Source organism: Streptomyces sp. NPDC059718 (assembly GCF_042733315.1).
Lineage (GTDB): Bacteria > Actinomycetota > Actinomycetes > Streptomycetales > Streptomycetaceae > Actinacidiphila.
This window is the reverse complement of sequence record NZ_JBHWGA010000060.1, coordinates 1-51,653: the sequence shown is the minus strand read 5'-3', so window position 1 is coordinate 51,653 and position 51,653 is coordinate 1. Positions and strand designations below refer to the sequence as shown.

The following is a 51,653-nucleotide window of genomic DNA, read 5'->3' as shown; positions in this document are numbered from 1 at the left end:
GCCCCGCGGGGGCCCCCCACGCGCTCCCCCCCCCGTGAACACAGGCGCCGGCCCCGGCGGCCCCCCGGGGGGCGGGGGGGGGCCGTCCGGCGTTCCGGGCCCGGGCGGCTATCCGAGCCGCACCCCGGTCGTGCCCGTGCCCTCGTTGCCGTCGCCGGTGTTGACCGTGCCGCGCGGCTCGAACATCAGGATGCGGGTGCCCTCCTCGGCGCGCGGGCGGTGCGGGACGCCGCGGGGCACGGTGAACACCTCGTGCGGGCCGAGGGTCACCGTACGGTCCGGCAACTCCAGGTGCAGACGCCCGGCGAGGACGAGGAAGAACTCGTCGGTGTCCGCGTGCGCGTGCTCGGCGAAGTCCCCCTCGACGTTGGCCACCTTCACGTCGTAGTCGTTGACCTCGGCGAGGACGTGCGGCATCCACTTCTGGTCCACGGCGTCCATCACGGTGTCGATGTTGCGCTTGTCGCTCATGTGATTCCTCTACCCGGCGAAGGCGGCGGCGAAGGCCGCCCGGGTGGGCGAGTCCGCGCGCCGGTCCAGTACGGCGAAGACGACCCGGCCGAAGCGGTCCGCGAACCGGCCCCCCGGCCCGAGGTGCTCGCGGAAGGCGGCCGCGACCGCCGCCGGGTCGTTGCGGAACACCCCGCAGCCCCAGGCACCCAGCACCAGGCAGGGGTAGCCGTGCGCCGCGGCGACCTCGAGCACCCTGCCCGCCCGCGCCGTCAGCGCGGCCGGCACCCGGTCCGCGGCGCCGGGATCCTGGCGGGCGATCACCCCCGCGTTCGGTGCGGCGGAGGTGAGGAAGCCGGCCTCGAAGGGCTCGTCCAGCAGGACGCCGTGCTCGTCGCGGAAGACCGGGACGGCGGGGGAGTGGATCACCCGGTCGCTGTAGAAGGGGCTGCGGTCGGCCCGGTGCCAGTCGTAGAACTGCCTCGCCGTGAGCAGCGTCGTGTACAGCGCCGACGCGCGGCACACCGCCTCCTCCTGGGCCTGCGCCCCGTTGAGGTAGCCGCCGCCGGGGTTGCGCGCCGAGGCGAAGTTCAGCACGGCGACCGGGACTCCCGGTGCCTCCCGCACCAGGCGGTGCGCCGCCTGCAGGCTGTCCTCGCCGGTCACCTCGAAGGACGTGGGCCCGGTGCGCTCCGTGCGGGGGCCGGGATCGACGGGCCCGGGGCCGTACATCCGCGTCCCCCGCACGGCCCGCGCGACGGCCTCCCCGATCGCCACCTCCACGCCGCGTGCCGTGCGGTAACGGCCGGTCGCGACGAGGCCTTCCGTCTCCTTGGCGAGGGCCCGCAGGCGCGCACTCATGTCCGGTCCTTTCCCACGCCCCGAGGCTAGTTGGGCTCCCGGGGCCCGGCGAGCGGTTTTCCGGCGGCCAGCCAGCGGTCCTCGGCCTCGTAGTCGAACAGGTCGCCGAACCGGTCATACGTCGACGCCAGGACGGGGAAGGCCTCCCGCCAGTCCCGCCCGCCGAGCCGCTCGACCAGCCAGGCCACGTTCTCCGGCAGCGACTGCGCGTAGCCGGTGACGGCGCGGTAGCCCAGCTCGCGCTCCGCGGCCGACATGTCGAGCACGAAGGGGTGGGCCGTCGTCCACGGGGTGTCGCCGACGTTCTTCGCCGGGGGAGGGCCGTCCACGGTGTACGTCTCCGTCTCGTGCCCCAGCAGCGCGCCGACGGCGTCCGCGATCTCCGCCACCGTCGGGGCGTACGGGTCACCGGCGTTGAGCACCCGGGAGCCCGGGCGGCGGGCGGCCAGCCGCACCAGTTCGGCGAGGTTCGCGGCGTGCACCGGGTGGAAGCGGCTGGCGCCGTTGTACGCGAGCACCCGGAACGGCCGCCGGTCCACGCCCCGCTTGACGAAGTACAGCTCCCTCGGCCGCAGGCTGTGCGGGCCGTGGACGGCCCCGGCGCGCAGCAGCGTGACGGGCAACCGCTCCTCCGCCGCGAGGAGGTCGCGCTCGAGTGCCACCTTGCGCGCGGAGTAGCCGCCCTCGCCGGGGGCCAGCACGGCTTGCGTCTCCGCGACGGGCACCGGGAAGACGGGCGCGCCGCCGGGCTCCCCGCCGGTGTCCAGGCTGCGGCCCCGGCCGTCCTCGTAGACGGAGCAGCTGGACACGACGACCGCGGAGCCGATCCGGTCCGCCAGGTCCGTCAGCTGCCGCGCGTGCTCCGGCCCGTAGGCGACGCAGTCCAGCAGCACGTCGCAGCCCTCGCCGAGCGCCGCCGCCAGCGCCGGGGTGTCCTCGCGGTCCACGGCCACCGGCCGGACCCCGTCGGGCCACACCACGTCACCGCCGCCCCCGCGGGAGGCGGCCCGCACCTCCCAGCCGTCCTCGGCGAGGGCGCGTACCGCCGCCCGGCCGATCTGTCCCGTCGCCCCGATCACGAACGCAGTTCTGGTCATGACGGCGACGCTAGGCGGGCCGGTGACGGCAGGGCCAGGCTCGTTCGCCGTGCGCGGATCCGCCCAGGGCGCAACCGCCCAGGGTGCGACCGGTCAGGCGCTGCGGCGCAGCCGGGAGCCGATGCCGGACTGGCCCTGCTGCTCCGCCTTGACCTCGGACGCGTACCGGTCGACGTACTCCTGGCCGGACAGGCCGAGGATGGCGTACATGATCTCGTCCGTGGCCGAGCGCACCACGAAGCGCTCGTTGTCCATGCCCTCGAAGCGGGAGAACTCCAGCGGCGCGCCGAAGCGGATCGTCACCGGCTTGATGCGCGGCAGCCGCCGGCCGGCGGGCTGGATCTCGTACGTGCCGATCATCGCGCACGGGACGACCGGGACCCCGGCGCGGATGGCCATGGTGGCCACGCCGACCTTGCCCTTGTAGAGGCGTCCGTCGTGGGAGCGGGTGCCCTCGGGGTAGATGCCGAGGAGCTCGCCCTTGGCGAGCACCTTCAGCCCCTCGCGGACCGCCGACTCGCCCGCCTTCCCGCCGGAGCGGTCGACCGGGATCTGCCCGATGCTGTGGAAGAACGCCGCGGTCAGCCGTCCCTTGACGCCGGTTCCGGTGAAGTACTCGGCCTTCGCCAGGAAGGTGATCCGGCGCGGCAGGATCGCGGGCATCAGGAAGTGGTCGGAGAACGACAGGTGGTTGCCCGCGACGATCGCCGCGCCCTCCTCAGGGATGTTCTCCATGCCCTCGATCCTCGGGCGGAACAGCACCCGCAGCAGCGGGCCGAGGACCACGTACTTGAGCACGTAGTAGAACACGGACTGACTCCCAACTGGCGCCGATCGGCTCCGGGACGGCGTTCTGCCAGGTCACAACGCGGTTCGAGGATGGTCAGTCTAGGCGCGGCGGGTGCCGTGCGTCACCGGGCCCGCACGCGCGCGCCGAGTGATTGGTATGGACATGACTAATCGTCACCTCTAGGCTCGCGGCGACGTCAGTTTTGAGAGCGCTCTCACGACCTCCCCTGCACCACTTCCTCCCACACCAGTAAGGGGAACTGCCATGAGACGCAGGATCAGCGCGCGTGCCGCCCTGTCCGTGCTGCTCGTCCTGGCGGGACTGGGCGCGACTTCCACCGCGCTCACTCCCGCCGCCGCCTCACCCGCCGCGGGGAGAGCATCCGCGTCCGCCGCAGGCACGCCGTCCGCCGGGCTCGTCCGGGCCCTCGCGGGCGACCTGGGCCTGAGCCGGGCGCAGGCGCGCGAACGCCTCCGCGACGAGGCCGCCGCCACCCGTCTGGAGCCCGCCGCCCGGCGTGCCGCGGGCGCGGACTACGGCGGGTCCTGGTTCGACGCGCGCACGGGCACCCTCGTCGTCGCCGTGACCGGCGAACGCAAGGCCGCGGCCGTCCGCGGGACCGGGGCGGCCGTACGGGTCGTCGAGCACTCCGCGGGCGAACTCGACGCGGCGAAGGCGGTCCTGGACCGCGGGGCCAGGGCGGGGGCCGCTCCGGCGGCCGTGACCGGCTGGCGCGTCGACCCGCGGGCCAACCGAGTCGTCGTCGACGTCCGCGCGGGCGCGCGGGACACCGCGGCGGTGCACGCCTTCGTCGCCTCCGCCCGGCGGGCCGCACCCGGCGCCGTCGTCACCGCGGTACGCCGGGCCGCGCAGGCACCGGCGACGCTCGCCGCGGGGACGGTCGGCGGGGACCCGTACTACAGCCACAACATCCGCTGCTCCATCGGCTTCTCCGTGTACGGCGGCTTCGTCACCGCCGGGCACTGCGCCCAGCCCGGCGCCGCCGTGTACGGCTGGGACGGCTCCTACGTCGGCGCCTTCCAGGGCGGCACCTTCCCAGGCAACGACTACGGCTGGGTCAACGTCGGCAGCGGCTGGTGGACGGTCCCGGTGGTGCTGGGCTGGGGCACCGTCCCCGACGCCCTGGTGCGCGGCTCCGCCGAGGCGCCGGTGGGGGCGTCGGTCTGCCGCTCCGGGTCCACCACGCACTGGCACTGCGGCACGATCCTGGCCAAGAACGAGACCGTGAACTACAGCCAGGGCAGCGTGTACGGCCTGACGAAGACGAACGTGTGCGCGGAACCGGGCGACTCCGGCGGCTCGTTCATCAGCGGCGACCAGGCCCAGGGCGTCACCTCCGGAGGCTGGGGCAACTGCTCCTCCGGAGGCGAGACCTGGTTCCAGCCCGTCAACCCGATCCTGGCCCGTTACGGCCTGACCCTGCACACCGCCTGAGGCCACCGGCCCCGGTGGACCCTCAGTGTCCCGTCGCGCCCTCACGGGCGCGGCGGGGCATCAGGAAGGCGGCCGCCAGGGCCGCGACGAACGCGGCCGCGGCCATGAGCGCCGTCCACTGGGTCGCGGGCACCGTGCCCCCGTCGGCCGCGTACGAGAAGAACGCCGTGCCGAGCACCGCGACACCGACCGAACCGCCCAGCTGCTGCACGGCGTTGAGGACGCCCGAGGCCGATCCGGTCTCGCGCTCCTCGACGTCGGCGAGGGCGATGTCGAAGAACGGCGCCATGACCAGGCCCATCGCGAAGCCGTTCAGCAGGAGCGCGGGCAGCAGTTGCCAGGTGGTGGCCCCCTGGCCCGCCAGGTGCACGGTGAGCGCCAGCGCGGCGACGGCCACCGCCGACAGCGCGAAGCCGGCCTGGATGGTGCTCCGGCCGTACTTCGGGCCGAGGACGGCACCGGAGAGGACCGCGCCGACGACCGTGCCGGCGGACCAGGGGATCATCGACGCCCCGGCGTGCAGGGCGCTGTAGCCGAGCCCGACCTGCAGGTGCAGGGTGAGCACGAGCATCAGCCCGCTGATCGCCGCGAAGAAGGCGACGCCCACCACGAGCGCGGCGGAGAAGCCGCGGTGGCGGAAGAGCCCCGGCTCGACGAGCGGGGAACCGCCCCGCGCCACCAGCCGCCGCTGGTACCGGGCGAAGAGGCCGAGCACCGGGACCGCGCCCGCCATCGACAGGTACGTCCACAGCGGCCAGCCCAGGTCGCGGCCCTGGACCAGCGGGTACACCAGCATGAGCACCCCGAGGCTGACCAGCGCCGACCCCGGCAGGTCCAGCCGCGGCGCGTGCGGCGAGCGGCCCTCGGGCAGGATGCGCAGCGCGACGGCGAAGGCGACGACGCCGATCGGGACGTTGATCAGGAACACCGAGCGCCAGCCGGAGCCGAACAGGTCGGCGTCGGTGAGGAACCCGCCGAGCACCGGCCCGGCGACCGCGGCGAGCCCCATGACCGGCCCGAACGCACCGAAGGCCGCCCCCTGCTCCTTCGGCGGGAACATCTGGCGCAGGATGCCGAGGCCCTGCGGCACCATCATGGCGGCGAACAGCCCCTGCGCGGCCCGCCCGCCGATCAGCATCCCCGCGGAGCCCGCGGCCGCGCACAGCGCGGAGCACACCGTGAACCCGGCGAGCCCGACGAGGAACATCCGGCGGCGGCCCACGATGTCGCCGAGCCGCGCCCCCGTGATCATCAGCACGGAGAAGGCCAGCGTGTAGGCGGCGGTGATCCACTGGATCCGGGTGGAGCTGCCGCCGAAGTCCGCACGGATCGAAGGCGAGGCGACGCCGACGATCGTGGCGTCGAGCAGATCCATGATCTCGACGGCGAGGATCACGGCCAGCCCGAGCTTGCGCAGGGGGTGGCCGGTGGCCGGGGGTGCCGGCGGGGAGAGGGCTTGGGTGGTCATGGGGGCCTCCGCGAGATCGGACGAACAACGTTCGTTTCAAACGAACAGTGTTCTAGAAGACGAACAGCGTTCGTGTCAAGTACGCTGTTCGTGTTCCGCTCCCGGAGGTACGCAGCACGTGACATCGGTCCCCGTCCCGCCCTGGCGCGCCGAGCGCAAGAAGGCCCCCCGCCGCAGCCTCAGCCGCGAGGCGATCGTCACCGCGGCCCTGCACGTCGTCGACGCCGAAGGCCTCGACGCGCTGAGCATGCGCCGGGTCGCCCAGGAACTGGACACCGGCGCCGCCTCGCTCTACGCGCACGTCGCCAACAAGGAGGAGCTGCTGGAGCTGCTCCTCGACCGCATCCAGGCCGACGTGACCCGCCCCGAGCCCGACCCGCAGCGGTGGCAGGAGCAGATCAAGGAGATGGCCCGGCAGGGCCGCCGCGTCCTCGTCGCGCACCGCGACCTCGCGCGCGCCGCCATCGGCCAGGGCATCCCCTTCGGCCCCAACGCCCTGCTCAACGCCGAGGCCATGCTCGCGATCTTCAAGGCCGGCGGCCTGTCCGACCGGGTCTGCGCCTACGGCGTGGACGCCCTCGCGCTCTTCGTCACCGCCACCGCGGTCGAGGAGAGCCTGCGAGGCAGCCAGGGCTTCGGCGGGACGGGCGTCACCCTCGACGAGCACATCGCCCGCATCCGCGAGTACTTCGGCTCGCTGCCCCCCGCGCGCTTCCCCCACATCACGGGCATGGTCGACGCCCTCATGCGCGACGAGGGCGACGAACGCTTCGAGTTCGGCCTCGACCTCCTCGTCTCCGGCCTCGCCCGCCACGCCCCCGCCTGACACGGGGCCTTCGCGGCTGCCGCGTGGGGGCACGTACTCGGCCGGAGCTGAGCACGTGCGCTCTGGTCGGTGCACAGGCGGGGCGGGACGCTCGGGTCATGCGCCGATCAACAGCGAATTCCGCTTCCCCGTTGCTGCCGATCCTCCTGCCGGCGGTCGTCGCGTCGGCCGACTGGGCTGCCTGGCTGGGCTGGGACAGGCACCGTGATGTGCAGCCCGACGGCACCGTGACCGGTCCCTACGAAGCCTGGCAGGTCGCAGGGCTGGTTCTGACGCTCCTGGCGGTCGTGTGCCGGGCCGCGTCCCGCGGTTTCGTCATGGCCGCCGTGCTCGGCACCACGCTCGGCCTGACCGCCGCCGCCTTCGTCGACTGGTCGGACGACTCGAGCGGCCTCTTCGTGGTCGGCGTCGGGGTGGTCCTGACCGGGAGCCTCGTCGTGACGGCCGTCATCGCCAAGGTGGTCGCCTCCGTGACAGGGGGCGGACGAGGGACGAGGGCCTGACGGCCTGCATCCACGCCGGGGCGTGAGGGGTGGTGGTGCCCACGAGGCCCAGAATTCACCGGAACGACGTTGCAATGAAAATATCCGGGCCCTAGTCTCCGAGCAGGACGGCGACGGGGAGGTCGGCATGGGGACGGGTTCCGCACCCGCGGACACGCGGATGATGGGGATCGTGCACGGCGCGCTCCGCCGTGACCTGGAGCGCACACGGACGGTGTTGTCCACCGAGCCGCATCCTCGGCCGGGGCAGGGCAGCGCGGTCGGCCGGCACGTCGTGTGGCTGATGGAGTTCCTCCACGCGCACCACATCGGCGAGGACGAGGGCCTGTGGCCGCTGGTGCGCGAGCGCGACCCGGCCACCGGGCCGCTGCTGGACTCCCTGGACGCCGACCACCGCCGGATCACCCCGGCGGCCGTGACCGTGACGGACGCCGCCCGGCGGTACGCGGAGACGGCCTCCGACCAGGCGCGCGTCAGACTGCTGGCGGCGCTCGACGCGTTGACGGCCGTCCTCGTACCGCACCTGGAGCGGGAGGTCGAGCAGGCCATGCCCGTCGTGTCGGCCACCCTCACGCAGGCCGAGTGGCACGCCTGGGACCAGCGGTACAACGTGAAGTCCAAGTCGTTCACGCAGCTCGGCATGGAGGGCCACTGGCTGCTCGACGGCATCGACCCCGAGGGACACCGGATCGTGGTCGCTCTGGTGCCCCCGGTCCCGCGCTTCATCCTGCTGTACGGCTTCGCCCGCGCCTACCGGCGGCGCCTGGCGGAATGGTGGCGGCCGCAGGACCCCGAGCGGCGCGGGGCGGTCCGCTGATGGCGGCGGAGGAGGAACCCCGGGCGCGGCGCGCGTACCGGTCACCGCGACGCGAGCAGCAGGCGAGGGAGACCCGGGCCGTCGTGCTGGCCGCGGCGGTCCGGCTGTTCGGCGAGCGGGGGTGGGCGGCGACCGGGATGCGTGACGTCGCCCGCGAGGCCGGGGTGTCGGTCGAGACGCTGTACGCGGGCTTCCGGTCCAAGGGCGAACTGCTGATGGCCGCGCTCGACGTCGCCGTCGTCGGCGACGCGGAGCCCGAAGCGCTCGCCGAACGCCCGGAGTTCGCCGGACTCGCGTCGGGGACCCGGCAGGAGCGGATCGCCGCCGCCGCACGGCTGGTCACCGCCATCCACCGGCGCACCGCCGGTGTGCACCTCGCGCTGCGCGAGGCGGCCGCCTCCAACGGCGACCTGGCGGGGAAGCTCCGGGACAACCAGCGGCGCCGGCGCGTCAGCGTCGAGCAGGGCATGACCGGCGTCACGGGGCGTGCGGTGACCCGGGAGGAGCTCGACGGGGTGTGGGCGGTCCTCGGCGTCGAGGTCTACCACCTGCTGACCGGGATCTCCGGCTGGACACCGCAACAGTACGAACAGTGGGTGGCCGGTGTCATCGACCGGCTGCTCGACGCGTGAGACCCGAGCACACGACCTGGAGGGGGAGGAACAGTGAGGGGTAACGGGAGGGAGCGGGGCGTCGCCCGGACGTGCCGCACCGAGGTGGTCGTCGACGCGCCGCCCGAGGCCGTGTGGCGCGTCGTCGCGGACGTGACCCGGACCAGCGAGTGGAGCCACGAGTGCCACCGGGTCACCTGGCTGCGCGGGGCGAGCACGCCGGCACCGGGCGCCCGCTTCCGCGGCCGCAACCGATCGGGCCGGCTGATGAGGTGGAGCCGGGTCTGCGAGATCGTGGCGTTCGAGGCCCCGCACCGGATCACGTGGCGCACCGTCGCCACCCCGCTCTTCCCCGACAGCACCGACTGGACCATCGCACTGGAGCCGGCGGGCACGGGGACACGGGTGGTGCAGACCTACCGGATGAGGAACACGCCCGCCTGGTTCCGGTGGCTCGTGGGCAGACTGGTCCCGGCCCACCTCGACCGCAGCGGTGACCTCACCGACGACCTGCGCCGCATCGGGACGATCGCCGCCCGCGACGCGCGGACCGCCGCCGCACGGCCCTGAGGACGGGCCGGCGGCCGGGAAGCCTCAGCGGGGCGTGCGGATCGCGAACACCCCGATCGTGGCCAGGGTGAGGACGACCCAGGCGAACCACACCCATCCGTTGGGGCCGAGCGCCACCGTGTACGCGGTCACGGCGACCAGACACGCCACCGTGCACGTGATCATCGCCTTGGCAGGTGTGGGCATCCCTGGCCTCCTCCCCGGGGGCCGCGCGGCGGCGGCCCGGACTCCATGGTCCCGCCGCCGCCCGCCGTGCGCTACCAGTCGCCGTCGGTGACCTGACCCTCGTCCCCCAGCTGCTGCACCTGACCCGGGTGCGGCGCCACCCACGGCGACTCGTCCTCGCCGAGCCAGTCGCCGACCGGCTTCACCTGGGTGAGCGTGCCGGGCGCCGCCAGGTCCTCGGCGTCGGCGTCGTAGTAGTCGAACCAGGGCAGTCCGGCGGCGGTGTACGCGGCGCGGTTGACCGGGGAGGGGGGAGCCGGCTCGCCGGTGATGCGGCGCCATTCCGGCACCGTCGTCAGGTGGACGTAGACCCGGCCCGAGGGCTTCGCGCGCCAGTCGGAGGGCTTGCGGTCGTCGCGGTAGACCTCCTGCCGCATGCGGCCACCGGCGCCCAGCCCCATGGAGACCGGGGACCGTTCCGCGCCTCCCGCCCGGCGCGCGGCGCCCGCCGGACGCGGGACGCCCCCCGGGGCCGGCGGAGGGGCGGCCGCCGGGGCGGCCATCGGCATCGCCCCCGGGGCGCCGCCGTAGCCGCCGAAGGCCGCGCGGCGCGTGCTCTCCCGGCGCCGCTGCTCCGCCCGCCACGCCGCCAACTGCTCCTCGCCGAGTTCGGACACCTGCAGCTGCACCCCGCCCCAGACCTCCTCGCCGGTGACCTGGCCCTCGACGGTCGCGCCCAGGCCCAGGGGCACGGCCACGAACTGCCGGATCGTCCCGGAGCCCGAGTTGATGCCGTCCAGCCAAGGCTGGCGCGGCAGCACCACGTAGTTCTGCGGGTCCTGCGACAGCCGGTCGCTCCACGGCCGCCCCGACACCGCGCACACCTTGCCGACGCCCACCTGGAGCGCGGCCGGCGCGGAGGCCGAGAAGCTGAGCCACATGGCCTCGCGCTGGTAGACGGGGAGCATGACCCCGCCCCGTGCGAGCCACTCCCGGGGGGCGGTGCCGGGATGGTCGGAGACCCGGCGCAGCGGGAAGGTGCCGATCCCGGGTGGGAGCGGATGCGTCCCCGTCTCCGGAAGCCGCAGGGTGCGCATGAAGCGCACCGTGACGCCGCCCGGCAACTGCAGCGCGTCGCCCGATATCCGTACCTGGTCGCCCATCGCGGGCCTCCCTTCGCGGCGGGCGGCCCCGTCAGCCGCGACCCCGTGCCTCCAAGGATGCCAAGTACGCGTTGTAGGCTGCCAGTTCCGCGTCGCCGTCGCGGTCCGCGGCGCGGTCCTTGCGACGCGCCTGGCGCTGGTCGGAGGTGTACCACTGGATCAGCAGCGCCACGAGGACGATCACCGACGGGATCTCGCTGAACGCCCACGCGATGCCGCCGGCCGCGGTCTGGTCGTCCAGCGCGTCGATCCCCAGCGAGGCGGACGGGTGCTCGAAGGCGCCGATCATCGGCTCGCTGGCCATCATCAGGGCGATGCCGAAGAAGGCGTGGAACGGCATCCCGGCGAACAGTTCGAGGATGCGCATCACATGGCTCGGCCGGTTCGGCCCCGGGTCCACGCCCATGATCGGCCAGAAGAAGACCAGGCCCACGGCGAGGAAGTGGACCATCATCGCGATGTGCCCGGTCCGGCTGCCCATCAGGGTGTCGAACAGCGGGGTGAAGTAGAGCCCGTACAGGCTGGCGATGAACAGCGGGATGGTGAACGCCGGATGCGTGATCACCCGCAGGTAGCGGCTGTGCAGCAGCGCCACCAGCAGCTCCCGCGGGCCCTTGCGGCCGCGTCCCGCCGTCGGCAGCGCCCGCAGCGTCAGGGTCACCGGGGCGCCCAGCAGCAGGAGGATGGGGGAGACCATGCTGACGACCATGTGCTGCACCATGTGGACGCTGAACATGACCATGCCGTAGTCGTTCAGCGCGGTGCACATCACCAGGGCGATGGACAGCACACCGGCGACGAAGGCGACGATCCGTCCGGCCGGCCAGCGGTCGCCGCGCCGCAGCAGTCGTACGACGCCCCAGCCGTAGAGCGCGAGCGCGAGCAGACAGCCGGCCAGGAAGACCGGATCCCCGCTGAACTCGAGCCCCCGGCCGAGGGTGAACGGCGGGAGCTCCGCCGTCATCCCGTGTCCGCCGTGGTCCATCCGTCACTCTCCTGTCGTGCCTGCCGCACGCACCGCGCCGTCGGCAATGTGCCGGTTGGGGCGGGTGCGCCCGCACCAGACTAGAACCGCCCCCGGTCGCGCTCGCGACCGGGGGCGGTTCGAGGAGTGCGATCAGCGCGTCACAGCACGCACTCGGCCTCGACGTAGCGCTCGGAGGGGACGGTCTTGAGGTGCTCGACGGCGGTGGCGAGGGGCACCAGCGTGATGTCGGTGCCGCGCAGCGCCGTCATCATGCCGAAGTCGCCGTTGTGCGCGGCCTCGACCGCGTGCCAGCCGAAGCGGGTGGCCAGCACCCGGTCGTAGGCGGTGGGGGTGCCGCCGCGCTGCACGTGGCCGAGGATGACCGGGCGGGCCTCCTTGCCCAGCCGCTCCTCCAGCTCGATCGAGAGCCGGGTGGCGATGCCGGTGAAGCGCTCGTGGCCGTAGACGTCCTTGACGCCCGACTCGAAGTCCATCGTGCCCTCGCGCGGCTTCGCGCCCTCGGAGACCACGACGATCGCGAACTTCTTGCCCGCGGAGAAGCGCTCGCCGACCCGCTGGGTCAGCTCCGCGACGTCGAAGGGACGCTCCGGCACGACGATCGCGTGCGCACCGGCCGCCATGCCGGAGTGCAGGGCGATCCAGCCGGTGTGGCGGCCCATGACCTCGACGATGAGCACGCGCTGGTGCGATTCGGCGGTGGTCTTCAGGCGGTCCAGCGCCTCGGTGGCCACCGTCACGGCGGTGTCGAAGCCGAAGGTGACGTCGGTGGAGGCGATGTCGTTGTCGATCGTCTTGGGCACGCCCACGATCGGCAGGCCGTTGTCGGACAGCAGCCGGGCCGCCTTGAGGGTGCCCTCGCCGCCGATCGGGATGATCGCGTCGAGACCCAGGTCGGCGACGTGGCCCTTGGCCCGCTCGACGCCGTCCCGCAGGTGCTCGGGGCGGACCCGGGAGGAGCCGAGGATGGTGCCGCCACGGGCCAGGATGCCGCCGACCGCGTCGAGGTCGAGCTTGCGGTAGTCGCACTCGAGGAGGCCCTTCCACCCGTCGTGGAAACCTATGACCTCGTCCCCGTGGTCGACGACCGCGCGGTGCACGACCGACCGGATGACGGCGTTGAGGCCGGGGCAGTCGCCGCCGCTCGTCAGCACACCAATACGCATTTGCTCGTTACTCCTGAAAGATCGATCCGGGCGCCGGACGCCGTCGTCCGGATGGACCCGCGGCGACGCGCACCGCTGCTCACTACGTTATCGAGCCGGGTGCGGGCGGCGGAAACGCCGCCCGCACTGCGGACACAACCAGGCCCTGGCCCCGTTTCCCCCGGTCGGACCCGCGACGTTGCGGACCTCAGGCGGGCTGGGACGCCGCCGCGATGCGCTCGGCGCGCAGCGCCTCGTACCAATGGTCGTCGACCGGCGGCAGCGCCCTGACGTCCATCGCCAGCTTGATCAGCATGTCCGCGATCTGGGGATTGCGGGCCATGACGGGGCCGTGCATGTAGGTGCCGAAGACGGTGTCGTTGTACGCGCCCTCGGTCCCGTCGCCGGTGCCGTTGCCGTTGCCGAAGCGGGTCCGGGCGAGCGGGCGCGCTTGCTTGCCGACGTGCGTGACGCCCTGGTGGTTCTCGAAGCCGGTCAGCGGGGGCAGACCGAGCGCGGGGTCGATGTCGGCCAGCACGTCGCCGACGCAGCGCTCGCCCTCGCCACGGACGCTCACGACGTCCAGCAGGCCGAGGCCCGGCTCGGGGCGGCCGAGGTCGTTGACGAACTCGTGGCCGATGATCTGGTAGCCGGCGCACACCGAGAAGACGATGGCCCCGTTGTCGACCGCGCGGTTCAGCCCGCCGTCGCGGCGCAGCCGCTCGGCGGCCAGCCGCTGCGGGCGGTCCTCGCCGCCGCCGATGAGGTAGATGTCGCCCGAGGTCGGGATCGGCTGGTCGGACCGGACGTCGATCCGGGTGACCGGCACCCGCCGCTGGCGGGCCCGGCGCTCGGTGACCAGGACGTTGCCCTGGTCTCCGTAGGTGCTCAGCAGGTCGGGGTAGACCCACACCAGACGCAGGCTGGAGTCGCTCACAGCGTGTTCTCCTGTCGAAACGGGTCTTCGGTCAGTTGCCGACGCGGCGGCGCAGGTCCTGGAAGGCGGTGTAGTTGGCGATGGCCTCGATCCGGCCGGCCGGCGAGGTGCGCACCGCCTCGTCGAAGTCCTGGCACACCTCGAACCGCAGCCCCGCCACCTCGAGCCGGACCGCGAGGTCCAGCTTGCGGTCGCCGATGACCCGGATCGGGTGACCGGCCAGGCGGGTGTAGTCCACGTCCCACAGCCAGGAGGTGTCCGTGCCGTCGGCCCCGCGGGCGTTCACCGAGAGGATCACCGGGGTGGGTGGGCCGTCGATCAGCGAGAAGGTCTCCAGCCAGCCGGCCGGGTTCTTCGCCAGCAGCAGCCGTACGTCGCGGTCCTGGAAGGACACCACGTCGTAGCGGCCGGCGACGGCCTGCACCTTGTACATCCGCTCCAGGGCGACCTTGGGGTCGACCCCGAACGCGGCCGCCGCGGCGGCCGACACGGCGGCGTTGGACTTGTTGGCACGGCCGGGCAGCTGGAGCTGGATCGGCCACGCGGACCCGTACGGGTCGATCACGTGGTCGCCGGACAGCGCCCAGGTCGGCGTCGGGCGGCGGAAACCGCACTCGCCGCAGAACCAGTCCTCGGCCGGCCGCTGCAGGACACCGCCGCAGGAGGGGCAGGACCAGGCGTCGTCCTTCCACTCCTGGCCCGCGGCGACCCAGACGACGGTCGGGCACGAGGAGGCGGCCCAGGTGATCAGCGGGTCGTCGGCGTTGGCGATGATGATGGCGTCCGAGCCCGCCAGGCCCTCGCGCCACTTCTCGGCGAGCATGCGGGTCTCGGCGGCGCGGTCCAGCTGGTCCCGGGAGAGGTTGAGCAGGGCGATGGCCTTGGGCTTGACGTCACGGGCCACGCCGGCCAGGTACTTCTCGTCGACCTCGATCACGCCGTAGCGGGCCTCGGAGCCGCCGGCGAGCGCCGAGGTGATGCCGGCGGGCATGTTGGCGCCCAGGGCGTTGGAGACGACCTCGCCGTTGGCGCGCAGCGCCTCGGCGAGCAGCCTCGTCGTGGTGGTCTTGCCGTTGGTGGCCGAAACGAGCACGACGTCGAGATGGGTCGCCAGTCGGGCCAGCAGATCAGGGTCGAGTTTCAGGGCAACCCGGCCGCCGATCACCGACCCGCTGCCGCGCCCCGCCGCACGCGACACTGCCGCCGCGGCCTTGCCCGCCGTCACGGCCAGCTTCGCCCGCGGCGACAGTGGCTCCGCATTGCCTGCCATCGTCTCCACATCCTCCTCGCGTCCGGCCCCGCGCACCTCCCCGGCGGTCGGGCCGGAGTGCGTGCCCCGGGCCGTTGCACCGGCCGGAAGGCATCGGTCGCCGATCAGCCTATCCACTTCCCCCACCGGCGCTGAAACGAGCCGTCCCCGTACGCTGGCCCGCATGCGACACGCCCCCATCCCCGGCAGCTCCGGGACCGTCCGCCCGATGCGGCTGCTGGGTGACCCCGGGCTCCGGGAGCCCTGCCGCGACGTGACCGTCTTCGACGCCGAACTCGCCCGTCTCGTCGAGGACTTGTTCGCCACGATGTATGCGCACGACGGGGTGGGGCTGGCCGCGAACCAGATCGGCGTGCCGCTGCGGGTGTTCGTCTTCGACTGCCCGGACGACGAGGACGTCCGGCACCTCGGGTACGTGGTCAACCCCCGCGTCGTGCACAACGACGGGGTCGTGGTGACCGGCGAGGAGGGCTGCCTGTCGCTGCCGGGCGTCCACGCGGGCACCGCCCGGCACGACGAGACCGCCGTCGAGGGCGTCGACGCCGACGGCGCACCGCTGCGCGTGGAGGGCACCGGCTTCTTCGCCCGCTGCCTCCAGCACGAGTGCGACCACCTCGGCGGCGGCCTGTTCGTCGACCGGCTCACCGGCCTGCGCCGCCGCCGCGCACTGCGCGCCGTCCGCCGGGCCCCCTGGGCGCCCGGCAGGGCCTAGAGACGCGGCGCGCCCGGGCGGTCGCCCACGGCGGCGAGGCGGCCCCAGAGCAGGTCCGCGAGGTGGCGGACGAGGACGTCCCGGGCGACGGGGCGCTCGCCCAGCCACCAGTCCCCGGCCGCGTGCATCATGCCGACGATGCCGTGCCCCCAGACCCGGGCCGCCACCTGGCCCTCCGGGCCGAGGTCGAGGCGCTCGGCGATGACGTCGGCCAGTTCCTCGCCCATGCGGCGCAGCACGGGGGCGGAGTGGCGGCCGATGTCGAAACCGCGGTCGGAGTCCGCGGTGCTCTCGGCGGGGTGCATCAGGAAGCGGTAGACCTGCGGCCGGGCCTCGATGGCCGAGAGGTAGGCGTCGAGGGTGGCCTCCACGCGGTCGCGGCGCTCGTTGGGGGCGTCGAGGGCGGCGCGCAGGTTGGCGAGCAGGGCGTCGGTGTGCCGCTTGGCCAGGGCTCGGTAAAGCCCGCTCTTGTCGCCGAAGTGACGGTACAGAATGGGCTTGGTGATGCCCGCCTCGGCGGCGATGGCGTTCATGGACGCCTCGGGCCCGTCCCGCAGCACGACGCGGTCCGCGGCCTCGAGGAGCTCCCTGCGCCGCTCCTCCGCCGCGGATGGCGTCCGCCGCTCATGCCGCTGGCTGGTGTCCACCCGAGCCTCCCCGCCCGTTCGAATTTCCTCGCGCCTGCGCAACGTAACACCCCTCGTCCGGTTGACATCCCTTACCAGCCGGTAACACACTGGCGTTACCGTAAGTAACAAGCACGTGGAGGGGACGATGGGCGACTTCTCGCTCGAGCTCAACGACGACCAGAAATCGGTGCGCGACTGGATCCACGGCTTCGCGGCCGACGTCATGCGCCCGGCTGCGGCGGAGTGGGACGAGCGCGAGGAGACCCCCTGGCCGGTGATCCAGGAGGCCGCGAAGATCGGACTCTACTCGCTCGACTTCTACGCCCAGCAGTACTTCGACCCGACCGGCCTCGGCATCCCGATCGCCATGGAGGAGCTCTTCTGGGGCGACGCGGGCATCGGCCTGTCCATCGTCGGCACCGGCCTGGCCGCCGTCGGCGTCCTGGCCAACGGCACCGAGGAGCAGATCGGCACCTGGATCCCGCAGATGTACGGCGACGTCAACGACGTGAAGGTCGCCGCCTTCTGCTCCTCCGAGCCCGACGCGGGTTCCGACGTCGGCTCGATGCGCACCACCGCCGTGTACGACGAGGCCAAGGACGAGTGGGTGCTGACCGGCACCAAGACCTGGGCGACCAACGGCGGCATAGCCAACGTCCACGTCGTCGTCGCCGTCGTCGACCCGGAGCTCGGCTCCAAGGGCCACGCCTCCTTCATCGTGCCGCCGGGCACCCCCGGACTCTCCCAGGGGCAGAAGTTCAAGAAGCACGGCATCCGCGCCTCGCACACCGCCGAGGTCGTGCTGGACGGCGTCCGCATCCCGGGGAGTTGCCTGCTCGGCGGCAAGGAGAAGCTCGACGAGCGCCTCGCCAGGGCCCGCGAGCGGGCCAAGGGCGGCGAGCGCGTGAAGAACGCCGCCATGGCGACGTTCGAGGCCTCCCGCCCGGCCGTCGGCGCGATGGCGGTGGGCACCGCCCGCGCCGCGTACGAGGTCGCCCTCGATTACGCCACGACCCGCACCCAGTTCGGCCGCCCCATCATCGACAACCAGGGCGTCGCCTTCCAGTTGGCCGACATGCGCACCCGGATCGACGCGGCCCGCCTGCTGGTCTGGCGCGCCTCCTGGATGGCGATCTCGGGCAAGCCTTTCACCTCGGCCGAGGGCTCGATGTCCAAGCTCTACGCGAGCGAGACGGCGAAGAAGGTCACCGCCCAGGCCATCCAGATCCTCGGCGGCAACGGCTTCACCCGCGAGTACCCGGTGGAGCGCATGCACCGCGACGCCGCCATCTACACCATCTTCGAGGGCACGAGCGAGATCCAGCGCCTCGTCATCGCCCGCACCCTGTCGGGCATGCCGATCCGCTGACGCCCGGCGCGCTCACGCCGCCGTCCCGGTCAATCCGGCCGCCTGCTCGGCGATCGCGAGGACGGCGGCGTTGGTGTTCGCCGCGGGCGGGCGGCGGGCCTCACGGAAGTGTCGACGTCGCGGAGCCGGTCGACACCGTGCACCCGCAGCCGTGTGCCGGCGACCGCGGTCCCCGGGTTGCCGCCGATGCGGCGGGTCCCGACCGGGGGAAAGACGTGCCGGCGTGCGGCCGCAGGAACCGCCGCAGCTCGTCGGCCCCGTGGACGGCCGGACCCGGCAACAGCTCCCCGCCGTAACGGGGGGCCGACCGAGCCGCGGCGCCGACCGCACGGGAGATGCGCAGCCCGGTCAGCATCGTCGGCGGTACCGAGGGGTCGGGCGACTCCAGGCGCACCGAGCCGCGGCTGTACGGGGGTGAACAGGCCGAACCCGATGGCGAAGCCGCCGTTCGGTCTGGTCAGGTGGGCCGGCTCGGCGGCGGCGTCCATGAAAAACAGGTGCAGGTCCGGGAGGGCCGCCCGCTCCGGAGGCTTGCGGGCCCCGCAGGATCCCTGCCCGGTGGCCTCGGGCGCGGGCGGCGCGGCCCCCGGACCGGCCCACCCGGAACGCGCCGGGAGGCGTCAGCGGCGGCGGGAGGGGCGCGTGCGGGGGCGGGGGCGGAGGGCGGTTTCGAGGTCGTCGAGGGTTTCCATGAGCAGTTCGGCGCTGCGGCGGACGATGCGGTCGGCGTCCGAGGGGGGCCATGCGTCGAGCGTGGCGCGGACGGGGGCGAAGTCCGGGGGGCGCCGCTCGCGGACCGCGGTGGCGGCGTCCGCGGTGGCCGTGCGCAGGTGCAGGGCGAAGGGGGCGGCGTCCGGGACCGGGTCGGCGTCGGGGGCCGGGAGGTGGGCCTCCATGAGCATGGGGACGCGGCCCATGGCCGACAGGGCCGCGTCGGCGCCGTCGGCGGCGCGGCGGGACAGGCCGCGGCCGCGGACGGGTTCGGCGTCGGCGCGGGCGACCGCCTGGTCCCAGGCGAGCGCGGCCGCGCGGGCGTCCAGCAGGGCCGTGCGCACGGCCTCGCGCCGTCCCCGGGCGGGGGCGGCATGGGCCTCCATCGCGGCGGCGGCGTACCGCCCGGTGGCCTTGATGCGGTCGGCCAGCCGGTTCCGCAGCCGGGGGGTCTCCCAGGCCGGGAAGAGCGCGTACGCGGCCATCGCCAGCATCCCGCCGAGCAGCGTGAGGAGCACGCGGTCGGGCACCGTCTGCGTCCAGCTGGAGCCGGCCATGCCGAGCAGGAAGACCACGTACGCCGACGCGGCCACCTGGGAGACCAGGTAGCCGGTGCGCAGGAGGCCGTACATCAGGGCGACCGACACCACGGCCAGCACGGCGCAGGGGTAGGGCCCCGGGGCGAAGGACTGCATCACGGCGGTCGCCACGGTGACGCCCGCGAGGGTGCCGATGAAGCGGGCCACGCTGCGGCCGTACGTCTGGGAGAAGTCGGGCCGCATCACCAGCACCGAGGTCAGGGGCGCCCAGTAACCGTGCCCGAGCGGCAGGGCCACGCCGAGCGCGTAGCCCGCGGGGGTGACGGCGGCCAGCCGGACGGCGTGCCGGAAGACGGGCGAGTCGAAACGGGCCTCGCGCCGTACGGTGCGCGAGGCGAGCGGCAGGAGTTCGGCCACGCCGGGGCGGCGCAGATGGGCGGTGTCGCTGCTCACCGAGCCGCCGCGGCCGGTGGCGGAGGAGACCGCCTCGCTGAGCAGCGCGACGAGCCGCAGCGCGGTGCGCCGGGCGGGCCCGGTCAGCCGCTCCTCCGGAACGGGGTCGACGAGCACCACGGAGTCCGCCTCGGGTGGTACGCGCACCGGCTGGGCCTCCCGTACCGCGCGCGCCACCGCATCCAGCACGGAGGCCGCCGCGGCCAGCAGCTCGCGGGCCCGGTCGCGCTCCGGACCCTCGGCGGCGGCGCCGACCGCGGGATCGGCGAGCGAGGCCAGCACGGGACGGATGCGCTCGGCCAGCACCCGCTTGCCGCGCAGCGCCGCCGGGCGCCGCCGCGCCTGCCGGTCGGTGATGACGGCGGCGTTGCGCGCGGTCATCAGCGGCTGGGGGTCGAACGGCGCCACCGGGTCGTGCCGCAGCCGGCGCGCGTAGTCCGCCTCCGCCGCGAAGGCGTCGGCCAGCGCGTCGCGCTGCCGGCCCCAGCGGCGCACCGGGAACAGCACGATCAGCCCCGCCTGCACGACCCCGCCCGCCGCGATGACCAGCGCGTGCCCGAAGGCGCCCAGCACGGAGGTCGGCAGGGTGATCACGACCAGCATGACGGCGACGGTGAGGGACGAGACGATGCCCGCGGTGGGCCCCAGCGCCCAGGCCATGCCCGCCAGGAACGCCCAGACCGCCAGCAGCACCACGAACACCCACCAGTGCGCCCCCGCCAGGTAGCCCAGGAAGGTGCTGACGGCCAGACCGGCACCGGCGACCAGCGCCAGCACCGGCCGGGGCCGCCAGCTGCGCTGGAAGGTGGCCATGCCGGAGGCGAAGGCGCCGAAGGCCGAGGACGCGGCCACCGAGGGGCCGGCCAGCCACAGCGAGAGGCCGATGACGATGGCGACGCCCGCGGCGGCGCGCAGCGCGACGAGCGGTTCCAGCCCGGCGCGCTCGATCCGCAGCCCTTCGCGGGCACTGCGGCGCAGGGCGCGCAACCAGGTCATGAGGCTGAGGATAGGACGGGTAGGACGAGGAGGGCCGGGTAAGCGCAGCGCAAGATCCGTTCCGGCGAGTCCCAGGAGGCAGACCGCCATGACCGCCCCAGCACGCCGGGCCACCGTGCCGCCCGTGCCGCCCGCCCCGAGCCCGGTGCCCCCCTTCCCGCCCGACCCCGTACCGCCCGCCCCGCACCCGGTCCCCGGACCGACTCCTGACCCCGTGCCCGCGCCGCCCCCGCAGCCGGAGCCCGAGCCCGAACCCCAGCCGGCGCCGCAACCTCTGTAATGCCTGGTCAGGGCCGTGAAGCGAGCCATCCCTGTCCCGGTGGGCGTCGCGTCTGGTTCAATGGGTGCCATGGCCAGCCTCACTGACACCGCGACAGGTCGCAGCGACCTCGAGCCGTTCTGGCCGTCCAGGCAGGAGTACCAGTTCGACCGGGAGTGTTGTCGCGCGGTCCCCGCGCGGACCCCGGCCCACAGCTGACGCCGCCCCCGGTCGCCGCCCGCTGCCGGCCTCCCGGTGGTCCCGCGCAATACGTCGTCCCACGACCCTTCGCGCGAGAGCCGAGACCTCCATGTCCTCCAGCACCCAGTCCTTGCCCCTGCCCGCCGTGAACCGTCAGCACCTGCGCGCCGTCCGTACCGGTGACGTCCCGCCGGTGCCGGACTTCCTCCCGCCCGGCGCGACCTGGCTGCCCGCCCCCGGCCACCTGATGCCCACGGGCGTCGGCGGGCCGCCGATGGTCGGCTACCTCGTCCTCGTCCCCGTCGAGGGGCAGGCGGTGCCCCCGTCCCCGGCATCCGCCGACCTGCCCGTCACCGTCGACGGCGAGCGCCGCGTCGCCCAGGTGCGGGGCCGCGCACTCGACCTCACCTACCTGGAGTTCGAGCTGCTCGCCCACCTGGTGGCGCACCCGCACCGCGTGCACACCCGCGACCAGCTCGTCACCACGGTCTGGGGGTACGGCCACGTCGGGGACGGACGCACCGTCGACGTCCACATCGCCCGGCTGCGCCGCAAGCTCGGCCCCGAACACCGCGGCAGCATCGTCACCGTGCGCCGGGTCGGCTACAAGTACGCGCCGCCGGCCGCCCGCTGAGCCGTCCGGCGGACGGCGGAGGGGGGCCGGGCGGCCGCCGGGAGCGTTCCCGGAACCGGCGGAAACCCGGCTCTCCCACAGGTCCCGTCTGTAGCATGTCCCCCTACCGGACTATGGGTACGCTGTCACCGTTCCGGTGCGGCTCGACGCAGCGGGGAGCAGGTCCGGAGGGCGTGATGGCTGAGTCTCGGGAGTGGGCGCCCCCTGCGCCCGCGACGGTCGCCTGGCCGGCTCCCGCCGCCGCCCACATGTCGCTCAACGACGTCGGCGGCTTCGACTGGGACCTCGACCGCGACCGCATGCACCTCGACGAACACGCCCTGCGGACCGTCGACCTGCGCCCGCAGGACTTCGACGGCGATCCGAAGGCGCTGTTCTCCCGGCTGGCACCCGACGAGGCCGGCGACGTCACCCGGACGATCACCCAGGCCCTCGGCGAGGGCCACTCCTCCTTCCGCGCCTTCAGCCGGCTCACCCGGCGCGACGGCCGCCGCGGCTGGATCCGTTTCCAGGGCCGCATCGTCCGCGACGGCACCGGCCGGGCGAACCGGGTGATCGGCATCGTCAGCGACGCCACCGACGAACTCGCCCAGGCGGCGGAGTGCCTGCGCGCGGACGAGGACCACCCGACCGAGAGCAACCTGGTCATGGAGGTCACCGCGTCGCTGGCCCGGGCCGTGACCGTGCGCGACGTGACCGCGGCCCTCACCGGGAACCCCAGGATGGACCGGCTCGGCATAGCCAGCCTCTTCCTCGGCCAGGTCGAGGCGGGCCGGGTCCACGTGGTGAGCGACGCCAAGGCCAGCAGTTGGGTGCCGTCGCTGCAGTACACGCGGATCGAGGACGAGTTCCCGATGAGCGAGGTCGTACGGACCCTCGTCCCGCGCTTCATCACCTCCGGCGAGGAGTTCGCCCGGCGCTACCCCAAGTTGTGGCCGCACATCGAGCCGCTCGGCGCCTCCGCCGCCGCGTACCTCCCGCTGATCGCCCAGGGCCAGCCCATCGGCGCCCTGGGCCTGCTGTACCGGCACAAGCAGGGTTTCTCCCCGCAGGAGCGCCACCTGCTGATCGCGCTCAGCGGCAGCATCGCGCAGAGCCTGCAGCGCGCCATCCTCTTCGACCAGGAGCACGACATCGCGCAGGGTCTGCAGACCGCGATGCTGCCCCGCACCATCCCGCGCATCCCCGGCACCGAGATAGCGGTGCGCTACCGCTCCGCGCGGCTGGCCCGGGACATCGGCGGCGACTGGTACGACGTCGTGGCGATGCCCGGCGGCCGGGTCGCCGTCATCATCGGCGACGTCCAGGGCCACGACACCCACGCCACGGCCGTCATGGGCCAGTTGCGGATCGCGTTGCGCGCCTACGCCGGCGAGGGCCACCCGCCCGCCAGCGTCATGGCGCGGGCCTCGGCCTTCCTGTACGAGCTCGACACCGACCGTTTCGCCACCTGCCTGTACGCGCAGGTCGACCCGGCCACCGGTTCCGCCCTGCTGGTGCGGGCGGGCCACATCGACCCGCTGGTCCGGCAGGCCGACGGCACCGTGCGCGTGCTGCCCACCGCGGGCGGGCTGCCGCTGGGCCTGTCCGCCCAGTTCGGCAGGCCCGACTACCCGGTCACCCCCGCCGAACTCGGCCCCGGCGACACCCTCCTGATGTTCAGTGACGGACTCGTCGAGCGGCCCGGCGCCGACCTCGACGTCGGCGTGCGGCGGCTGTCCGGGGCGCTGGGCGAAGGCCCGCGCGAGGTCGGGGACCTCGCCGACCACCTCACCGCCGTCATGGGCGAGCAGGCCACCGACGACGACATGGCCCTGCTGCTGCTCCGGCGCGACAGCGACGCCTCCCCGCACCCGCCGCACCGGCTGCACCGGCACATCGCCCCCGGCGACCCCAAGGCACTCTCCGAGGCCCGGGCCATGGTCCGTGACGCCATGGCGGGCTGGGGCCTGCGCGACCGGGTGGACGAGGCCGAACTCGCCGCCGGCGAGCTGATCACCAACGCGCTGGTGCACACCGACGGCGGCGCCGTGCTCACCCTGCGCATGCTCCCCGACGCGTCCCTGGCCCACGCCACGCCGGACGCCACCCGGCGGCTGCGCATCGAGGTGCACGACCTCGCGGCGAACTGGCCGCGCCGGCGCCGGCCCGGCGACGGCGAGGTGTCCGGGCGAGGTCTGCTGCTGGTCGACCGGCTCGCCGACGCGTGGGGTGTGGAGCCGCACGGTTCGGGCAAGGCAGTGTGGTGCGAATTCCGCGACCGCAGGAGCGGATCGGAGCCCCTCGGGCACTGACGGTGAGGGTCCGCCGGCATACCGTTCGCGCCGGTCACGCACCCTGGATTCACCCGGACGGCTCACCCGCCACGACACACCGCCCGATTGGACGCAGGCTGTCGGTGAGGAGCCAAGAAGCCACTCTGCTCACATGCTGGCCGCGCCGGCACCGGGGAGGTCTGCGATGCCGACGGTGTCTACGAGCGTGATCGTCACCCGTACCGTGGAAGAGGTCTTCACCTTCCTTGCCGACGCCCGCAACCTCGCGTCGTGGAACTCCGGTATCGCCGCCGTGGCGGCGGACGCCGTACCCCCCGGCGAGCGGGCCGTCTACCGTTACCACTATCCGGGCCGCCACCGGGAGCACCGGCTGGAATGCTCGGTCTACCAGCCCTGCCGGCGGATCGCCTACCGCGGCCGGCGGATGTGGAGCCCGCTGGGCACCCAGACGCCCGAGTTCGCGTTCCGGATGCTGCCGCACTCGCGGGGCGCGTTCGTCCAGCTCCAGGTCACCTGCCAGCTCGGCGGCGGCATGCTGCTGCTGAGCCCCTTCCTGGGCTGGGCCTGGCGCCGCGACCTCCCGGAGGACGCGCGCCGGCTGCGCGAGGCCCTCGGCGACCACACCGTGGCGCCGCCCCTGCTGCCGCCTCCGCCACCACCTGCGGCGATGGGGACGCTCAGGGCGGCCCAGGCCCGGGCACCGGCGGCCGAGGTCGTCGGAGCCGTTCCCGCGCCGCCGGCCAGGGGGCTGCGCCGTGCGGTGGCCCGTGTAGCAGGTCAGGGCCGGATCGGCACGGGCAGCTGACGGATCCGCCGGAATCCCGGCCGCCCGGCCGGTTCGCTGACAGGCTGGACGCCGTACGTGCCCCCCGCACCACAGCACAGAGAGGAACCGCAGATGGCGGAGCAGGCCCGCATCGGCGTCACCGGACTCGCGGTCATGGGCCGCAACCTGGCCCGGAACCTCGCGCGGCACGGCCACCCGGTGGCCTTGTACAACCGCACCCCGGCCAGGACGCGCTCCCTCGTGGAGGAGTTCGGCGCCGAGGGCGAGTTCCATCCGGCGGAGTCCCTCAAGGAGTTCGTCGACTCACTCGAACGGCCCCGGCGCATCATCATCATGGTCAAGGCCGGTGCCCCCACCGACGCCGTGATCGACGAGCTGGTGCCGCTGCTGGAGCCCGGCGACATGGTCGTCGACGGCGGCAACGCCGACTACCGCGACACCCGGCGCCGGGAGAAGGCGCTGCGCGAACAGGGTCTGCACTTCGTCGGCACCGGGATCTCCGGCGGCGAGGAGGGCGCCCTCAACGGTCCCTCGATCATGCCGGGCGGCTCCGTGGAGTCGTACGAGTCGCTCGGCCCGATCCTCGAGGACATCGCCGCCAAGGTCGACGGGGTGCCCTGCTGCACCCATGTGGGCCCGGACGGTGCCGGGCACTTCGTCAAGATGGTCCACAACGGCATCGAGTACTCCGACATGCAGCTCATCGCCGAGGCCTACGACCTGCTGCGGCACGCCGCGGGCAAGCGGCCGGGCGAGATCGCGGAGATCTTCCGCACCTGGAACTCCGGCCGCCTGGAGTCGTACCTCGTCGAGATCACCGCGGAGGTGCTGGCCCACACGGACGCCGACACCGGCAAGCCGTTCGTCGACGTGGTGCTGGACCAGGCCGGCCAGAAGGGCACCGGCAGCTGGACGGTGCAGAACGCCCTGGAGTTCGGCGTCCCCGTCTCCGGCATCGCCGAGGCGGTCTTCGCACGGTCGCTGTCCGGCAGCGCGGAGCTGCGGGCCGCCTCGCGCGGGCTGCCCGGACCGGCGGAGACCTGGCTGGACAGCGCGGCGGGCGACCGCTTCGCGGACGACGTCGAGCAGGCGCTGTACGCCTCCAAGATCGTCGCCTACGCCCAGGGGTTCAACCTGATCCAGGCGGGCAGCAACGAGTTCGGCTGGGACATCGACGCGGGCTCGATGGCGACGATCTGGCGCGGCGGCTGCATCATCCGGGCGCGCTTCCTCAACCGCATCAAGGAGGCGTTCGACTCCGAGCCGGGCCGTCCCACCCTGCTGACGGACGCACACTTCGCCGAGGCACTCGGCAACGCCCAGGCGGCATGGCGGCGGGTCGTCTCCACGGCGGCACAACTCGGCGTGCCCGCACCGGGGTTCTCCGCGGCGCTGGCGTACTACGACGCCCTGCGGGCCGAGCGGCTGCCCGCCGCGCTCATCCAGGGGCAGCGCGACTTCTTCGGCGCCCACACCTACAAGCGGGTCGACAAGCCCGGCTCCTTCCACACGCTCTGGGGCGGCGACCGCTCGGAGAACCCGGCCGACTGACGCCGGCTGACGCCTGATGTCGCGTGGGCCCGGCCACGGCCGGGCCTACGCGGCGACCGGCGGGGTGATCACCTGCTCGGCCCAGACCGTCTTGCCCGTCTCGGTGTAGCGGGTGCCCTGGGCGTCGGTGAGCTGGGCGACGATGGACAGCCCCCGGCCGTCCTGGTCGCTGGGCGCCGCGTGGCGCGGGTGCGGGGCGGCGCTGCAGGAGTCCGACACCTCGCAGACCAGGACCCGGTCGCGGATGATCCGCAGCCGGATCGGCCCCGTGGAGTACCGGATGGCGTTGGTGACGAGTTCGCTGACGACCAGGGTGGTGGTGAAGGACAGCTCCGGGAGCTTCCAGTCGGTCAGCAGCCGGTCCGTCCAGGCCCGTGCCTCCGCCACCGCCGCGGGGTTGTTGGACACCTCGCGGGTGGCGACGTCGCCGGCGTCCAGGGCGCGGGTGCGGGCGGCGAGGAGCACCGGCTCCGAGCCGGGCGCGGCGGTACGCAGGACGCCGTCCAGCACCGTCGCCGGGTCGGCCGCCACCTCGCCGCCGGCGGGCAGCACGCGCAGCCCGGTGACCTGGCCGGCGCCCTCCGAGCCGACGGGGAGCCCGTCCGTGCCGCAGCTCAGCAGCAGCACGCTGCCGGGCGGCACGTCGCACTCGGTGACCTCCGGCTCGCCGGGCACGGGAGCATCCTCCTCCGCCGCATCCAGGGGCGTGGCGGGCAGCGCCTGGGCGGAGTAGCCGCCGCACGCCACGGTGCAGCGGCAGGCCACCGGGTCGTAGACGACGATCAGGCACCGGTCGGCCTCGTCGGCGACGGGGGTCGCGGTGGGCCGGTGGAGCCGGGAGATGACCTCGCCAGGGCTCATGTCGAGCAGTATCAGCGCCCGGACCGCGGCCTTGAGCTGGCTCATCGCCGTCGCCGCGGGGACGCCCTGCCCGCGTACCGAACCGGTCACCAGGGCCACCCGGGCGCTGGGCAGCGGGATGACGTCCACCCAGGCCCCCGGGGCCGCGGCAGGCGGCAGATGCCCCCGGGGATCCTCGATCGCGGTGACCCGCGGCCCCTGCGGCGCCAGCAGGGCCTGCTGCAGGATCCGTCCGGCGGCGTTCTGGACCAGGCGCCGGCGGGCACCGTCCAGCAGCCGGGCGGCCCTGCGGGCCAGACGGCCGGCCGCCATCAGGTCGGCCCGGGAGAAGGAGGGGGAGCCCGTCGTCCGGTAGAAGGCCGCGACCCCCAGGACGACACCGCCGACGTCCAGCGGCATCACGAGCAGGGAGTGCGTGCCGGTGATCCGCAGCAGGGGGGCGCGCACCGGGTCGCGGGCGAGCCACCCCGTCTGCGGGCGGAGGTTCATCACCAGGTGCGGCCGCAGGTCGGTCAGCGACGCGTGGTACGGAGTCCTGGGCGGCAGGCTGCTGACGTCGCCGACCTCGTAGGCGCGCGGGATCGCGGTGCCCCGGGCCGCCCGGAAGGCCCCCCGGCGGAAGGTGAGTCCGGTGGCGGGCAGTCCGGAGATGGCGGCCTGCTCCGAAACCGTGGCGTCCGAGACCTCGACGGCGGCGAAGTCGGCCACGGTGGGCACGGCTGAATCCACGAGCTGCTGGGCTGCATCGTAGGACCACGGCCGGTCCACAGGGCCGGCCTGGGGCGGGAGGGTGGCACAGAGCATGACGGTCGCCTCGGGTGAGGTCGGGGTCGGCGGAGTGTTTGGTAGGCATTTCAAACACTTGTCTTCTGCCTTCGAGGTTGCCTCTCCGGCCGGGCGAACGCATCCCCGTCGATCCGCAGAGGTCATCCGGGATTTCCCGCAGAGGTGACTGCGGGTTTCCCGCAACACCGGCGGCGCGGGCTGCCCGCCGCGCGCGCCCGATCTACCGTGTGTGCTATGGACGTCCTCAGCCGCCCCGACGGCAGGCAGCCGCACCCGGTCATCTCGGTCGTACTCGCCGACGACCACCTGGTGGTGCGCGCGGGCATGCGGCTGCTGATGGCCGCCGACCCGGCCTTCGAGATCGTCGCCGAGACGTCCACCGTTCCGGAGACCATGGAAGCCGTCCGGCGCCACCACCCGAGGGTGCTCGTCCTGGACCTGACCATGTCGGGCAGGTCCAGCCTGCCGACGATCCCGGCACTGCTGACCGAGTCGCCGAGGACGCGCATCCTGGTGCTGACCATGCAGGAGGACCCGGCGTTCGCCCGGGAGGCGCTGCGCACGGGGGCGGCCGGCTACCTGCTGAAGGAGGCCGCCGCCGAGGAACTGCTCGCCGCCGCCCACCAGGTCGCCGGAGGCGCCACCTATGTGCAGCCCTCGCTGGGGGCGCGGCTCGCCGTCGAGGACCTGGACCTGGCGGAACGGCACCACGAGGAGCCGCTCACCGACCGGGAGGCGCAGGTGCTGACCCTGCTGGCGCTGGGGCACACCAACCAGGAGATCGCCCGGCGCCTGTTCGTCTCCGTACGGACGGTGGAGACCCACCGGTCACGGCTGCGGGACAAGCTCGGCAAGGACAGCCGGGCCGAGTTGATCGCCGCGGCCAGAGAGCGCGGGCTGGTGGCATGACGCCGTCCGGCCCTGGAAGGACCGGGACGCGCCTGGCCCTGGAGGGGCTGGGCACCTGCCTCCTGGCGGCGGCGACCGTCATGGAGGTCACCGACCGCTCGCAGGGCTGGGAGCTCGTCCTCGCCCTCGCGGCGGCCGTCTGTTATGTGCTGCTCACCCCCCTGGTGGCGCCGCGGCAGCGGCTGTGGCTGGTGGTGGCCATCGCCTTCGCGCTGATGCTGACGGTGGCCGGGACGGTCCGCGTCGCCCAGCAGCCCTCGCTGAACGTCCTGCACGTGCTGCCGCTGCTGCTGGTCGCCTACGCGCTCTTCGCCGTGCGTTCCTCGGCGCGCCGGGAGGCGAGGCTGCGCCGCGAGCGCGTCAGGGCCCGGCACGACGGCGAGGAGCGCGAGCGCCGCCGCTGGGCGCGTGAGCTGCACGACGACACCCTGCAGGAACTGGGGGCGGTCCAGGTGGTGCTGTCCACCGCCGCCGCGGACGGGCGGCCGGAGGCCATGCGGGAGGCCATCGACCAGGCACGCGGCCTCGTCGGCAACCAGATCGCCTCGCTGCGGCACCTGATCGTCGACCTGCGTCCGGTGGTCCTGGACGAGCTGGGGCTGCGCCCGGCGCTGCAGGCGCTGTGCCGGCGCTCCTTCGAGACGTACGGCATCCGCACCGAGTTGCGGCTCGGCGCGCACGCGGACACCGTCGGCGGCCTGCTCACCGCCGAGACGCAGGCGCAGATGTACCGGATCGTCCAGGAGGCGATCACCAACGCCGTGAAGCACGCCGAGCCGACCCGCGTCGTGGTGAGCCTGGAGAGCGACCAGCGCTCCGTGCACGTGGCGATCACCGACAACGGGCACGGCATGGCCGCGGCGACCGCCGCGGGCCGCGGCACCTTCCGCGCCGCGGAGCCGCCGTCGCCGCAGACCCGGGGCATGGGCCTGTCCGCGATGCGCGAGCGCGCCGAGCTCATCGACGCCCGGCTCGCCGTCCGCAGCGCCCCGGGCGAGGGCACGACCGTCGACCTGCGGGTGCCGTGCGAGCCGCGCGAGGTGTCCGGCGAGGGGTGAACACGGGCCGCCTGCGCGGGCGGGGACCTCGACCGGCAGTATGGGGGCGTGCGACTGACGCCTGTGACCTGGGAACGGCTGACCGAGGCCGTCGTGGACCGCGTGCTGGAGCTGAAGCCCGACGACGGCGCCGAGCGTCCCAGGGTCGCCATCGACGGGGCCCCGGCCGCGCGCCCGGACGTGCTGGGGGAGGCGCTGGCACAGGCGCTGCGGCTCAGGGGCCGGCCGGTCGTCCGGGTGCGGGCACAGACCTACTGGCGGCCCGCCTCGCAGCGCTACGAACCGGGGCGCCACGACTCCGACGCCTACTACGAGCGCTGGCTGGACACCGGGGCCCTGTGGCGGGAGGTCTTCGACCCGCTCGCACCCGGAGGCACCGGGCGGGTACTGCCCTCGTTGCGGGACCCGGTGACCGACCGCGCGACGCGGGCCGGGTACGAGGAACTCCCGCCCGGGGGCGTGCTGTTGCTGGAGGGCGCGCTCCTGCAGGGCTACGGCTTCCCCTTCGACCTCTGCATCCACCTGCGGATGTCGGGGGCGGCCCTGGCCCGCCGCACACCGCAGGACGAGCGATGGACGCTCCCGGCGTACGCCCGCTACGAGCAGGAGACGGCGCCCGGCGAGAGCGCGGACGTTCTGGTGCACACCGACGACCCGCGGCACCCGGCCTGGACCGGGTGACCCGGCGGCCCTTGCCGCCGCACCGCCGTGACCGTTAGCGTCGCGGACCACCATGACTGTCGCCATCGCTCCGCTGACCACCGAGCACGTCCCCGAGGCAGCGGCCCTCCTCGACCGCTGGCACGCCAGGGCCCGCAAGGCGCTGCCCCACCAGTCCGGCCGGACCACCGCGCCGCCGCCGGGGGAGGAGCTGCTGGGCAAGATCCTGGCCGAGCCGCGCGTGGAGGCCGTCCTCGCCCGGGGCGGTGACGGGTCGCTCACCGGCTACCTCGCCGCGACCCCGCTCGACCTCGCGGAGGACGACCGGGCGGGCTTGCGCGCCCATCCGCGCTCCGCGCTGGTCTCGTACGGAGGGCACGCGCTGCGCGGCGGCCGGGACGGGGTGCGGGAGGACGTGCTGCGCGGGCTGTACGCGGCGGTGGCCGCGCGCCTGGTCGCGGAGCGCCGGCCGGTGCACTACGTGGACCTGCCCGCCGACGAGGCGGTCGCCTCGGCCTGGTTCCGTACCGGCTTCGGTCTGGAGCGGGTGCGGGGCCTGATGGCGGTGCGGCCGCGCGGACGGCAGCCGCGCGGTGTGGACGCGCTGTCGGTGCGCCGCGCGGGGCCCGGCGACCTGGACCGGATCGGGCGGATGGCGGTGGAGGCGGCACGCGCGGACCGCGGGACGGCGGTGTTCCGGCCGCAGCCCGAGGGGGCGTTGGCGAGGCTGCGGACGCACTACGCGAGCGCCCTGGCCGACGCGCGCTGCGGGGCGTGGGTCGCCGCCCGCAGGGGCGAGGAGATCGGCATGGTGGTGCTGACACCGGCGGCGCCGGGCCCCGTCGTGCCCGACGGGTGCGCGGAACTGGTCGAGGCGTACGTGACCCAGGCCGCGCGGGGCGAGGGCATCAGCCGGGTGCTGCTCGCGACGGCGCTGGCGTGGGCGTACGACAGCGGCTACCGGCACATCACGGCCAGCTGGCCGGCGCTTTCGCCGGTGTCGGCGGCGCACTGGCCGCAGGTGGGCTTCCGGCCGGTGGCGTACCGGCTGCAACGGGTGCTGGACCCACGCATGTGCGGGGCACCACAACGTTGACAAGTTTGAGTGGCACGAAGCACTCCTCTTTCACTGTTAAACTAGTTTCAGATCGCCCGGCGGACCCAGGAGCGTCCGCGGCGAACCCCCAGCTGCCCCGGCCAGATCCCCCCGTCCTGGCCGGGGCTCCCCTTTGTTTTTGGTCTAGACATGACCAACTCATGGGAGTACCTTCACTGTTGGTCTAGACCTAGTGCCTGCGGGCTGCGCACTGCTCTCAGAACTCCCCCACGTTCTCCGAGGAGCGAAGCATGCACAGGAAATTCGGCGCCGCCGTCATCGGCCTGGGCCTCGTCGGGCTGTCCGTGCTCGGCACCGGCAGCGCCTGGAGCCACGGCTACACCGACGCCCCCATCAGCCGTCAGAAGCTCTGCGCCAACGGCACCGTGACCAACTGCGGCGACATCCAGTGGGAGCCGCAGAGCGTCGAGGGCCCCAAGGGCTTCCCGTCCTCCGGCCCGTCCGACGGCACCCTCTGTGCCGGCGGCAACAGCCGGTTCGCCCAGCTCGACAACCCGCGCGGCGGCACCGGCTGGCCCACCACGAAGGTGACGTCAGGTCAGAACTACAGCTTCCGCTGGCAGTTCACCGCCTCGCACGCGACCAGCGACTTCAGGTACTACATCACCAAGCAGGGCTTCGACCCCAGCCGGCCGCTCACCCGCTCCGCGCTGACCCTCACACCGTTCCTGACCGTCAACTACAACGGCGCCCGGCCGCCCGCCACCGTCACCCACCAGGGCACCATGCCCAGCAGGACCGGACGGCACATCATCCTGGCCGTCTGGTCCGTGGCGGACACCGGCAACGCCTTCTACGCCTGCTCCGACGTGCAGTTCTGACCCTCCGCAGCGGGCCGGCGGCCGAGCAGCCGCTCCCGCACGGCGTCGGCGGCACCGCCGCCGGCGCCCGACCGCTCCGTGCCGCCCACGCCGCCCGTGCCGCCGGTGCGGGCGGCACGGACCCGTGTCCCGCCGTCCACCACCAGCTCGGCGCCCGTGATCCAGGCCGCCTCGTCGGAGGCGAGCCAGCGCACGGCCCGGGCCACGTCGCCGGGTTCGCCGATCCGTCCCATCGGCAGCCCGGCGGCGATCGCGCGCTCGGCGTCCTGCCACACGAAGCGCGCCATCTCGGTGCGCACCAGGCCGGGGGAGACCGCGTTGACCCGCACCGCCGGGCCGAGTTCGCCCGCGAGCTGCGCCGTCAGGTGCAGCAGCGCCGCCTTGCTGGTGCCGTAGGCGCCGACGTTCGGCCCGACGTGCCCGGCCCCCTCGGTGCAGACGTTGACCACCGCGCCGCCGTGCTCGCGCATCCAGACCCGCCACGCCAGCTGGGTCAGCCGCAGGGGCGCCTCGACGTTGACCGCGAACGCGGCCCGCCACTGGTCCGGGTCGGCCTCCACCAGCGGACCGTACGGGAGGTTGGTGGCGGCGTTGTTGACCAGGACGTCCAGGCCGCCGAGCGCGCGCACCGCGAGCGCCGCGCACTCCGCGAGGTGGCCGGGATCGGCGACCGTCCCGGCCAGGGTGGCCACGGTGTGCCCGGCGGAGCGCAGCCGCCCGGCCGCCGCCCCCAGCCGGACCGGGTCGCGGGCGGTCAGCAGGACGCGCGCGCCCGCGGCGGCCAGTTCCGCGGCGACGGCCAGACCGATCCCGCCGGACGCGCCGGTGACCAGCGCCGCGCGTCCGGCGAGGGGGAGCGGTTCCGTCATGGGATGACACTGTCATGACGGACCGTCAGTTTCCAGGGGGCCGCCGCCCTGAGGGAAGGGGCGCGGCGGCGGTCAGTGAGTCAGCGGGTCGGGGGGCAGGGGGCAGGAGGTCAGGGGGTCAGCGTCCACTTCTGGTTGGCGCCGCCGGTGCAGGTCCACAACTGGAGCCGGGTGCCGTTGGCGGAGTTGTTGCCGGTGACGTCCAGGCACTTGTTCGCCTGCGGGTTGACGATGTCGCGCGCACCGGAGAGGACCCACTTCTGGTTGGTGCCGCCGCCGCAGTCCCACAGCTGCAGCTGGGATCCGTCGGCGGTGCCGAAGTCCTTGACGTCCAGGCACTTGCCCAGGGCGCGCAGGGTGCCGTCGGAGGCCGCGGTCCACTGCTGGGCGGCGGTGCCGTTGCAGTCGTAGAGCTGGACGGGGGTGCCGTTGGCGGGGTTGGCCCCGGCGACGTCGACGCACTTGCCGGCCAGGCCCGTGATGCGGCCCGTCGTGCCGGCCCCGCCCCCGCTGTCGGAGGTGGTGACGCGGACGTAGTCGACGACCAGTTGCTGCGGGAAGGCGGTGCTGCCGTCGGGGTCGCCCGGCCAGTAGCCGCCCACCGCGAGGTTGAGGATGACGAAGAACGGCTTGTTGAACACCCACGGGCGGCCGCCGAGGTCGGCGGGGGTGCGCCGCTGGTAGACGGTGCCGTCGACGGACCAGCTGATGGCGTCCGGGCTCCAGTCGACGGCGAAGGTGTGGAACGCGTCGGCGAAGGCCTGGCCGCCCGGCAGGGTGTAGCCCGCCCCGATGCCGCCGGAGCCGAAGTAGTCCGGGCCGTGGATCGTGCCGTGGACGGTGCCGGGCTCGAAGCCGACGTTCTCCATGATGTCGATCTCGCCGCTGGCGGGCCAGCCGACGTCGCCGATGTCGTTGCCCAGCATCCAGAACGCGGGCCACATGCCCTGGCCGCGCGGGATCTTCATCCGGGTCTCGACGTGGCCGTAGGTGGTGGTGAAGCGGCCCGAGGTGTTGAGCCGGGCGGAGGTGTACTGGCAACTGCCGTACCAGCACTGGTAACCGGCGGGGTTCTCCCTGCGGGCGGTGATGACGAGGTGGCCCTGGCCGTCGAGGGCCGCGTTGCGGTTCCCGGCGGTGTAGTACTGCCGTTCGTGGTTGTTGACGTTGTCGCCGGTCTCGATCTGCCACTTGCCGCCGTCGACGGCGCTGCCGGCCGCGCCGTCGAACTCGTCGGCGAAGGTGGTGACGGCGGCGGTGGCGGCGGGGGCCGCGGGGAGGGGGCGGTCGGTGGGACCGGTGGTGGTGAGGGCGGCGAGGGCGAGGAGTCCGGCGGTGGCGGCGGTGAGCAGGCCGCGGGCGCGCACGCGTCGGCGCGGGCGGGGGCGTGGGGGGAGTGCCTTCACAGGGGCGCTGCCTTTCGGGACGGTCGTGGGGGGGTGACGGACGGAGGTCACTAGTCATGCACCTGACATCTCTTGAACCCTCGTGCGTGGGGGCACGGGATTCCCGTCCGTATGCGTTCAAGGCTTAGTTCACGCCGTGATTGAACTGCCGCCCCCAAGCGCCGTCAAGAGGTCTGGACCAAGAAGGGCGGCGGGCCCGCGCGGAGTCCCGCCCGGTCCCGGCCGCCCCTGCCGGCGCCGCGACGCGTCACGTACCGGGCTTGCGCCCGTACACGTACACGTCGTCACCGTTCTTCAGCAGGCTCCAGTACTTCTTGGCGTCCCCGCTGCGCATGTTCACGCAGCCGTGCGACCCCGGCGGCGACCACACGCTGCCCGCGATCGAGTGGAACGCCTGCCCGCCGTCGAAGAACTGGCTGTAGGGCATGGCCACGTTGTAGAGCGTCGACCAGTGGTCCTTGTGGCGCCAGTAGATCTTCTTGGAACCGGTGCGCGTCTCGTAGCCGTTGCGGCCCGTCCGCACCGGGACCGGCCCGAACTTCAGCTTCTTGCCGTCCTGTATCCAGCTCAGCTGCCGCGTGAGGTCCACGCACGCGATCCGCCCCTTGTTCGTGGGGCACTTGCCGGCCTTGTTGGGATTGCTGCCCGCGGCCTTCTGGGCGTTCATGATCTTCATGACGCCCCAGGTCACCGGGCCCGCGTAGCCGATGTTCGGGGATATCCCGTTCTTCGTCTGGAAGGCGCGTATCGCCTTGCAGTCGGCCGCCGACTGCTTCCCGTCCACCGGCCGCCCCAGGAACTTCTCCACTTGCTTCTGGTACGGCCCCTTGCTCGTCGTGCACGACGACGCGGCCTGCGCCGTGCCGCCCCCCGCCACGACCGGTGTCACGGCCATCACCGCCACCGCGAGGGCGGCCCCCGCCCGGCGTCCCGCTGACGCTCCCGCTCTCATCGCTTCCCCTTCCCCGTTGAGGCCGTCGCGCGACGACCTCACCCCCTAGGACACACGGGAGGCACCGGAGGTTGCGGAACGACCGGTACGGGAAAGGGAGATGGCGGGCCGTCAGCCGCGCGCGGCGCCGTCCAGGGCCTCGCGGACGATGCGCACGGCCTCCTCCGTGTCGGCGCGCGACACGTCCAGGTGGAAGACGAAGCGCAGCCGTCCGGGATAGCCGGCGCAGTACAGCCCGCGCCGCGCGAGGCGCTCCTGCACCTCCTCGGCGGACAGTCCAGGCGCCGGCTCGGCGAAGACCATGTTGGTCTGCGAGTCGCCCACGACCAGACCCGGCACGCCCTTGATCCCCTCCGCGAACAGCGCCGCGTTCGCGTGGTCCTCGGCGAGCCGCGCCACCTGGTGCTCCAGCGCGTACAGGGCGCCCGCCGCAATGATGCCCGCCTGCCGCATCCCGCCGCCGAGCGCCTTGCGCCAGCGCAGCGCCCGCCCCACGAACTCCCGGCTGCCCAGCAGCGCGGAGCCGACCGGTGCGCCCAGACCCTTGCTGAAGCAGACCGAGACGCTGTCGAAGTGGCCGGCGATCAGCCGCGCCTGCTCGTACGGGTCGCCGCCCGCGGCGACCGCCGCGTTGAACAGCCGGGCCCCGTCCAGGTGCGTGGCGAGCCCGTGCTCACGCGCCAGCCCGGTCGCTGCCCGCAGGTAGTCCGTGGGGACGACCCGGCCGCCGATGGTGTTCTCCAGGCACAGCAGCCGGGTGCGCGGGAAGTGCGGGTCGTCGGGCTTCACCGCGGCCGCGATGTCGGCCGGGTCCAGCGTCCCGTCCGCCCGGTGGGGCAGCGGCTGCGGCTGGATCCCGCCGAGCACGGCACCGCCGCCGCCCTCCCAGCGGTACACGTGCGCCGACTGCCCGGCGATGTACTCGTCACCGCGGCCGCAGTGCGTCAGCAGCGCGCACAGGTTGCTCTGCGTCCCGGACGAGACGAACAGCGCGGCCTCGAAGCCGAGCCGCTCCGCGATCCGGTCCTGGAGGGCCCCCACGGTCGGGTCGTCGGCGAAGACGTCGTCGCCCACCTCGGCCTCCGCCATGGCGCGGCGCATGTCCGCGCCGGGCCGCGTGACGGTGTCGCTGCGCAGGTCGATGACCCGTCCGGGCTGCTCATCGGTGACATCAGTGATCGGCATGCGTTCACCCTGCCATGCCCGCCCTTCGGTAGGATCGTCGGGTGAATTGCTACTGGCACGTCGTCCTTCCGCCGCTGTGCGCCTGACCGGGCGCACTCACTGACGACTTTGACCCCCACCCCCGGCAGGCCGCCCGGCCGCCAGGGGCAGGTGCGGTGCGCCCGTTCCGGATCCGCTTCCACCGATTCGTGACGAAAGGCCACCCCCGTGCCGGACAGCACCCCCTCCCTCGCCCCCGCACGCCCGCTCGCGCCCGGCGCCGCCCCCCGGCCGCGGTTCGTCCAGGGCGCGCTGCCGATCCTCGCCGCCGCCCTGCTGTGGGGCACCACCGGCACCGCCGCGTCCCTCGCGCCCGCCGGCGCCCCGCCCGCCGCGGTCGGCGGCGCCGGGCTCACCCTCGGCGGGCTCCTGCTCCTGGCCGGCGCCAGGGGAGCGCGGAGCCTGCTGCGCACCGCGGGGCGCGGTGGAGGGGCGCTGCTCGCCGTCGGTGCCCTCGCCGTCGCCGGTTACCCGCTCTCCTTCTACCCGGCGGTCTCCCGTACCGGGGTCGCCGTGGCCACCGTCATCGCCCTGGGCAGCGCGCCCGTCTTCACCGGGCTGCTGGCCTGGGCGGTGGGCCCGCACCGCCCGAGCCGCCGGTGGGCCGCCGCGACGGCCGTGGCCGTCCTCGGCTGCGGGCTGCTGGTGCTCGGCGGCGCGGACGCCGGTCCCGCCGCGCGCACGGACGCCGCGGGGGTGGCACTGGCGGCCCTGGCCGGGCTCTCGTACGCGGTGTACTCCCTGGTCGGCGGGCACTTCATCGGACGCGGGCAGGCGCCGGGCGCCGTGATGGGAGTGCTCTTCGGTTCCGCCGGTCTGCTGACCCTCCCGGTGGTGCTCGCCGCGGGCGTGGTGTGGCTCGGCACGCCGCGCGGCGCCGGGGTGGCCCTGCACCTCGCGGTGCTGACGACCTTCCTGGCCTACCGTCTGTTCGGGCGCGGACTGCGGCACACGCCGGCCTCGGCCGCGACCACGCTCACCCTCGCCGAGCCCGCCGTGGCCGCCCTGCTCGGGGTGGCCGTCCTCGGAGAGCGGCCCACGCCGCTGTCCTGGGCGGGGCTGGCCGTCCTCGTCCTCGCCCTGGCGGTGCTGTCCCGCAGGGATCGCTGACGGACGCTCGGACGGACGGCGCGGGCCCGCGCCGCCGGCTCACTGGGACGGGATGTCGTCCATGCGCTCGCCCTCCGCCTGGGAGGGGGTCGTCCGGGGCACGTCCGGGTGGATCTCCATCGTGCTTCGCTCGGCGTCGTCGTAGATCCGTTCGCCCTCCGCCTGGGAGGGGGTCTCCGCGTAGAGGTACGGATCGGCGTCCGAGGAATTGGACTTCATGGCGGACCTCCTACGGTCGCTGCCTCCATCCTGCTCCCTCAGGCCCGGCGGGGCGAGACCAGGAGGAACGCCCGCCGCCGGCGGTCGTGGTGGAGGGTGCACTGCCAGCCGTACGCCTCCAGGACGCCCTGGCACCGGGCCAGCTCGGCCTCGGCGGTGCCGGGGGCGTCCCCGGCGGGGGAGCGCCAGGACACCTCGGCGACCCCGCTCTGGGCGGCGGGGGCGACGGCGTAGCCGGCGACCGGGGGCCGCCCGGCGGTGTCGCGCGCGGACGGTGGCCGTCCAGCCGCCTCCAGGGCCAGGGCCACCGCGTGGACGTGGCGCTCGCGTTCCCAGGGCGCGGGCCGGGTGGTGTCGCCGTCCTGCAGGACGCGGCGGATCTCCAGCAGCCCCGACCAGGCCGATGCGACCTCGGCGGCGCGACCGGGGGCGGCGGCGCCCGTGCCGTGCCCGTCGTCGGCCGCGAAGCCGCGCTCGGCGGGCTCCGTGCGAGGTTCCGGCTCCGTCCCGGGCGTCGCCCCGGCCTCCGGGTGGGGGAGCCCCACGCGGGCCAGTTCCGAGCGCACCCGGCGGCCCTCCTGGGTGAGGTACCAGGCGCCGGTGCGGCCGTAGCGCACGGCGAGGCCCTGCCTGGCCAGCGCCGCGCAGGTCGGTTCGCGCGCGCCCAGCTGCCCGGTGTTGGCGTCGGACTCCAGCAGGGCTCGGCGCTGCACGGCGGTCAGGGTCATGCGACGACCCTATGAGCCGGACACGGGGAGCTGGAATGCCCTACACTCGAATTCGAGCATTTGTTCGAACGAGGTGGAGGCGGGCAGACCATGGTCGAGGCCGAGCCGCACCAGGACCCCGGGCCCTGCGTGCTCTACATCCGCTGCAGCGGGACCGACCCGGCGACACTCGCGGCGCTGGCCGGGCTCGTCGGCCAGTTCACCCCCGTCGTCCGCGCCGAGCCGCCGGACGCGGTCGTGGCCGATGTGCGCTCCGCGGTGAGCTTCTACGGGCTGCTGCCCGAGCAGCTCGCCCTCATGATCAGCACCCGGGCCTCCGCCCTGTACGACGTGGGCCTCACGATCGGCGTCGCCGGGAGCCGCACGGTCGCCGCCATGGCCGCGTACGACGTCCTGGTCGGCCGGATCCGGGCCGTCGACTCCGACCCGCGGGCCGTCGCCGGATTCCTGCGCGCCAAGCCGGTCGCGGCGCTCCCCGGGATCACGGCGGAAGCCGTGCGTGCGCTGGTCGCGGCCGGGCTGGACACCGTCGGCAGGGTCGCCGCCGCGCCGCTGCCCGACGTCCAGGCGATCCTCGGCGCCGCTCCCGGGCGCGGCGTGTGGGAACGCGCGCACGGTCTCGACCCCGCCCCGATCACCCCTGGGCACCCGCCCGGTTCGCTCGCCGCCGACCGCCTGTTCACCGCCGACGCCACCGACCGGGGCGCGCTGAGCCGGGCCGTCCTCGAACTCGGGCTCGGCCTCGGTGACCGGCTGCGCAGCACCGGCCGCACCGCCACCGGGCTCACCCTGACCGTGCGGCTCGCCGGCGGCTCGTCCGTCAGCCGCAGCCGCACCCTGCCGGAGCCCACCTCCGACCCCGGCGAACTCGCCGAGGCCGCCTACGCCATGCACGAGGCCCTCGGCCCGCACGGCGACCCCGTGCGCGCAGTGGCCCTGCGGGCCGAGGGGCTGTCCGCCGCCGACCCGCGGCGATCCCGTCCCGTGCCGGTGGGGGCGGTCCGGGGCCGGGCCGTGCTGCCGTCGACCTTCGCCGATCCGCCCGCGCCCGGCCCCGCTCAGGAGGGGCGCCGGCTGTCCTCGTGAAGCGCCTCCAGCAGGGCGGCCATCACCTCCGCGCCGTCCAGCGGACGCGGCAGCGGGCCGCGCCGGGCCCGCGCCATGTCCGCGAAGCACGCGTCGCACACGGCGAGCGGGAGGTGGCGGATGCCGCAGTCGCGGACGGTGTCGTCCTCCCGCCCGCAGACATCGCACCCCGGGGATGTCGCCATGTGTTCGATGGTGCCCCGTCCCGGCGTTTCGCGACAGGGTGCGACCGATTGGCGACGTGCCGTCAGCAAGCCTTCCGCCGTGGGTACTTGAGCCGGCCCGGGTCTGCGCCCCGATCGCGGGCGGGGCGCCGGTTGCGAGGTGGGAGGGACGGGATGAGGGTGGGAAGGGGGAACATCCGATCGAGATCCGAACGGAGCTTCTCATGCAAGCGAGGAAGACCGAACTGTACGCGCGTGACCTGACGGAAGCGCGCTGGGTCAAGAGCAGCAAGAGCCCCTACCGGACGGACTGCGTGGAGGTTGCGGAGCTCGCCGGCGGAGCCGTCGCGATCCGCGACTCGAACAACCGGGACCTGCCACCGCTGCGGTTCACCGCACAGGAGTGGGCGGCGTTCCGGGAGGGTGTGCGCGAGGGCGAGTTCGGCTAGGGCCCATCGCGTCCCACCCCGCTTGACGGGCCGGCCCGCCGGGGCCGATCGACCGCCCGGCGAGCGGGCCCGCCAAGCCCGGGATCGCCGACGGCGGCCGTTGCCCGGGGCCAAGGGTCGGAGTGAGGGTGGGGAGGGAACATCCGCATGAACCTCGAACCGAGGTTCTCATGCGAGCGAGCAAAGCCGACCTCTACGCGCGGGACCTGAGGGAAGCGCGCTGGGTCAAGAGCGGCAAGAGCGGCTATCTGCCGGAGTGCGTCGAGGTGGCGGACCCCGGCGGTGGAGCCGTCGCCATCCGTGATTCCGAGAACAGGGACCTGCCGCCGCTGCGGTTCACCGCACAGGAGTGGGCGGCGTTCCGGGAGGGTGTGCGCGAGGGCGAGTTCGGCTAGCACCCGGTACGTTCCCGGTGCTCGGCGGGCCGGCGGACCGGCCCGCCGAACCGTGTCAGCCGTCGCCCAGCACCCGGAGCGTCTGCGCCCGCAGCGCGCACGCGACCGTCCCCTCGCGGGTGCGTCGCAGCTGTGGTTCCGTCGCCGGGTGCCGCCCGGAGATCAGGTCGACGATGCGGTACGCCGTCTCCTCGTCCTCCGCGGCGATGCACACCAGGACCGTGCCGCGGTCCGCCTCCTCCTCCGCCATGGGCGCCTCCTCCGTCGTAGAGCCATCCCCGTGGACGCCTGCGAAGACCGCGCGGCCCCCGCCGCGGTTCTGCGCCCGGCGCCGGTTCACCCGCACGAAGCACCTCGGGGTGCGCGGGGCTTACGATGTGGAGCCGGCAGCCCGCACCCGGAGAGGAAGCCTTGGCCAAGCAACGGATTCCGGTCGTCGTCATCGCGGGATTCCTGGGCTCGGGAAAGACCACGCTCCTCAACCACCTCCTGCGCAACAGCGGCGGTACCCGCATCGGCGCGATCGTCAACGACTTCGGCAGCATCAACATCGACGCGCTCTCCGTCGCCGGCCAGGTCGACTCCATGGTCGCCCTCGACAACGGCTGCCTTTGCTGTGCCGTGGACGCCACGGAGATGGACGACATGCTCGCCAGGCTCTCCCGTCCGCAGGCCCGCATCGACGTCATCGTCATCGAGGCGAGCGGTCTAGCCGAGCCCCAGGGCATGATCCGGCTGCTGCTGGCCAGCACCGACACCGCCATCACCTACGGCGGGCTGGTCGAGGTCGTCGATGCCGCCGAGTACGAGGCGGTACGCGCCCGGCACCCCGAACTCGACCGCCATGTGCGGGCCGCCGACCTCGTCGTCCTCAACAAGACCGACCGCGTCGGCGCCGCCGGCCGGGAACGGGTCCGCGAAGCACTGGCCGCCGTGGCCCCCGGGACGCCGCTGGTCGAGGCCGCCCACGGCCGTGTGGACCCCGCCCTGCTCTTCGAGCCCCGGCCGCGCGCGATCGACGGCACGGCCGCCCGCCAGTTGTCGTTCGACGAGCTGTACGCGGACGACGGGCACGAGCACCACGCGGACGGCGACCACACCGGCCATCTCCACGCGGCGTACGACAGCGTGGAGTTCACCTCCGAGGCGCCTCTGCACCCGCGCCGGCTGATGGAGTTCCTCGACGGCAGGCCCGCGGGCCTGTACCGGATGAAGGGCTTCCTGCGCTTCGCCGCCCCGGCCCAAGAGCAGAAGTACACCCTGCACTCCGTCGGCGGCTTCCTGCGCTTCCTGCCGTCCGGCTGGTCCCGGGGCGAGTCCCGCGCCACCCGGCTGGTGATGATCGGTGCGGGGCTCGACGCGGACGCCCTGCGCAAGGGCCTCGACGCCTGCGTCGCCGACCCGGGCGAGGAACTCCCCGCCGACGCCATGCTCGGCGTCCTGCGCTACGTCCGTCCCTGACGCCCCCTGCCCGGTACCGCCCGCCGGGCGGCGGCGCAGCCGCACAGCACGGCGACGGTGAACGGCACCATCGTCGCCAGGACCGCCGCCGCCCGCGTCCCGGGACCGCGGTCCGTGGCCATGTGCGTCCCCCACGTCGTCCGCACCACGCCCACCACCTGCCCCGGGTTGCCCGCGTGGCGCACCGTCACCGGTTCCGGTGACGGATCCCGGCCCGTGACGGTCCCCAGCGGCACGCCCGTGCACTGCATGGGGGCGCGGCCGCGTTCGGGGCGCTGCTCGCACTCGGTCAGCAGCACCCGCACCTCGCGGCCGATCACCCCGGTCTCGTACGCGCCATGGGCCGCGGTGAACGCGGTCACCGCCAGCAGGAACACGGTCAGCAGCGACCACGCCACGGCCGGAGCCGCGGCGGCGCCCCGGGCGCGCCGCTGGGTGATCACACCCTCAGCGTAGGACGGCCCGGCTCAGTCGAAGGCGACCACCAGCCGGACGCCGTCCGGCCCGAAGCGGCCCGCGAGGGCCTCCGTCATGGCGAAGACATGGGGCCGGTGCGTGCCCCCGCCCAGGCCGAAGGAGGCGTGGTCGACCTCGTCGTACAGCGGCCGCAGGTCCATCGCGTCGACCCGGGGTTCACCGTCGTGGAACTCCGTACCTGCCGGCGGATGGCGGGACTCGACGCCGCGGTGGATGTCCGTTCCCAGGGCTCCGCACCGTACAAGTGTCCTGGGCAGGGCGGGCGCCGATTGCCTGCCGGGATGACAGGGCCTGCCGGGATCACAGGGCCGATCGGCCGCGCAGGGCCCCCGCCGTCGTGCCCGTGCGGTCGCGGAGCAGGACACGCAGGGTGTTGGCGTGCTCGTAGCCCACGCGGCGGGCGACGACCTCGACGGGGAGGTCGGTGGTGCGCAGCAGGTGCGTGGCCTGTTCGACGCGCAGGTCCTGCACGAAACGGACCGGGGACACGCCCAGGACCCGCCGCACGGCCCGCTGCAGGGTCCGCTCACCGACCCCCAGGGCGCGGGCCGCGTCGGCGATGCTGATCGGCTCCTCCAGACGCAGCCGCACCCAGCGCTCGAAGCCGGCCACCGTCGGATCGGCCTGGGCCAGGGCGCTGGGGATGGTGTAGGCCGACTGCGACGGGCGCTCGTCCACCACCAGGTAGCGGGCGACCAGATCGGCCAGTGCCGGGCTGGACATGCGCACCACCGCCAGCGCCAGGTCGACGTGGCCGAAGGCCGCGCCCGCCGTCGTGACGCCGTCGCAACTGGTCACCATGCGGGTCTCGTCGACCGTGACGGCCGGGTAGCGCTGCCGGAAGACCGGGGCCAGCCACCAGCTGGTCGTGGCGCGCCGCCCGTCCAGCACCCCGGACTCGGCGAGCAGGAAGGTGCCCGTGCAGGCCGAGGCGACGGGTCCGCCGCGCTCGCGCGTGGCCGCCACCAGACGGCGCACCGCGGCCGTGCCGGGCCCCGAGACGCGCTCCACGAGCGCGTCCGGCCGGCGCTCCGCGAGTGCCGGGACGAGCAGCAGATCCGCCCCCGCGGCCTCGCCGGCCGGTGCCGCCGCCACCGTGTGCCCGGCGCCGGTGCGGACCCGGCGGCGCGGGCCGACCGTCGTCACGTTCCAGGCGGGCGGCGGCTGCGGGAGCTCGCCGCGCATCGCGTTGGCCGCCTCGAGGACGTCGAGGACCGCCGAGAGACCGGAGTCGAACACACCGTCGTACGCCACCACTGCCACATCCATGACGGAAACGGTATCGAACGCGTCGTTTCCGACGCTGGGGGGAGTGGTGCCGCGCGGCATAGGTTTCCGGTGTCCGGCCGGACGACGTCCACCACCGCACGACCACCGAGACGGAGCACACGATGACGAAGATCGGTCTGCTGGCCCGCATCGAGGCCAGGCCCGAGCACGCGGAGGAGGTCGCGGCCATGCTGCGCGACGCACTGGCGGCGGCCAGGGAGGAGGAGCACACCGTCACCTGGTTCGCGTTCCGCGAGGACGCCACCACCTTCGGGGTCTTCGACACCTTCGAGGACGAGGCGGGCCGCGCCGGCCACCTGTCGGGCCGCATCGCCGCCGCCCTGGCGGAGGCGGCGAAGACGACGCTCGGCTCGCCGCCGGACATCCGCCCGGTGGACGTCCTGGCGGCCAAGCTGCTCTGACGCCCATCGGCGCCCCGGACCGTCGGAAGGAACAGGCCATGAGCGAGACCGAGCCCCGCACCACCGTCGTCAACCTCAAGGGCCACCGCGACGACCCCGCGTACGCGGACGTCGTCTACGTGGGCCGCCCGACGCACCGCGGCGGCTGGCACCTGGCCGGCTCCCCGCTGGCCAGCCCCTACCGCCCGGGGCCGGACGGCACCCGCCAGGAGGTCCTCGACAAGTACCGCGAACACCTGCTGGGCCGCCCCGACCTGCTCGCGATGCTGCCCGCGCTGCGCGGCCGCAGGCTGGGCTGCTGGTGCCTGCCCGAGCCGTGCCACGCGCAGGTCATCGCGGAACTCGCCGACGCGTCCTGACCCCCGCCGCCCCGCCGGGTACCGCCGGCCGGACGCGTGTCCCGATCCGAGGGTCGCGCGTCCGTCCGGCATCCGGCGGGGACCGCCGCCGCGTCCGACGATGGATCCAACGGCACCGGGCGGCCCGCCCGGACGCCGCCGGAACCGGAAACCTGTCAGGAGATTCGACGTGGCTGAAATCATCGCGGACATCGAGGTGCCCGGCACCCTGCTCGTGACGGAGGCGACCGAACTGGTGCGCAAGGCCGCCGACCCGGTGGTCTTCCACCACTCCCGCCGGGTGTACTTCTGGGCGTCGATGCGCGGCCGCAACCGCGGGTGGGACTTCGACCCCGAGCTGCTGTACGTCGGCGCCCTCTTCCACGACCTCGGACTGACCGACACCTACGCCCGTACCGACCAGCGCTTCGAGATCGACGGCGCCGACGAGGCCCGCCGCTTCCTGCTGGAGCACGACGTCCCCGAGGACCGCGCGCGGGTGGTGTGGGAGGCGATCGCCCTGCACACCACGCCGGAGATCCCGTGGCACATGGCGCCCGAGATCGCCCTGGTCACCTCGGGCGTCGAGGTCGACGTCCTCGGCTTCGGGTACGACGAGATCACGCCCGAGGAGCGCGAGGCGGTCGTCGCCGTCCACCCGCGGCCCGACTTCAAGAACAACATCCTCAAGGAGTTCACCCACGGCATCGCGCCGCGCCCCGGCACGACGTTCGGCAACGTCAAGGCCGACGTCCTGGAGCGCTTCGTACCGGGCTTCGTCCGCGGGAACTTCGTGGACACCATCCTGCAGTCGCCCTGGGCGGAGTGACCCGGCCGGAGGCGGCCACGGCGGCCGGGGCGGGCCCGCCCCTCACCCCTCCCGGGTGCCGTGCGGCCGGGTGGTGCGGAAGCGGTCGCGGTACGCCCCCGGGCTGACGCCCAGACGGCGCCGGAACGCCCGGCGCATCGTCTCCTCCGACCCGAAACCGCTGCGCCGGGCCACCACGTCGAGGGCGTCGTCGCCCGCCTCCAGCAGCGCCTGCGCGGCCTCGACCCGGACGCGTTCGACGTACTCCGAGGCCGTGCCGCCCGTCTCGGTGCGGAACAGCCGGGTCAGATGACGTGAACTCACCCCCGCCCGCGCCGCCAGCGCGGGCAGGCCGTGGTCCCCCGAGGGATCGGCGGCCACCTGGTCGAGCACCTCGCGCAGCACCGAGTGCGCGGGGTGCCTCGGGCTCTGCCGCACGCTGAACTGCGACTGGCCGCCCGGCCGCGCCATGAAGACGACCAGGAACTTGGCGGCCTTGCGGGCGATGTCCGGCCCGAGGTCGGACTCGACCAGGGACAGCGTCAGGTCGATCCCGGCGCTGATGCCCGCCGAGGTGATGAACCGGCCGTCCCGTACGAAGATCGCGTCGTCGTCCACCTCCACCTTCGGGTAGCGGGCGGCGAGGTCGCCCGCCAGCCGCCAGTGCGTCGCCGCCCGCCGTCCGTCCAGCAGCCCTGTCGCGGCCAGTGGGAAAGCGCCGGCGCAGACCGAGGCGACGGTGCGGGAGCGGTCCGCGAGCCGGGTGATGCCCTCCACGAGCGCGGTGTCGGAGACCGCCGCCCACCAGTCGGGACGCCCGGGGATGACGAGGGTGCCGACCGGGAAGTCCACCTCGTCCAGCGACAGGTCCGGCATGAGCCGCAGCCCCGCGGTGGTGGTCACGGGCCCGCCGTCCGGCGAGACGGTGCTCATCACGTAGTGGGCGCCGTACTCGTTCGCCGCCGCGTACACCTCCAGCGGACCGGTCACGTCCATCAGCTGCAGCCCGTCGAACAGCAGCACCAGGACGCGGTGCGGCGGGACGGCGGGGGAGGTCCCGGAGGGCTTGTGCGGGTTCACGCGGGGCGTCACTCTCGTTCCTCGGGGTGCTGGGCCGGCGTCCGGCGGGAGCGGCGCGGACACCCATGTGGCCCGCCTCCCGGGGACGTTGGGCCGGCCCGGTCCTGTCCGGTCCGTCATTGTCGCCCATGCGCGTGCGCCTACGACGCCGGGCTGGTGACCCCCGCGACGGACCGCTGGAGCGGGGCGAGGTGCCGCGTGGTCACCACGCGGCGGCCGCGCTCGTCGTCGTGGATGCACGTGGACCCGGCCAGCCGGCGCACGATCTCCAGCCCGCGGCCGTGCTCGTCCGGCGGGGTGCTGTCGAGGGAGGTCCCGTCGTGGTGCCGGGCCGCGCCGCTGTCGGTGACGGTGATGACCAGGCCGTCGTCGTGCATGCACAGCCGGACCGACATCTGCGCCCTGCCGTGGCGCGCGGCGTTCGCCGCGAGCTCGTCGACGATCAGTTCGGCGGCGATGCGGTCCTCCGCGGTCAGTCCCCACAGCCCCAGCAACTCGGACGTGAAGTGCCGCGCGGCGCCCACGTAGGCGGGCTCCGCCGGCTGCACGAGTTCCGCCGAGCGGTTGGGGGTGGTGTCACCGCACATGACGTGTGGGCCCTTCATGGCTGAGGCCGCGGTCCCGGCGACCGCGGGGTCGCCCCACCGGCCACGCCGCCTTGCGGCACACCGCGACGTCGGCCTCCCTTCCGGCCGCCGTGCCGGGCGCCGCTCCCGTCCCCCCACGCGGATAGCGTGGACGTGTGCGTCTTCTTGTGATGTCCGATACACACCTGCCCAAACGTGCCAAGGAGCTTCCGGCCGAACTACTCGACCGGATTCCCGAGGCCGACGCCGTCCTCCACGCCGGCGACTGGGTCGACGCGGCGACCCTCGACCTGCTGCAGGCGCGGTCCCGCCGGGTGATCGGCGTGTACGGCAACAACGACGGCGCCGAGCTGCGCGCGCGGCTGCCCGAGGTCGCCCGGGCGGAGCTGGGCGGGCTGCGCTTCGGCGTGGTGCACGACAGCGGCCCGGCCCAGGGGCGCGAACGCCGCTGCGAGGAGCGCTTCCCCGACCTGGACGTCCTGGTCTTCGGGCACAGCCACATCCCCTGGGACAGCACGGCGCCGGGTGGGCTGCGGCTGCTCAACCCCGGATCGCCGACCGACCGCAGGCGTCAGCCGTACGGCACCTACCTCACCGCCGAGGCGGCCGGAGGCGCGCTGACCCAGGTGCGGCTGCACGAACTGCCGCGACGCTGACCCGCGCGGCGACGGTCCGGCTCAGTGCTCGAGCGCCGGGTCTCCGGCCGGCCGGGCCGCGCCCGAGGGCTCGGAGACCCTGACCGCCCCGGGAGCCTGCGCGGCCTCCGCCTCCCGTTCCTGCGCCTGCGTCCCGGGGGCGACGTCCGCGGGCGGCAGCAGCGCCATGACCGCCTGGCGGTGCCCGTCGCTGGCGTCCTCGTCGAAGGGGTCCGGGGTCGCCGGCACCTGCACCCGGAGCACCGGCCCCGAGCCCAGCCGCACGTAGCCGCGGCCCGGCGGCACCTCCGCGGCGGACGTGGAGCACTGCGGTGCGCCGAGCACCGCCTGGGTCTGCTCCGCGGTGACCGCGCCCAGCAGCACCCGGGCCCTGGTCTGGGCGATGACGACCGGGGAGAGCGCCTCGGCGCCGTCGAGGTGGTCGGCGACGACGACGGTCACCCCGGCCGCGCGGCCGTGCCGCAGCGGGATGTCCAGCAGCTCCTGCGGGTCGGGGCGGCTCTCGGCGTGCGCGAGCTGGCTGAGCACGGTCGGCCGGTCGACGAGGATCCACAAGGGGCGCCGTACGTCGTCGGGGGCGGTACGTCCCGCCTGCCGGGCCCGGTTGACGGCGATCAGGCGGCGCTCGGTCTCGTGCGCCGCCCACTCCAGGGTGGCCAGCGTGCCCGCGAGGCCGCTCTCGACGGCCATCACGCCGGGCCGTCCGGTCAGGCACGCGTACTCGCCGGTCCCGCTGCCGTCCACGACCACGAGGTCGCCCTCCGGCAGCACCTGGAGCGCGATGGAGCGCAGCAGCGTGGTGGTGCCCGTGCCTGGCTGGCCGAGGGCGAGCAGGTGCGGCTCGGTGGAGCGCGGGCCGGTGCGCCACACGACCGGGGGCGCGTCCCTGACCTCCTCGCCGTCCTCGACCGGGACCGTGCGCTGCACCGCCTCGGGGTCGGTGAAGCCGAGCACCGTCTCGCCCGGGGAGGTGACGAAACGCTGCGCGGCGATGCCCGTGGGAAGCGGGGGGAGTGCGGTGAGGGTGAGGTGGTTCTCCTCCTCGTTCCACTCGAAGCGGTACTCGCGGCCGCGCCCCACCTTGGCGTGCAGCACGTGCTCGACGCGGGCCCTGGCCGCGGCCTCGCCGTCGGTGAAGTAGGCGGGGTACTTGAGGTGCAGGCGGACCAGCCGCCCGTCCTCGAAGACGTGGTCGCCGAAGGCGTTCTCCCAGCTGCCGTCGTGGGCGTAGATCGGGCTGGGGTCGTCGGCGACGGACAGGTACGGCACCAGGGCCTCGTACAGCGCGGTCAGCCGGTCGCTCTCCGCGGCGCTCGGTCCGGTCGGGGCGGGTGTGCGGTCCCGGCCCATCCAACCGGCGGAACCCATCCAGGCGGCGACCATCAGGTAGGCACCGTAGGGCAGCAGGACCAGGACGAGGAACCCGGCGCCCACGGAGGCCATCAGCGCCGGTCCGCGCCGGTCCTTGGGCGTGCTGCCCCACCAATCGCGCGCCCAGCCGGCCTGGCGGCGCAGCCCGCGCGCGATGACGAAGAGCGGGTGGAGGACGTCCGTGGTGCTGTCGACGGCGGCCCGCGCGAGCTCACGGCCGCGGGTGAGCGAGGGGCGGCTGCTCAGGAGGGCGGAGAGGGGACGCCGGACCACGGGGAGCTCCAGAGGATCGTTGCGGGGACGGTACGACGGAACGGAACGGGAAGGGCCCGGTGCGGAGCGGCGCCGGGCCCGGTGGATCGGCCGTGCGGACGGCCTAGAACTTGATCCCGCCCAGGAGGCTCGCCAGGCTCGCCCCGCCGGCCTTGATGCTCGGGGCGATGGCGGTGCCCGCGAGGTAGAAGCCGAAGAGGGCGCAGACGAGCGCGTGGGACGCCTTGAGTCCGTCCTTGCGGAAGAACAGGAAGACGATGATGCCGAGCAGGACGACGCCTGAGATGGACAGGATCATGGGGGCTACTCCTGTGTGATGGGGACTGTCACCATGAGTTGTTCCAGAATTACAGATAGTAATATGTTCTGAAAAGAGGCAAATGGGTGATTTATAGGGGAGTTCACCTGTTCAGCTTCGCTGAACTGTTTCTTCCGGGGTGATCCTCGCCGGTCGTCCGGCGTGTCATGTGGCAGGCCCCGCCGACGGAGCAGCGAAGTCGCCCGTTCGAGTGATCAAAATCGTTAAGCTTCGGCCATGGCTTCTCGTGCGGTCCGCGCCCCCCGTGCCGGCGCGCACCGGCGGCACGCCCGGCAAGGCCAGGGCGGAGGCGGCCGCTTAGGGTGGATCACAAGCGGTCCCGCCCGCGTACGGCGAGCAGCCACGCCTAGTGAGGAACGATGAGCGAGCCGACCCCGCAGAACGACCCGGCCCAGGACCCCGAAGTCCTGCGACTCGCCGCCGAACTCTTCGACCTCGCCCGCCGGGGAGGCACGGAGACCCTGACGGCGTACGTGGACGCCGGCGTGCCGGCCGACCTCACCAACGACAAGGGCGACACCCTCCTGATGCTGGCCGCCTACCACGGTCACGCCGCCACCGTGGCCGCGCTCCTGCAGCACGGTGCCGACCCCGACCGCGCCAACGACCGCGGCCAGACGCCGCTGGCCGGTGCCGTCTTCAAGGGCGAGGACGAGGTGGTCCGCGTCCTCGTCGACGGCGGCGCCGACCCCGCCGCCGGCACCCCCTCGGCCATCGACACCGCCCGCATGTTCGGCCAGGACGCGCTCCTGGAACTCTTCGGCGCCGCATGACCCCCGGGCGCGCCACGACCACCGCCGCACCCACGATGAAGAGAAGTGGACCCATGACGGAAACCGACAGCTGGAACAATCCGCTGCGCGATCCATCCGACCGGCGGCTGCCGCGCATCGCGGGCCCGTCCGGGCTGGTGATCTTCGGTGTGACGGGCGACCTGTCCCGCAAGAAGCTGATGCCTGCCGTGTACGACCTGGCCAACCGCGGGCTGCTGCCACCGGGCTTCTCGCTCGTCGGCTTCGCGCGCCGCGACTGGGCGGACGAGGACTTCGCACAGGTCGTCCACGACGCGGTCAAGGAGCACGCGCGCACCCCCTTCCGCGAGGAGGTCTGGACGGAGCTCGCCGCCGGAATGCGCTTCGTGCCCGGCGACTTCGGCGACGACGACGCCTTCGACGCCCTCCGCGCGACCGTGGAGGAACTGGACAAGGCCCGCGGCACCAGCGGCAACTTCGCCTTCTACCTCTCGGTGCCGCCCAAGTTCTTCCCGAGCGTGGTCCAGCAGCTGAAGAAGCACGGGCTGTCCGACCCGCCCGAGGGCTCCTGGCGACGGGCCGTCATCGAGAAGCCCTTCGGCCACGACCTGGCCAGCGCCCAGGAGCTCAACCAGGTCGTCCACCAGGTCTTCCCGCCCGCCGACGTCTTCCGGATCGACCACTACCTGGGCAAGGAGACGGTCCAGAACATCCTGGCGCTGCGCTTCGCCAACACGATGTTCGAGCCGCTGTGGAACCGCTCCTACGTCGACCACGTGCAGATCACGATGGCCGA

General features: G+C 74.0%; 59 protein-coding genes. 29 read left to right on the top strand and 30 right to left on the bottom strand.

All coding sequences use genetic code 11. The annotated features are described in order from the left end of the window. Positions 1 to 108: 108 nt before the first annotated feature. From ACFV3E_RS40760 to ACFV3E_RS40745, 4 genes are all read right to left on the bottom strand, one after another. On the bottom strand, positions 109 to 471 hold the full coding sequence (locus tag ACFV3E_RS40760) for a cupin domain-containing protein (protein WP_499510346.1): 363 nt from the start codon (positions 469 to 471) through the stop codon (positions 109 to 111). A 9-nt stretch (positions 472 to 480) separates the two neighbouring features. Continuing rightward, a complete protein-coding gene (locus tag ACFV3E_RS40755) occupies positions 481 to 1,311 on the bottom strand; it encodes a TIGR02452 family protein (protein WP_500540700.1) in 831 nt (276 codons plus the stop codon). A 26-nt stretch (positions 1,312 to 1,337) separates the two neighbouring features. Continuing rightward, positions 1,338 to 2,408, bottom strand: a complete 1,071-nt coding sequence (locus ACFV3E_RS40750; RefSeq protein WP_500540699.1) for an NAD-dependent epimerase/dehydratase family protein — start codon at positions 2,406 to 2,408, stop codon at positions 1,338 to 1,340. A 93-nt stretch (positions 2,409 to 2,501) separates the two neighbouring features. Beyond that, positions 2,502 to 3,218, bottom strand: coding sequence for a lysophospholipid acyltransferase family protein (locus ACFV3E_RS40745; protein ID WP_500540697.1), 717 nt, complete (start codon positions 3,216 to 3,218; stop codon positions 2,502 to 2,504). 244 nt (positions 3,219 to 3,462) lie between these two features. On the opposite strand from ACFV3E_RS40745, the gene ACFV3E_RS40740 reads away from it, so the two are divergent. Further along, positions 3,463 to 4,653, top strand: coding sequence for a S1 family peptidase (locus ACFV3E_RS40740; RefSeq protein WP_500540695.1), 1,191 nt, complete (start codon positions 3,463 to 3,465; stop codon positions 4,651 to 4,653). Positions 4,654 to 4,675: 22 nt separating this feature from the next. Here the strand turns inward: ACFV3E_RS40740 and ACFV3E_RS40735 are convergent, their stop codons facing one another. Beyond that, on the bottom strand, positions 4,676 to 6,121 hold the full coding sequence (locus tag ACFV3E_RS40735; RefSeq protein ID WP_500540693.1) for an MFS transporter: 1,446 nt from the start codon (positions 6,119 to 6,121) through the stop codon (positions 4,676 to 4,678). A 118-nt stretch (positions 6,122 to 6,239) separates the two neighbouring features. Between ACFV3E_RS40735 and ACFV3E_RS40730 the strand changes: the two genes are divergently transcribed. The 5 genes from ACFV3E_RS40730 to ACFV3E_RS40710 all read left to right on the top strand — a co-directional run bounded on the left by ACFV3E_RS40730 (position 6,240) and on the right by ACFV3E_RS40710 (position 9,448). After that, positions 6,240 to 6,947, top strand: a complete 708-nt coding sequence (locus ACFV3E_RS40730) for a TetR/AcrR family transcriptional regulator (RefSeq protein ID WP_500540692.1) — start codon at positions 6,240 to 6,242, stop codon at positions 6,945 to 6,947. A gap of 98 nt (positions 6,948 to 7,045) precedes the next feature. Then, positions 7,046 to 7,450, top strand: coding sequence for a hypothetical protein (locus tag ACFV3E_RS40725; protein ID WP_500540690.1), 405 nt, complete (start codon positions 7,046 to 7,048; stop codon positions 7,448 to 7,450). A gap of 127 nt (positions 7,451 to 7,577) precedes the next feature. Next, positions 7,578 to 8,267: a hemerythrin domain-containing protein gene (locus ACFV3E_RS40720; RefSeq protein ID WP_500540688.1), complete on the top strand. Its 690-nt coding sequence runs from the start codon at positions 7,578 to 7,580 to the stop codon at positions 8,265 to 8,267. Next, entirely contained in the window at positions 8,267 to 8,899 is a 633-nt protein-coding gene (locus tag ACFV3E_RS40715; protein WP_500540686.1) for a TetR/AcrR family transcriptional regulator, read from the top strand. The genes ACFV3E_RS40720 and ACFV3E_RS40715 overlap by 1 nt, the downstream gene beginning before the upstream one ends. A gap of 33 nt (positions 8,900 to 8,932) precedes the next feature. Further along, positions 8,933 to 9,448, top strand: coding sequence for an SRPBCC family protein (locus ACFV3E_RS40710; RefSeq protein ID WP_500540684.1), 516 nt, complete (start codon positions 8,933 to 8,935; stop codon positions 9,446 to 9,448). A gap of 24 nt (positions 9,449 to 9,472) precedes the next feature. Here the strand turns inward: ACFV3E_RS40710 and ACFV3E_RS40705 are convergent, their stop codons facing one another. The 6 genes from ACFV3E_RS40705 to ACFV3E_RS40680 all read right to left on the bottom strand — a co-directional run bounded on the left by ACFV3E_RS40705 (position 9,473) and on the right by ACFV3E_RS40680 (position 15,113). Beyond that, entirely contained in the window at positions 9,473 to 9,634 is a 162-nt protein-coding gene (locus tag ACFV3E_RS40705; protein WP_499510335.1) for a hypothetical protein, read from the bottom strand. 71 nt (positions 9,635 to 9,705) lie between these two features. Then, positions 9,706 to 10,776 carry a hypothetical protein gene (locus ACFV3E_RS40700; RefSeq protein WP_500540682.1) on the bottom strand — a complete coding sequence of 357 codons (1,071 nt, stop codon included), beginning with the start codon at positions 10,774 to 10,776 and terminating at the stop codon, positions 9,706 to 9,708. 31 nt (positions 10,777 to 10,807) lie between these two features. Continuing rightward, positions 10,808 to 11,761, bottom strand: coding sequence for a cytochrome c oxidase assembly protein (locus ACFV3E_RS40695; RefSeq protein WP_500540680.1), 954 nt, complete (start codon positions 11,759 to 11,761; stop codon positions 10,808 to 10,810). A gap of 140 nt (positions 11,762 to 11,901) precedes the next feature. Further along, the gene (locus ACFV3E_RS40690) at positions 11,902 to 12,927 is read right to left on the bottom strand and encodes a 6-phosphofructokinase (protein WP_500371010.1); all 1,026 of its coding nucleotides are present in this window, start codon (positions 12,925 to 12,927) and stop codon (positions 11,902 to 11,904) included. A 187-nt stretch (positions 12,928 to 13,114) separates the two neighbouring features. Further along, complete coding sequence (locus ACFV3E_RS40685) at positions 13,115 to 13,843, bottom strand: type 1 glutamine amidotransferase (RefSeq protein WP_500540678.1); 729 nt, start codon at positions 13,841 to 13,843, stop codon at positions 13,115 to 13,117. Between the two features lie 31 nt (positions 13,844 to 13,874). Continuing rightward, positions 13,875 to 15,113 carry a MurT ligase domain-containing protein gene (locus ACFV3E_RS40680; RefSeq protein ID WP_500371012.1) on the bottom strand — a complete coding sequence of 413 codons (1,239 nt, stop codon included), beginning with the start codon at positions 15,111 to 15,113 and terminating at the stop codon, positions 13,875 to 13,877. Positions 15,114 to 15,276: 163 nt separating this feature from the next. Between ACFV3E_RS40680 and def the strand changes: the two genes are divergently transcribed. Continuing rightward, positions 15,277 to 15,825: a peptide deformylase gene (gene def / locus ACFV3E_RS40675; RefSeq protein ID WP_500540676.1), complete on the top strand. Its 549-nt coding sequence runs from the start codon at positions 15,277 to 15,279 to the stop codon at positions 15,823 to 15,825. Here the strand turns inward: def and ACFV3E_RS40670 are convergent. Beyond that, positions 15,822 to 16,472: a TetR/AcrR family transcriptional regulator gene (locus ACFV3E_RS40670; RefSeq protein WP_500540674.1), complete on the bottom strand. Its 651-nt coding sequence runs from the start codon at positions 16,470 to 16,472 to the stop codon at positions 15,822 to 15,824. The two genes, def and ACFV3E_RS40670, sit on opposite strands and share 4 nt — an antisense overlap. A gap of 127 nt (positions 16,473 to 16,599) precedes the next feature. Between ACFV3E_RS40670 and ACFV3E_RS40665 the strand changes: the two genes are divergently transcribed. Beyond that, a complete protein-coding gene (locus tag ACFV3E_RS40665; protein WP_500540670.1) occupies positions 16,600 to 17,823 on the top strand; it encodes an acyl-CoA dehydrogenase family protein in 1,224 nt (407 codons plus the stop codon). Between the two features lie 29 nt (positions 17,824 to 17,852). On the opposite strand, the gene ACFV3E_RS40660 is transcribed toward ACFV3E_RS40665, so the two are convergent. Further along, entirely contained in the window at positions 17,853 to 18,311 is a 459-nt protein-coding gene (locus ACFV3E_RS40660) for a GMC oxidoreductase (RefSeq protein ID WP_500540668.1), read from the bottom strand. A 132-nt stretch (positions 18,312 to 18,443) separates the two neighbouring features. Further along, a complete protein-coding gene (locus ACFV3E_RS40655) occupies positions 18,444 to 20,522 on the bottom strand; it encodes an FUSC family protein (RefSeq protein ID WP_500540666.1) in 2,079 nt (692 codons plus the stop codon). 349 nt (positions 20,523 to 20,871) lie between these two features. Here ACFV3E_RS40655 and ACFV3E_RS40650 point away from each other — a divergent pair, with 349 nt between their 5' ends. From ACFV3E_RS40650 to gnd, 5 genes are all read left to right on the top strand, one after another. After that, a complete protein-coding gene (locus ACFV3E_RS40650; protein WP_450399940.1) occupies positions 20,872 to 21,000 on the top strand; it encodes a hypothetical protein in 129 nt (42 codons plus the stop codon). A 91-nt stretch (positions 21,001 to 21,091) separates the two neighbouring features. Continuing rightward, the gene (locus tag ACFV3E_RS40645) at positions 21,092 to 21,616 is read left to right on the top strand and encodes a winged helix-turn-helix domain-containing protein (RefSeq protein WP_500540664.1); all 525 of its coding nucleotides are present in this window, start codon (positions 21,092 to 21,094) and stop codon (positions 21,614 to 21,616) included. A gap of 176 nt (positions 21,617 to 21,792) precedes the next feature. Then, on the top strand, positions 21,793 to 23,910 hold the full coding sequence (locus tag ACFV3E_RS40640) for an ATP-binding SpoIIE family protein phosphatase (RefSeq protein WP_500540662.1): 2,118 nt from the start codon (positions 21,793 to 21,795) through the stop codon (positions 23,908 to 23,910). Between the two features lie 166 nt (positions 23,911 to 24,076). Continuing rightward, the gene (locus tag ACFV3E_RS40635) at positions 24,077 to 24,697 is read left to right on the top strand and encodes an SRPBCC family protein (protein WP_500540660.1); all 621 of its coding nucleotides are present in this window, start codon (positions 24,077 to 24,079) and stop codon (positions 24,695 to 24,697) included. A 93-nt stretch (positions 24,698 to 24,790) separates the two neighbouring features. Beyond that, positions 24,791 to 26,230 (top strand): NADP-dependent phosphogluconate dehydrogenase, encoded by a 1,440-nt coding sequence (gene gnd, locus ACFV3E_RS40630; RefSeq protein WP_500540658.1) that lies wholly within the window; start codon positions 24,791 to 24,793, stop codon positions 26,228 to 26,230. A gap of 45 nt (positions 26,231 to 26,275) precedes the next feature. Here the strand turns inward: gnd and ACFV3E_RS40625 are convergent, their stop codons facing one another. Next, entirely contained in the window at positions 26,276 to 27,808 is a 1,533-nt protein-coding gene (locus tag ACFV3E_RS40625) for an ATP-binding SpoIIE family protein phosphatase (RefSeq protein ID WP_500540656.1), read from the bottom strand. Positions 27,809 to 28,111: 303 nt separating this feature from the next. On the opposite strand from ACFV3E_RS40625, the gene ACFV3E_RS40620 reads away from it, so the two are divergent. The 5 genes from ACFV3E_RS40620 to ACFV3E_RS40600 all read left to right on the top strand — a co-directional run bounded on the left by ACFV3E_RS40620 (position 28,112) and on the right by ACFV3E_RS40600 (position 32,442). After that, a complete protein-coding gene (locus tag ACFV3E_RS40620) occupies positions 28,112 to 28,786 on the top strand; it encodes a response regulator (protein WP_500371021.1) in 675 nt (224 codons plus the stop codon). Then, positions 28,783 to 29,844 (top strand): sensor histidine kinase, encoded by a 1,062-nt coding sequence (locus ACFV3E_RS40615; protein ID WP_500540654.1) that lies wholly within the window; start codon positions 28,783 to 28,785, stop codon positions 29,842 to 29,844. Before ACFV3E_RS40620 ends, ACFV3E_RS40615 begins: the two co-directional genes overlap by 4 nt. Before the next feature lie 48 nt (positions 29,845 to 29,892). Beyond that, a complete protein-coding gene (locus ACFV3E_RS40610; protein WP_500540652.1) occupies positions 29,893 to 30,525 on the top strand; it encodes a nucleoside/nucleotide kinase family protein in 633 nt (210 codons plus the stop codon). 52 nt (positions 30,526 to 30,577) lie between these two features. Beyond that, entirely contained in the window at positions 30,578 to 31,600 is a 1,023-nt protein-coding gene (locus ACFV3E_RS40605; RefSeq protein ID WP_500540650.1) for a GNAT family N-acetyltransferase, read from the top strand. Positions 31,601 to 31,851: 251 nt separating this feature from the next. Continuing rightward, positions 31,852 to 32,442 (top strand): lytic polysaccharide monooxygenase auxiliary activity family 9 protein, encoded by a 591-nt coding sequence (locus tag ACFV3E_RS40600; RefSeq protein WP_500540648.1) that lies wholly within the window; start codon positions 31,852 to 31,854, stop codon positions 32,440 to 32,442. Here the strand turns inward: ACFV3E_RS40600 and ACFV3E_RS40595 are convergent. The 4 genes from ACFV3E_RS40595 to ltaE form a co-directional block, all read right to left on the bottom strand. After that, positions 32,415 to 33,311 (bottom strand): SDR family oxidoreductase, encoded by an 897-nt coding sequence (locus tag ACFV3E_RS40595; protein ID WP_500540646.1) that lies wholly within the window; start codon positions 33,309 to 33,311, stop codon positions 32,415 to 32,417. The genes ACFV3E_RS40600 and ACFV3E_RS40595 overlap by 28 nt on opposite strands. 110 nt (positions 33,312 to 33,421) lie before the next feature. After that, positions 33,422 to 34,678 (bottom strand): RICIN domain-containing protein, encoded by a 1,257-nt coding sequence (locus tag ACFV3E_RS40590; protein ID WP_500540644.1) that lies wholly within the window; start codon positions 34,676 to 34,678, stop codon positions 33,422 to 33,424. 286 nt (positions 34,679 to 34,964) lie between these two features. Beyond that, on the bottom strand, positions 34,965 to 35,612 hold the full coding sequence (locus tag ACFV3E_RS40585) for a L,D-transpeptidase family protein (protein WP_500540642.1): 648 nt from the start codon (positions 35,610 to 35,612) through the stop codon (positions 34,965 to 34,967). A gap of 168 nt (positions 35,613 to 35,780) precedes the next feature. Then, a complete protein-coding gene (gene ltaE / locus ACFV3E_RS40580) occupies positions 35,781 to 36,854 on the bottom strand; it encodes a low-specificity L-threonine aldolase (protein ID WP_500540640.1) in 1,074 nt (357 codons plus the stop codon). A gap of 207 nt (positions 36,855 to 37,061) precedes the next feature. Here ltaE and ACFV3E_RS40575 point away from each other — a divergent pair, with 207 nt between their 5' ends. Further along, positions 37,062 to 38,003: a DMT family transporter gene (locus ACFV3E_RS40575; RefSeq protein WP_500540638.1), complete on the top strand. Its 942-nt coding sequence runs from the start codon at positions 37,062 to 37,064 to the stop codon at positions 38,001 to 38,003. A 39-nt stretch (positions 38,004 to 38,042) separates the two neighbouring features. Here the strand turns inward: ACFV3E_RS40575 and ACFV3E_RS40570 are convergent, their stop codons facing one another. Further along, a complete protein-coding gene (locus ACFV3E_RS40570) occupies positions 38,043 to 38,222 on the bottom strand; it encodes a hypothetical protein (protein WP_500540636.1) in 180 nt (59 codons plus the stop codon). A 38-nt stretch (positions 38,223 to 38,260) separates the two neighbouring features. Next, a complete protein-coding gene (locus tag ACFV3E_RS40565; protein WP_500540634.1) occupies positions 38,261 to 38,950 on the bottom strand; it encodes a hypothetical protein in 690 nt (229 codons plus the stop codon). Between the two features lie 90 nt (positions 38,951 to 39,040). On the opposite strand from ACFV3E_RS40565, the gene ACFV3E_RS40560 reads away from it, so the two are divergent. Next, the gene (locus tag ACFV3E_RS40560) at positions 39,041 to 40,036 is read left to right on the top strand and encodes a DNA polymerase Y family protein (RefSeq protein WP_500540632.1); all 996 of its coding nucleotides are present in this window, start codon (positions 39,041 to 39,043) and stop codon (positions 40,034 to 40,036) included. On the opposite strand, the gene ACFV3E_RS40555 is transcribed toward ACFV3E_RS40560, so the two are convergent. Then, positions 40,009 to 40,221: a hypothetical protein gene (locus ACFV3E_RS40555; RefSeq protein ID WP_500540630.1), complete on the bottom strand. Its 213-nt coding sequence runs from the start codon at positions 40,219 to 40,221 to the stop codon at positions 40,009 to 40,011. The two genes, ACFV3E_RS40560 and ACFV3E_RS40555, sit on opposite strands and share 28 nt — an antisense overlap. Before the next feature lie 203 nt (positions 40,222 to 40,424). On the opposite strand from ACFV3E_RS40555, the gene ACFV3E_RS40550 reads away from it, so the two are divergent. Beyond that, positions 40,425 to 40,649 carry a DUF397 domain-containing protein gene (locus tag ACFV3E_RS40550; protein WP_500540628.1) on the top strand — a complete coding sequence of 75 codons (225 nt, stop codon included), beginning with the start codon at positions 40,425 to 40,427 and terminating at the stop codon, positions 40,647 to 40,649. 170 nt (positions 40,650 to 40,819) lie between these two features. Then, positions 40,820 to 41,044, top strand: coding sequence for a DUF397 domain-containing protein (locus ACFV3E_RS40545; protein ID WP_500540626.1), 225 nt, complete (start codon positions 40,820 to 40,822; stop codon positions 41,042 to 41,044). Positions 41,045 to 41,099: 55 nt separating this feature from the next. Here the strand turns inward: ACFV3E_RS40545 and ACFV3E_RS40540 are convergent, their stop codons facing one another. Continuing rightward, complete coding sequence (locus ACFV3E_RS40540) at positions 41,100 to 41,294, bottom strand: hypothetical protein (protein ID WP_500540624.1); 195 nt, start codon at positions 41,292 to 41,294, stop codon at positions 41,100 to 41,102. Between the two features lie 161 nt (positions 41,295 to 41,455). Here ACFV3E_RS40540 and ACFV3E_RS40535 point away from each other — a divergent pair, with 161 nt between their 5' ends. Continuing rightward, a complete protein-coding gene (locus ACFV3E_RS40535; protein ID WP_500540622.1) occupies positions 41,456 to 42,505 on the top strand; it encodes a CobW family GTP-binding protein in 1,050 nt (349 codons plus the stop codon). Here ACFV3E_RS40535 and ACFV3E_RS40530 read toward each other — a convergent pair. The 3 genes from ACFV3E_RS40530 to ACFV3E_RS40520 form a co-directional block, all read right to left on the bottom strand. Then, positions 42,490 to 42,948: a hypothetical protein gene (locus ACFV3E_RS40530; protein WP_500540620.1), complete on the bottom strand. Its 459-nt coding sequence runs from the start codon at positions 42,946 to 42,948 to the stop codon at positions 42,490 to 42,492. The two genes, ACFV3E_RS40535 and ACFV3E_RS40530, sit on opposite strands and share 16 nt — an antisense overlap. 24 nt (positions 42,949 to 42,972) lie before the next feature. Then, entirely contained in the window at positions 42,973 to 43,122 is a 150-nt protein-coding gene (locus ACFV3E_RS40525) for a hypothetical protein (RefSeq protein ID WP_500540618.1), read from the bottom strand. A 160-nt stretch (positions 43,123 to 43,282) separates the two neighbouring features. Continuing rightward, entirely contained in the window at positions 43,283 to 44,251 is a 969-nt protein-coding gene (locus tag ACFV3E_RS40520) for a GlxA family transcriptional regulator (RefSeq protein ID WP_500540616.1), read from the bottom strand. Between the two features lie 122 nt (positions 44,252 to 44,373). On the opposite strand from ACFV3E_RS40520, the gene ACFV3E_RS40515 reads away from it, so the two are divergent. From ACFV3E_RS40515 to ACFV3E_RS40505, 3 genes are all read left to right on the top strand, one after another. After that, positions 44,374 to 44,673, top strand: a complete 300-nt coding sequence (locus ACFV3E_RS40515) for a putative quinol monooxygenase (RefSeq protein WP_500540614.1) — start codon at positions 44,374 to 44,376, stop codon at positions 44,671 to 44,673. 38 nt (positions 44,674 to 44,711) lie between these two features. After that, positions 44,712 to 45,032 (top strand): DUF4326 domain-containing protein, encoded by a 321-nt coding sequence (locus ACFV3E_RS40510; protein WP_500540612.1) that lies wholly within the window; start codon positions 44,712 to 44,714, stop codon positions 45,030 to 45,032. A gap of 169 nt (positions 45,033 to 45,201) precedes the next feature. After that, complete coding sequence (locus ACFV3E_RS40505) at positions 45,202 to 45,840, top strand: HD domain-containing protein (RefSeq protein ID WP_500540610.1); 639 nt, start codon at positions 45,202 to 45,204, stop codon at positions 45,838 to 45,840. A gap of 42 nt (positions 45,841 to 45,882) precedes the next feature. On the opposite strand, the gene ACFV3E_RS40500 is transcribed toward ACFV3E_RS40505, so the two are convergent. Continuing rightward, positions 45,883 to 46,911, bottom strand: coding sequence for a GlxA family transcriptional regulator (locus tag ACFV3E_RS40500; protein ID WP_500540608.1), 1,029 nt, complete (start codon positions 46,909 to 46,911; stop codon positions 45,883 to 45,885). A 128-nt stretch (positions 46,912 to 47,039) separates the two neighbouring features. Continuing rightward, positions 47,040 to 47,486 (bottom strand): ATP-binding protein, encoded by a 447-nt coding sequence (locus ACFV3E_RS40495; RefSeq protein WP_500371045.1) that lies wholly within the window; start codon positions 47,484 to 47,486, stop codon positions 47,040 to 47,042. Positions 47,487 to 47,641: 155 nt separating this feature from the next. Between ACFV3E_RS40495 and ACFV3E_RS40490 the strand changes: the two genes are divergently transcribed. Further along, a complete protein-coding gene (locus ACFV3E_RS40490) occupies positions 47,642 to 48,142 on the top strand; it encodes a metallophosphoesterase family protein (RefSeq protein ID WP_500371047.1) in 501 nt (166 codons plus the stop codon). A 21-nt stretch (positions 48,143 to 48,163) separates the two neighbouring features. Here ACFV3E_RS40490 and ACFV3E_RS40485 read toward each other — a convergent pair whose 3' ends face one another. Then, positions 48,164 to 49,786 carry a hypothetical protein gene (locus ACFV3E_RS40485; protein ID WP_500540606.1) on the bottom strand — a complete coding sequence of 541 codons (1,623 nt, stop codon included), beginning with the start codon at positions 49,784 to 49,786 and terminating at the stop codon, positions 48,164 to 48,166. A 103-nt stretch (positions 49,787 to 49,889) separates the two neighbouring features. After that, positions 49,890 to 50,084, bottom strand: coding sequence for a hypothetical protein (locus ACFV3E_RS40480; protein WP_018534760.1), 195 nt, complete (start codon positions 50,082 to 50,084; stop codon positions 49,890 to 49,892). A 380-nt stretch (positions 50,085 to 50,464) separates the two neighbouring features. Between ACFV3E_RS40480 and ACFV3E_RS40475 the strand changes: the two genes are divergently transcribed. Both ACFV3E_RS40475 and ACFV3E_RS40470 read left to right on the top strand, forming a co-directional pair. Then, complete coding sequence (locus tag ACFV3E_RS40475; protein WP_499510292.1) at positions 50,465 to 50,878, top strand: ankyrin repeat domain-containing protein; 414 nt, start codon at positions 50,465 to 50,467, stop codon at positions 50,876 to 50,878. 53 nt (positions 50,879 to 50,931) lie between these two features. After that, positions 50,932 to 51,653, top strand: a 722-nt coding sequence (locus tag ACFV3E_RS40470; RefSeq protein ID WP_500540604.1) for a glucose-6-phosphate dehydrogenase, incomplete at its 3' end; no start/stop codon positions are given.

Coding starts and splice junctions, on each gene's coding strand:
- ACFV3E_RS40565 (WP_500540634.1), bottom strand. CDS start 38,950: ATGACCCTGACCGCCGTGCAGCGCCGAGCCCTGCTGGAGTCCGACGCC.
- ACFV3E_RS40475 (WP_499510292.1), top strand. CDS start 50,465: ATGAGCGAGCCGACCCCGCAGAACGACCCGGCCCAGGACCCCGAAGTC.
- ACFV3E_RS40540 (WP_500540624.1), bottom strand. CDS start 41,294: ATGGCGGAGGAGGAGGCGGACCGCGGCACGGTCCTGGTGTGCATCGCC.
- ACFV3E_RS40725 (WP_500540690.1), top strand. CDS start 7,046: ATGCGCCGATCAACAGCGAATTCCGCTTCCCCGTTGCTGCCGATCCTC.
- ACFV3E_RS40715 (WP_500540686.1), top strand. CDS start 8,267: ATGGCGGCGGAGGAGGAACCCCGGGCGCGGCGCGCGTACCGGTCACCG.
- ACFV3E_RS40560 (WP_500540632.1), top strand. CDS start 39,041: ATGGTCGAGGCCGAGCCGCACCAGGACCCCGGGCCCTGCGTGCTCTAC.
- ACFV3E_RS40595 (WP_500540646.1), bottom strand. CDS start 33,311: ATGACGGAACCGCTCCCCCTCGCCGGACGCGCGGCGCTGGTCACCGGC.
- ACFV3E_RS40640 (WP_500540662.1), top strand. CDS start 21,793: ATGGCTGAGTCTCGGGAGTGGGCGCCCCCTGCGCCCGCGACGGTCGCC.
- ACFV3E_RS40665 (WP_500540670.1), top strand. CDS start 16,600: ATGGGCGACTTCTCGCTCGAGCTCAACGACGACCAGAAATCGGTGCGC.
- ACFV3E_RS40645 (WP_500540664.1), top strand. CDS start 21,092: ATGTCCTCCAGCACCCAGTCCTTGCCCCTGCCCGCCGTGAACCGTCAG.
- def (WP_500540676.1), top strand. CDS start 15,277: ATGCGACACGCCCCCATCCCCGGCAGCTCCGGGACCGTCCGCCCGATG.
- ltaE (WP_500540640.1), bottom strand. CDS start 36,854: ATGCCGATCACTGATGTCACCGATGAGCAGCCCGGACGGGTCATCGAC.
- ACFV3E_RS40525 (WP_500540618.1), bottom strand. CDS start 43,122: ATGGACCTGCGGCCGCTGTACGACGAGGTCGACCACGCCTCCTTCGGC.
- ACFV3E_RS40515 (WP_500540614.1), top strand. CDS start 44,374: ATGACGAAGATCGGTCTGCTGGCCCGCATCGAGGCCAGGCCCGAGCAC.
- ACFV3E_RS40740 (WP_500540695.1), top strand. CDS start 3,463: ATGAGACGCAGGATCAGCGCGCGTGCCGCCCTGTCCGTGCTGCTCGTC.
- ACFV3E_RS40705 (WP_499510335.1), bottom strand. CDS start 9,634: ATGCCCACACCTGCCAAGGCGATGATCACGTGCACGGTGGCGTGTCTG.
- ACFV3E_RS40720 (WP_500540688.1), top strand. CDS start 7,578: ATGGGGACGGGTTCCGCACCCGCGGACACGCGGATGATGGGGATCGTG.
- ACFV3E_RS40555 (WP_500540630.1), bottom strand. CDS start 40,221: ATGGCGACATCCCCGGGGTGCGATGTCTGCGGGCGGGAGGACGACACC.
- ACFV3E_RS40480 (WP_018534760.1), bottom strand. CDS start 50,084: ATGATCCTGTCCATCTCAGGCGTCGTCCTGCTCGGCATCATCGTCTTC.
- ACFV3E_RS40735 (WP_500540693.1), bottom strand. CDS start 6,121: ATGACCACCCAAGCCCTCTCCCCGCCGGCACCCCCGGCCACCGGCCAC.
- ACFV3E_RS40750 (WP_500540699.1), bottom strand. CDS start 2,408: ATGACCAGAACTGCGTTCGTGATCGGGGCGACGGGACAGATCGGCCGG.
- ACFV3E_RS40695 (WP_500540680.1), bottom strand. CDS start 11,761: ATGGACCACGGCGGACACGGGATGACGGCGGAGCTCCCGCCGTTCACC.
- ACFV3E_RS40570 (WP_500540636.1), bottom strand. CDS start 38,222: ATGAAGTCCAATTCCTCGGACGCCGATCCGTACCTCTACGCGGAGACC.
- ACFV3E_RS40690 (WP_500371010.1), bottom strand. CDS start 12,927: ATGCGTATTGGTGTGCTGACGAGCGGCGGCGACTGCCCCGGCCTCAAC.
- ACFV3E_RS40520 (WP_500540616.1), bottom strand. CDS start 44,251: ATGGATGTGGCAGTGGTGGCGTACGACGGTGTGTTCGACTCCGGTCTC.
- ACFV3E_RS40660 (WP_500540668.1), bottom strand. CDS start 18,311: ATGGACGCCGCCGCCGAGCCGGCCCACCTGACCAGACCGAACGGCGGC.
- ACFV3E_RS40760 (WP_499510346.1), bottom strand. CDS start 471: ATGAGCGACAAGCGCAACATCGACACCGTGATGGACGCCGTGGACCAG.
- ACFV3E_RS40605 (WP_500540650.1), top strand. CDS start 30,578: ATGACTGTCGCCATCGCTCCGCTGACCACCGAGCACGTCCCCGAGGCA.
- ACFV3E_RS40615 (WP_500540654.1), top strand. CDS start 28,783: ATGACGCCGTCCGGCCCTGGAAGGACCGGGACGCGCCTGGCCCTGGAG.
- ACFV3E_RS40620 (WP_500371021.1), top strand. CDS start 28,112: ATGGACGTCCTCAGCCGCCCCGACGGCAGGCAGCCGCACCCGGTCATC.
- ACFV3E_RS40635 (WP_500540660.1), top strand. CDS start 24,077: ATGCCGACGGTGTCTACGAGCGTGATCGTCACCCGTACCGTGGAAGAG.
- ACFV3E_RS40700 (WP_500540682.1), bottom strand. CDS start 10,776: ATGGGCGACCAGGTACGGATATCGGGCGACGCGCTGCAGTTGCCGGGC.
- ACFV3E_RS40600 (WP_500540648.1), top strand. CDS start 31,852: ATGCACAGGAAATTCGGCGCCGCCGTCATCGGCCTGGGCCTCGTCGGG.
- ACFV3E_RS40545 (WP_500540626.1), top strand. CDS start 40,820: ATGCGAGCGAGCAAAGCCGACCTCTACGCGCGGGACCTGAGGGAAGCG.
- ACFV3E_RS40755 (WP_500540700.1), bottom strand. CDS start 1,311: ATGAGTGCGCGCCTGCGGGCCCTCGCCAAGGAGACGGAAGGCCTCGTC.
- ACFV3E_RS40650 (WP_450399940.1), top strand. CDS start 20,872: ATGGCCAGCCTCACTGACACCGCGACAGGTCGCAGCGACCTCGAGCCG.
- ACFV3E_RS40495 (WP_500371045.1), bottom strand. CDS start 47,486: ATGTGCGGTGACACCACCCCCAACCGCTCGGCGGAACTCGTGCAGCCG.
- ACFV3E_RS40510 (WP_500540612.1), top strand. CDS start 44,712: ATGAGCGAGACCGAGCCCCGCACCACCGTCGTCAACCTCAAGGGCCAC.
- ACFV3E_RS40655 (WP_500540666.1), bottom strand. CDS start 20,522: ATGACCTGGTTGCGCGCCCTGCGCCGCAGTGCCCGCGAAGGGCTGCGG.
- ACFV3E_RS40585 (WP_500540642.1), bottom strand. CDS start 35,612: ATGGCCGTGACACCGGTCGTGGCGGGGGGCGGCACGGCGCAGGCCGCG.
- ACFV3E_RS40680 (WP_500371012.1), bottom strand. CDS start 15,113: ATGGCAGGCAATGCGGAGCCACTGTCGCCGCGGGCGAAGCTGGCCGTG.
- gnd (WP_500540658.1), top strand. CDS start 24,791: ATGGCGGAGCAGGCCCGCATCGGCGTCACCGGACTCGCGGTCATGGGC.
- ACFV3E_RS40550 (WP_500540628.1), top strand. CDS start 40,425: ATGCAAGCGAGGAAGACCGAACTGTACGCGCGTGACCTGACGGAAGCG.